58 protein-coding genes and 1 tRNA gene (2 of these 59 cut by a window edge) are annotated in these 57,671 nt (G+C 41.7%); 35 read left to right on the top strand and 24 right to left on the bottom strand.

The window, feature by feature from the left end:
• Both gltB and OQX62_RS09205 read left to right on the top strand, forming a co-directional pair.
• Positions 1-3,545, top strand: partial view of a glutamate synthase large subunit gene (gltB, locus tag OQX62_RS09210; protein WP_265831192.1) — the 3' portion only. 967 nt of this gene lie to the left of the window's left edge; the window shows 3,545 of its 4,512 coding nt (coding positions 968-4,512); its start codon lies off the left edge, out of view; it ends in the stop codon at positions 3,543-3,545.
• Positions 3,545-5,011: a glutamate synthase subunit beta gene (locus tag OQX62_RS09205; protein ID WP_265831191.1), complete on the top strand. Its 1,467-nt coding sequence runs from the start codon at positions 3,545-3,547 to the stop codon at positions 5,009-5,011. The genes gltB and OQX62_RS09205 overlap by 1 nt, the downstream gene beginning before the upstream one ends.
• Positions 5,012-5,139: 128 nt before the next feature.
• Here the strand turns inward: OQX62_RS09205 and OQX62_RS09200 are convergent, their stop codons facing one another.
• Both OQX62_RS09200 and OQX62_RS09195 read right to left on the bottom strand, forming a co-directional pair.
• Positions 5,140-5,670, bottom strand: a complete 531-nt coding sequence (locus tag OQX62_RS09200; protein WP_265831190.1) for an RNA methyltransferase — start codon at positions 5,668-5,670, stop codon at positions 5,140-5,142.
• Positions 5,671-5,685: 15 nt separating this feature from the next.
• Positions 5,686-6,837 (bottom strand): galactokinase, encoded by a 1,152-nt coding sequence (locus OQX62_RS09195; RefSeq protein WP_265831189.1) that lies wholly within the window; start codon positions 6,835-6,837, stop codon positions 5,686-5,688.
• A 108-nt stretch (positions 6,838-6,945) separates the two neighbouring features.
• On the opposite strand from OQX62_RS09195, the gene OQX62_RS09190 reads away from it, so the two are divergent.
• The 7 genes from OQX62_RS09190 (at position 6,946) to OQX62_RS09160 (ending at position 13,047) form a co-directional block, all read left to right on the top strand.
• Entirely contained in the window at positions 6,946-7,965 is a 1,020-nt protein-coding gene (locus OQX62_RS09190; RefSeq protein WP_265831188.1) for an aldose epimerase family protein, read from the top strand.
• An 89-nt stretch (positions 7,966-8,054) separates the two neighbouring features.
• Complete coding sequence (locus OQX62_RS09185) at positions 8,055-8,624, top strand: NADPH-dependent FMN reductase (RefSeq protein WP_265831187.1); 570 nt, start codon at positions 8,055-8,057, stop codon at positions 8,622-8,624.
• Positions 8,625-8,647: 23 nt separating this feature from the next.
• A complete protein-coding gene (locus tag OQX62_RS09180; RefSeq protein ID WP_265831186.1) occupies positions 8,648-9,307 on the top strand; it encodes a DsbA family oxidoreductase in 660 nt (219 codons plus the stop codon).
• A 33-nt stretch (positions 9,308-9,340) separates the two neighbouring features.
• Positions 9,341-9,943, top strand: coding sequence for a phosphatase PAP2 family protein (locus OQX62_RS09175; protein ID WP_265831185.1), 603 nt, complete (start codon positions 9,341-9,343; stop codon positions 9,941-9,943).
• An 88-nt stretch (positions 9,944-10,031) separates the two neighbouring features.
• The gene (locus OQX62_RS09170) at positions 10,032-11,900 is read left to right on the top strand and encodes a TonB-dependent receptor plug domain-containing protein (protein WP_265831184.1); all 1,869 of its coding nucleotides are present in this window, start codon (positions 10,032-10,034) and stop codon (positions 11,898-11,900) included.
• Between the two features lie 122 nt (positions 11,901-12,022).
• A complete protein-coding gene (locus tag OQX62_RS09165) occupies positions 12,023-12,742 on the top strand; it encodes a pirin family protein (protein WP_265831183.1) in 720 nt (239 codons plus the stop codon).
• A complete protein-coding gene (locus OQX62_RS09160) occupies positions 12,742-13,047 on the top strand; it encodes a hypothetical protein (RefSeq protein ID WP_265831182.1) in 306 nt (101 codons plus the stop codon). Before OQX62_RS09165 ends, OQX62_RS09160 begins: the two co-directional genes overlap by 1 nt.
• A 96-nt stretch (positions 13,048-13,143) precedes the next feature.
• Here the strand turns inward: OQX62_RS09160 and OQX62_RS09155 are convergent, their stop codons facing one another.
• Entirely contained in the window at positions 13,144-13,545 is a 402-nt protein-coding gene (locus OQX62_RS09155; protein ID WP_265831181.1) for a YtxH domain-containing protein, read from the bottom strand.
• A 196-nt stretch (positions 13,546-13,741) separates the two neighbouring features.
• Entirely contained in the window at positions 13,742-14,179 is a 438-nt protein-coding gene (locus tag OQX62_RS09150; protein WP_265831180.1) for a DoxX family protein, read from the bottom strand.
• A 334-nt stretch (positions 14,180-14,513) separates the two neighbouring features.
• Here OQX62_RS09150 and OQX62_RS09145 point away from each other — a divergent pair, with 334 nt between their 5' ends.
• The gene (locus tag OQX62_RS09145; RefSeq protein WP_265831179.1) at positions 14,514-16,022 is read left to right on the top strand and encodes a malate:quinone oxidoreductase; all 1,509 of its coding nucleotides are present in this window, start codon (positions 14,514-14,516) and stop codon (positions 16,020-16,022) included.
• Here the strand turns inward: OQX62_RS09145 and OQX62_RS09140 are convergent.
• On the bottom strand, positions 16,019-16,891 hold the full coding sequence (locus OQX62_RS09140; protein WP_265831178.1) for a lysophospholipid acyltransferase family protein: 873 nt from the start codon (positions 16,889-16,891) through the stop codon (positions 16,019-16,021). The genes OQX62_RS09145 and OQX62_RS09140 overlap by 4 nt on opposite strands.
• A 259-nt stretch (positions 16,892-17,150) precedes the next feature.
• Here OQX62_RS09140 and OQX62_RS09135 point away from each other — a divergent pair.
• Positions 17,151-17,223, top strand: a tRNA-Lys gene (locus OQX62_RS09135).
• A gap of 85 nt (positions 17,224-17,308) precedes the next feature.
• Here the strand turns inward: OQX62_RS09135 and OQX62_RS09130 are convergent.
• Positions 17,309-18,025: a DUF3667 domain-containing protein gene (locus OQX62_RS09130; RefSeq protein ID WP_265831177.1), complete on the bottom strand. Its 717-nt coding sequence runs from the start codon at positions 18,023-18,025 to the stop codon at positions 17,309-17,311.
• Positions 18,026-18,199: 174 nt separating this feature from the next.
• On the opposite strand from OQX62_RS09130, the gene OQX62_RS09125 reads away from it, so the two are divergent.
• Entirely contained in the window at positions 18,200-18,766 is a 567-nt protein-coding gene (locus tag OQX62_RS09125) for a DUF4256 domain-containing protein (protein ID WP_265831176.1), read from the top strand.
• A gap of 27 nt (positions 18,767-18,793) precedes the next feature.
• Here the strand turns inward: OQX62_RS09125 and OQX62_RS09120 are convergent, their stop codons facing one another.
• The 3 genes from OQX62_RS09120 to OQX62_RS09110 all read right to left on the bottom strand — a co-directional run bounded on the left by OQX62_RS09120 (position 18,794) and on the right by OQX62_RS09110 (position 21,512).
• Positions 18,794-19,711, bottom strand: coding sequence for a helix-turn-helix domain-containing protein (locus tag OQX62_RS09120; RefSeq protein ID WP_265831175.1), 918 nt, complete (start codon positions 19,709-19,711; stop codon positions 18,794-18,796).
• A 34-nt stretch (positions 19,712-19,745) separates the two neighbouring features.
• Positions 19,746-20,495, bottom strand: coding sequence for an SDR family oxidoreductase (locus OQX62_RS09115; protein WP_265831174.1), 750 nt, complete (start codon positions 20,493-20,495; stop codon positions 19,746-19,748).
• A 99-nt stretch (positions 20,496-20,594) separates the two neighbouring features.
• On the bottom strand, positions 20,595-21,512 hold the full coding sequence (locus tag OQX62_RS09110; protein WP_265831173.1) for an EamA family transporter: 918 nt from the start codon (positions 21,510-21,512) through the stop codon (positions 20,595-20,597).
• 225 nt (positions 21,513-21,737) lie between these two features.
• Here OQX62_RS09110 and OQX62_RS09105 point away from each other — a divergent pair, with 225 nt between their 5' ends.
• Together OQX62_RS09105 and OQX62_RS09100 are read left to right on the top strand one after the other, a co-directional pair.
• Positions 21,738-22,460 (top strand): hypothetical protein, encoded by a 723-nt coding sequence (locus OQX62_RS09105; protein ID WP_265831172.1) that lies wholly within the window; start codon positions 21,738-21,740, stop codon positions 22,458-22,460.
• A gap of 12 nt (positions 22,461-22,472) precedes the next feature.
• Positions 22,473-22,862 (top strand): hypothetical protein, encoded by a 390-nt coding sequence (locus OQX62_RS09100; protein ID WP_265831171.1) that lies wholly within the window; start codon positions 22,473-22,475, stop codon positions 22,860-22,862.
• 81 nt (positions 22,863-22,943) lie between these two features.
• Here the strand turns inward: OQX62_RS09100 and msrA are convergent, their stop codons facing one another.
• The 10 genes from msrA to OQX62_RS09050 form a co-directional block, all read right to left on the bottom strand.
• Positions 22,944-23,435 (bottom strand): peptide-methionine (S)-S-oxide reductase MsrA, encoded by a 492-nt coding sequence (gene msrA / locus OQX62_RS09095; RefSeq protein ID WP_265831170.1) that lies wholly within the window; start codon positions 23,433-23,435, stop codon positions 22,944-22,946.
• 125 nt (positions 23,436-23,560) lie between these two features.
• The gene (locus tag OQX62_RS09090; RefSeq protein WP_265831169.1) at positions 23,561-24,994 is read right to left on the bottom strand and encodes a TolC family protein; all 1,434 of its coding nucleotides are present in this window, start codon (positions 24,992-24,994) and stop codon (positions 23,561-23,563) included.
• A complete protein-coding gene (locus tag OQX62_RS09085) occupies positions 24,987-28,154 on the bottom strand; it encodes an efflux RND transporter permease subunit (RefSeq protein ID WP_265831167.1) in 3,168 nt (1,055 codons plus the stop codon). Before OQX62_RS09085 ends, OQX62_RS09090 begins: the two co-directional genes overlap by 8 nt.
• Positions 28,155-28,219: 65 nt before the next feature.
• Positions 28,220-29,302: an efflux RND transporter periplasmic adaptor subunit gene (locus OQX62_RS09080; RefSeq protein ID WP_265831166.1), complete on the bottom strand. Its 1,083-nt coding sequence runs from the start codon at positions 29,300-29,302 to the stop codon at positions 28,220-28,222.
• Positions 29,303-29,452: 150 nt separating this feature from the next.
• Positions 29,453-29,848, bottom strand: a complete 396-nt coding sequence (locus OQX62_RS09075) for a hypothetical protein (RefSeq protein WP_265831165.1) — start codon at positions 29,846-29,848, stop codon at positions 29,453-29,455.
• A 146-nt stretch (positions 29,849-29,994) separates the two neighbouring features.
• Complete coding sequence (locus tag OQX62_RS09070; protein ID WP_265831164.1) at positions 29,995-30,180, bottom strand: Sec-independent protein translocase subunit TatA/TatB; 186 nt, start codon at positions 30,178-30,180, stop codon at positions 29,995-29,997.
• A gap of 72 nt (positions 30,181-30,252) precedes the next feature.
• Positions 30,253-30,708, bottom strand: a complete 456-nt coding sequence (locus OQX62_RS09065) for a hypothetical protein (protein ID WP_265831162.1) — start codon at positions 30,706-30,708, stop codon at positions 30,253-30,255.
• A 93-nt stretch (positions 30,709-30,801) separates the two neighbouring features.
• Positions 30,802-31,032 (bottom strand): hypothetical protein, encoded by a 231-nt coding sequence (locus OQX62_RS09060; protein ID WP_265831161.1) that lies wholly within the window; start codon positions 31,030-31,032, stop codon positions 30,802-30,804.
• A gap of 16 nt (positions 31,033-31,048) precedes the next feature.
• Positions 31,049-31,384 (bottom strand): hypothetical protein, encoded by a 336-nt coding sequence (locus OQX62_RS09055; protein ID WP_265831160.1) that lies wholly within the window; start codon positions 31,382-31,384, stop codon positions 31,049-31,051.
• Positions 31,385-31,401: 17 nt separating this feature from the next.
• Entirely contained in the window at positions 31,402-31,971 is a 570-nt protein-coding gene (locus OQX62_RS09050) for an RNA polymerase sigma factor (RefSeq protein ID WP_265831159.1), read from the bottom strand.
• Positions 31,972-32,424: 453 nt separating this feature from the next.
• Between OQX62_RS09050 and OQX62_RS09045 the strand changes: the two genes are divergently transcribed.
• The 6 genes from OQX62_RS09045 to OQX62_RS09020 all read left to right on the top strand — a co-directional run bounded on the left by OQX62_RS09045 (position 32,425) and on the right by OQX62_RS09020 (position 36,727).
• Complete coding sequence (locus OQX62_RS09045; RefSeq protein ID WP_265831158.1) at positions 32,425-32,862, top strand: MarR family winged helix-turn-helix transcriptional regulator; 438 nt, start codon at positions 32,425-32,427, stop codon at positions 32,860-32,862.
• A gap of 57 nt (positions 32,863-32,919) precedes the next feature.
• Positions 32,920-33,915: an NADP-dependent oxidoreductase gene (locus tag OQX62_RS09040; protein WP_265831157.1), complete on the top strand. Its 996-nt coding sequence runs from the start codon at positions 32,920-32,922 to the stop codon at positions 33,913-33,915.
• A 21-nt stretch (positions 33,916-33,936) separates the two neighbouring features.
• Positions 33,937-35,097, top strand: a complete 1,161-nt coding sequence (locus OQX62_RS09035; protein ID WP_265831156.1) for an iron-containing alcohol dehydrogenase — start codon at positions 33,937-33,939, stop codon at positions 35,095-35,097.
• A gap of 17 nt (positions 35,098-35,114) precedes the next feature.
• The gene (locus OQX62_RS09030) at positions 35,115-35,801 is read left to right on the top strand and encodes a type 1 glutamine amidotransferase domain-containing protein (protein ID WP_265831155.1); all 687 of its coding nucleotides are present in this window, start codon (positions 35,115-35,117) and stop codon (positions 35,799-35,801) included.
• A 20-nt stretch (positions 35,802-35,821) separates the two neighbouring features.
• Entirely contained in the window at positions 35,822-36,088 is a 267-nt protein-coding gene (locus tag OQX62_RS09025) for a hypothetical protein (RefSeq protein WP_265831153.1), read from the top strand.
• A 120-nt stretch (positions 36,089-36,208) separates the two neighbouring features.
• Positions 36,209-36,727 (top strand): hypothetical protein, encoded by a 519-nt coding sequence (locus OQX62_RS09020; protein WP_265831152.1) that lies wholly within the window; start codon positions 36,209-36,211, stop codon positions 36,725-36,727.
• On the opposite strand, the gene OQX62_RS25145 is transcribed toward OQX62_RS09020, so the two are convergent.
• From OQX62_RS25145 to OQX62_RS09010, 3 genes are read right to left on the bottom strand one after another with little or no spacing between them, the layout of a single operon-like run.
• Complete coding sequence (locus OQX62_RS25145; protein ID WP_416276555.1) at positions 36,724-37,023, bottom strand: outer membrane beta-barrel protein; 300 nt, start codon at positions 37,021-37,023, stop codon at positions 36,724-36,726. The two genes, OQX62_RS09020 and OQX62_RS25145, sit on opposite strands and share 4 nt — an antisense overlap.
• Positions 37,024-37,064: 41 nt before the next feature.
• Complete coding sequence (locus tag OQX62_RS09015) at positions 37,065-37,400, bottom strand: cupin domain-containing protein (RefSeq protein WP_265831151.1); 336 nt, start codon at positions 37,398-37,400, stop codon at positions 37,065-37,067.
• Positions 37,401-37,424: 24 nt separating this feature from the next.
• A complete protein-coding gene (locus OQX62_RS09010) occupies positions 37,425-37,877 on the bottom strand; it encodes a GNAT family N-acetyltransferase (protein ID WP_265831150.1) in 453 nt (150 codons plus the stop codon).
• 198 nt (positions 37,878-38,075) lie between these two features.
• On the opposite strand from OQX62_RS09010, the gene modA reads away from it, so the two are divergent.
• From modA to OQX62_RS08955, 11 genes are all read left to right on the top strand, one after another.
• Positions 38,076-38,849: a molybdate ABC transporter substrate-binding protein gene (modA, locus tag OQX62_RS09005; RefSeq protein ID WP_265831148.1), complete on the top strand. Its 774-nt coding sequence runs from the start codon at positions 38,076-38,078 to the stop codon at positions 38,847-38,849.
• A gap of 9 nt (positions 38,850-38,858) precedes the next feature.
• Positions 38,859-39,530: a molybdate ABC transporter permease subunit gene (gene modB / locus OQX62_RS09000; RefSeq protein WP_265831147.1), complete on the top strand. Its 672-nt coding sequence runs from the start codon at positions 38,859-38,861 to the stop codon at positions 39,528-39,530.
• The gene (locus OQX62_RS08995; protein ID WP_265831146.1) at positions 39,527-40,150 is read left to right on the top strand and encodes an ATP-binding cassette domain-containing protein; all 624 of its coding nucleotides are present in this window, start codon (positions 39,527-39,529) and stop codon (positions 40,148-40,150) included. The genes modB and OQX62_RS08995 overlap by 4 nt, the downstream gene beginning before the upstream one ends.
• A 26-nt stretch (positions 40,151-40,176) precedes the next feature.
• Positions 40,177-40,983, top strand: a complete 807-nt coding sequence (gene map / locus OQX62_RS08990; RefSeq protein WP_265831145.1) for a type I methionyl aminopeptidase — start codon at positions 40,177-40,179, stop codon at positions 40,981-40,983.
• Between the two features lie 102 nt (positions 40,984-41,085).
• Positions 41,086-42,270 (top strand): MFS transporter, encoded by a 1,185-nt coding sequence (locus tag OQX62_RS08985; protein ID WP_265831144.1) that lies wholly within the window; start codon positions 41,086-41,088, stop codon positions 42,268-42,270.
• Positions 42,271-42,342: 72 nt separating this feature from the next.
• Complete coding sequence (locus tag OQX62_RS08980) at positions 42,343-44,937, top strand: phosphatidylglycerol lysyltransferase domain-containing protein (protein WP_265831143.1); 2,595 nt, start codon at positions 42,343-42,345, stop codon at positions 44,935-44,937.
• Between the two features lie 3 nt (positions 44,938-44,940).
• Positions 44,941-45,636 carry an AcvB/VirJ family lysyl-phosphatidylglycerol hydrolase gene (locus tag OQX62_RS08975; protein ID WP_265831142.1) on the top strand — a complete coding sequence of 232 codons (696 nt, stop codon included), beginning with the start codon at positions 44,941-44,943 and terminating at the stop codon, positions 45,634-45,636.
• A 23-nt stretch (positions 45,637-45,659) separates the two neighbouring features.
• On the top strand, positions 45,660-46,853 hold the full coding sequence (locus tag OQX62_RS08970) for an anhydro-N-acetylmuramic acid kinase (RefSeq protein ID WP_265831141.1): 1,194 nt from the start codon (positions 45,660-45,662) through the stop codon (positions 46,851-46,853).
• 131 nt (positions 46,854-46,984) lie between these two features.
• Positions 46,985-48,280 (top strand): NAD(P)/FAD-dependent oxidoreductase, encoded by a 1,296-nt coding sequence (locus OQX62_RS08965; protein WP_265831140.1) that lies wholly within the window; start codon positions 46,985-46,987, stop codon positions 48,278-48,280.
• Between the two features lie 83 nt (positions 48,281-48,363).
• Entirely contained in the window at positions 48,364-49,563 is a 1,200-nt protein-coding gene (locus OQX62_RS08960; RefSeq protein ID WP_265831139.1) for an aspartate aminotransferase family protein, read from the top strand.
• On the top strand, positions 49,560-50,093 hold the full coding sequence (locus OQX62_RS08955) for a GNAT family N-acetyltransferase (RefSeq protein WP_265831138.1): 534 nt from the start codon (positions 49,560-49,562) through the stop codon (positions 50,091-50,093). Before OQX62_RS08960 ends, OQX62_RS08955 begins: the two co-directional genes overlap by 4 nt.
• Here OQX62_RS08955 and OQX62_RS08950 read toward each other — a convergent pair.
• Positions 50,090-50,455: a response regulator gene (locus OQX62_RS08950; RefSeq protein WP_265831137.1), complete on the bottom strand. Its 366-nt coding sequence runs from the start codon at positions 50,453-50,455 to the stop codon at positions 50,090-50,092. The genes OQX62_RS08955 and OQX62_RS08950 overlap by 4 nt on opposite strands.
• Before the next feature lie 293 nt (positions 50,456-50,748).
• Between OQX62_RS08950 and cls the strand changes: the two genes are divergently transcribed.
• Positions 50,749-52,239 (top strand): cardiolipin synthase, encoded by a 1,491-nt coding sequence (gene cls / locus OQX62_RS08945; RefSeq protein ID WP_265831136.1) that lies wholly within the window; start codon positions 50,749-50,751, stop codon positions 52,237-52,239.
• 226 nt (positions 52,240-52,465) lie between these two features.
• Here the strand turns inward: cls and OQX62_RS08940 are convergent, their stop codons facing one another.
• Positions 52,466-52,669, bottom strand: a complete 204-nt coding sequence (locus tag OQX62_RS08940; RefSeq protein WP_265831135.1) for a DUF3606 domain-containing protein — start codon at positions 52,667-52,669, stop codon at positions 52,466-52,468.
• Positions 52,670-52,864: 195 nt separating this feature from the next.
• On the opposite strand from OQX62_RS08940, the gene OQX62_RS08935 reads away from it, so the two are divergent.
• The 3 genes from OQX62_RS08935 to OQX62_RS08925 form a co-directional block, all read left to right on the top strand.
• Entirely contained in the window at positions 52,865-54,475 is a 1,611-nt protein-coding gene (locus OQX62_RS08935; RefSeq protein WP_265831134.1) for a tetratricopeptide repeat protein, read from the top strand.
• 265 nt (positions 54,476-54,740) lie between these two features.
• The gene (locus OQX62_RS08930) at positions 54,741-57,506 is read left to right on the top strand and encodes a TonB-dependent receptor (protein ID WP_265831133.1); all 2,766 of its coding nucleotides are present in this window, start codon (positions 54,741-54,743) and stop codon (positions 57,504-57,506) included.
• Between the two features lie 23 nt (positions 57,507-57,529).
• Positions 57,530-57,671 carry the start of a right-handed parallel beta-helix repeat-containing protein gene (locus OQX62_RS08925; protein ID WP_265831132.1) on the top strand. Its footprint extends 1,124 nt past the window's final position, so 142 of the gene's 1,266 nt are visible here — the first part of the coding sequence; it begins with the start codon at positions 57,530-57,532; the stop codon falls past the right edge of the window.

Below are 57,671 nucleotides of genomic sequence, written 5' to 3'. Positions count from 1 at the left end.
TGCCTGAAGCCTGGGATGGTAACGAGGATATGGATCCGATCAAACAGGCTTTCTATAAGTTCCATGCTACATTAATGGAACCATGGGACGGACCGGCAGCGATTGCGTTTACGGATGGTAACCTGATTGGTGCGACGCTGGACCGTAATGGTCTGAGACCTTCGCGTTATGCGATTACAGAGGATGGCATTGTAGTGATGGCATCTGAGTCTGGCGCCCTGGCATTGGATCAGAGCAAAGTAATTGAAAAAGGAAGATTAACACCGGGCAAAATGTTTGTGGTGGATATGGAGCAGGGCAGGATCATCAGTGATCAGGAAGTGAAAACTGATGTATGTAGCCGCAGGCCATATGGTGACTGGTTGAATCAATACCAGATCCGTCTGGAGGAGCTTTCTGACCCAAGGGTAGTATTTACAGGCCTCTCTCATGAGTCTATCTTTAAATACCAGCAGGTATTTGGTTATAGTCGCGAAGATATTGACCTGATCTTAAAACCAATGGCGATTGAAGGTAAGGAACCGATTGGTTCTATGGGTACGGATATTCCTTTGGCTGTACTTTCACAGAAACCACAACACCTTTCTTCTTATTTCAAACAGTTATTTGCGCAGGTAACAAATCCTCCGATTGACCCGATCAGGGAAAAAGTGGTGATGAGTTTAGCAGGTTTTATGGGTAACAACGGGAACCTGCTGGAAGAAAATGCGATGCAATGTCATTGTGTAGGGATTAAACATCCGATCCTGACCAACCCTGAGCTGGAAAAGGTAAGAAGTATTGACACCGGTGTATTCCAGTCGAAAACACTGCAGACTTATTTCAGGGCAGATGGTAAACCGGGTTCTATGGCTAAGGCGCTGGATCGCCTGTGCCGTTATGCGGTAGATGCTGTGGAAGATGGCTTCCAGGTAATTGTGTTGTCTGACAGGGCACTGGATTCTGAACATGCGGCGATTCCTTCGCTGCTGGCAGTTTCTGCGGTTCACCACCATTTGATCCGTAAAGGTCACCGTGGTGCAGTGGGTATTGTAGTAGAAGCAGGCGATGTTTGGGAAGTACATCACTTCGCTTGTCTGATTGGCTTTGGTGCCACAGCAATTAACCCTTACCTGGCATTGGAAACGATTACGGGTTTTGATAAAGAGAGTGGTATTGCAGCGGATAAGCTGATCCAGAATTATATTTACTCGGTAAACAGCGGATTGCTGAAAATCTTCTCTAAAATGGGAATTTCTACGCTGCAGTCTTACCATGGCGCACAGATCTTCGAGATCCTGGGGATCCATAAAAGTGTAGTGGATAATTATTTCAGCGGTGCAGTATCCAGGATCGGTGGTTTAGGTCTGGATGAGATTGCGCGTGAGAGTCTGATTAAACATGGTCGTGTATTTGGAAAATCTACCCGTCCGGATGCGATTTTGCCAACCGGTGGAAATTACAAATGGAGAAGAAAAGGGGAGCAGCATTTGTTTAACCCGCAGACGATCCACTTATTGCAGAATGCGACCAGGAAAAATGATTACAACACGTTTAAGCAATACAGCAAGCTGGTGAATGAACAAACACAGCAGGCGTATACCATCCGTGGATTATTTGAATTCAATTATAACCGTTCTTCTGTTCCTCTGGAAGAGGTAGAACCGGTTGAAAATATATTTAAACGTTTTGCGACCGGCGCCATGTCGTTCGGTTCGATTTCGCATGAAGCGCATTCTACTCTGGCAATTGCCATGAACAGGATAGGCGGTAAAAGCAATACTGGAGAAGGGGGTGAGGATGAGCTCAGGTACGAACCGCTACCGAATGGCGATTCCATGCGCTCTTCGATTAAACAGATTGCTTCCGCCCGCTTCGGGGTGACGAGTAATTACCTGACGAATGCGGATGAGCTGCAGATTAAAATGGCACAGGGTGCTAAACCAGGTGAAGGTGGTCAGCTGCCGGGTCATAAAGTGGACGACTGGATTGCGAAGGTTCGTCACGCTACGCCGGGTGTTGGTTTAATTTCGCCTCCTCCGCACCATGATATTTATTCGATTGAAGATTTAGCACAGCTGATCTTTGATTTGAAGAATGCAAACAGGGCGGCAAGGATTAATGTGAAACTGGTTTCTAAAGCCGGTGTAGGTACCATTGCGGCAGGTGTGGCTAAAGCACATGCGGACGTAATCCTGGTATCTGGCTTTGATGGCGGTACAGGTGCATCACCACTGACTTCTATTCAGCATGCCGGTTTGCCGTGGGAATTAGGATTGGCAGAAGCACATCAGACACTGGTTAAAAACAGGCTGAGAAGCAGGGTGGTATTGCAGACGGATGGTCAGCTCAAAACTGGTCGTGATATCGCTATTGCCACTTTATTGGGTGCGGAAGAATGGGGTGTGGCTACTGCGGCACTGGTAACTTCGGGCTGTATCATGATGAGAAAATGCCACCTGAACACTTGTCCGGTTGGTGTAGCGACACAGGATCCTGACCTGAGAAAACTGTTTACCGGAGATCCTGACCATGTGGTGAACTTATTCCGCTTCCTGGCGGAAGAGTTACGCGAAACGATGGCAGAACTCGGATTCAGAACGGTAGAAGAGATGGTTGGACAGGCAGATGCACTGAGTTTACGTGCGGTTAGCCCGGAAGACTGGAAACTGAAAAACCTTGATCTTTCTGCGATTTTGTTCAAAGCACCTGATAACGGATTGAGCTTATACAATACAGAAAAACAGGATCATGGAATTGACCATGTACTGGATCATCAGCTGATTGAAAGTGCACAGCCGGCCTTATTGAATAAAGAACCGGTATTCGCGACTTTCGAAGTGAAAAATACGGACCGAGCGATTGGCACGATGTTGTCTAATGAGCTGTCTAAAATTTATAAAGGTGCAGGATTGCCACCTGATACGATCAACTTTAAATTCCACGGTTCTGCGGGACAAAGTTTCGGTGCTTTTGCAGCAAGGGGACTTTCGCTGGAGCTGGAAGGTGAAGGAAATGACTACGTGGGTAAAGGACTATCGGGTGCACGCCTGTCGATCTATCCTTTTAAGGAAGTGACTTATGTGCCTGAGCAAAATATCCTGATTGGTAATGTGGCGCTGTATGGGGCAACTTCAGGTGAACTGTTTGTACGCGGACTGGCGGGTGAACGTTTTGCGGTGAGGAACTCTGGTGCTACGGCAGTAGTAGAAGGACTGGGAGATCACGGTTGTGAGTACATGACTGGTGGTGAGGTACTGATCCTCGGAAATACGGGTAGCAATTTTGCTGCTGGTATGAGTGGTGGTGTAGCCTGGGTATATGATGTGAACGGCGACTTCCCTAATAAATGTAATAAGGAGATGGTTGATCTTGATCCGCTGAATGAAGAGGATGAGTTACGTATCAATAGCTTATTGGCTAAACATATTCAACTGACAAAAAGCAAGTTGGCTGAGTTTATCTTGAGTGACTGGGCAACTCAGTCGGCACACTTCATCAAGGTATTCCCTAAAGAATACAAAGCTGTTTTATTGAAAAAATCTAATAAAGTAAAAATATCATAATGGGAAAAGTAACTGGATTTTTAGAGTATGAAAGAACTGCTCCTGCAAAACAAGATGCTAAGGCGCGTCTCCAGCATTACAACGAGTTTGTTGTAGCTTTTGAGCAGGAACAGGTGAAGCAGGAAGGTGCACGTTGCATGGACTGCGGCGTACCATTTTGTCAGTCGGGTTGCCCTTTGGGAAATGTGATTCCTGAGTTTAACGAAGCCGTATATAAAGGAGAATGGGAGCTGGCATCGAGTATCTTGTTAAGTACCAACAATTTCCCTGAGTTTACAGGCAGGATTTGTCCGGCGCCATGCGAATCGGCCTGCGTACTGGGAATTAACAAATCTCCTGTCTCTATTGAAGAGATAGAAAAACATATTATTGAGATTGCTTTTTCAAAAGGATATATCAAAGCAGAACCACCATTGATCCGCACCGGTAAAAAAGTAGCGGTAATTGGTTCAGGTCCGGCAGGATTAGCTGCTGCTGCCCAGCTCAATAAAGCTGGTCACGAGGTAGTGGTTTATGAACGTGACGATACTCCGGGAGGATTACTGAACTACGGTATTCCTGATTTCAAACTGCAGAAAGATGTGGTGACGAGAAGGATTAAGCTGATGGAAAAAGAAGGCATTGAGTTTAAATGCAATTCCAACGTTGGCGTGAATGTAGAGCTGAATACCTTACTGAGAGAATACCAGTCGATCGTCCTGGCTGGCGGATCTACTATTCCGCGTGATCTTCCGGTAACGGGCAGATCTGCGAAAGGCATACATTTTGCGATGGACTTCCTGAAACAGCAAAACAAGCGTGTACGTAATTTCAGCTTTGAGCAGGAGCCGATTACGGCGACCGGCAAAGATGTGATTGTGATTGGTGGTGGTGATACAGGATCTGACTGTATCGGTACATCAAACCGCCAGGGTGCAAGATCGGTAACGCAGTTTGAGATTATGCCAATGCCATCGCATCAGCGTACGAATAATATGCCATGGCCTACGTTCCCGATGTTGTTAAAAGTTACCTCTTCTCATGAAGAAGGTTGCGAAAGAGCTTGGGGTGTGAATACAAAAGCGTATATTGCTGATGAAAACAACCAGCTGAAAGCTTTACGGGTGGTGGATGTGGAATGGGAAATTGATCCGAGCGGTCGCCCGCTAAACTTCAAAGAGATCGCCGGAACAGAGCGTGAGCTGCCTTGTCAGCTGGTCTTATTGGCGATGGGTTTCTTACATCCGCAGAAAGAAGGTTTAATTGAAAAATTAGGTGTTGAACTGGATAACAGGGGTAACGTAAAAGCAGAAGAAGGAAAATACCAAACGAACATTGCAAAGATTTTTGCAGCTGGAGATATGAGAAGAGGACAGTCCTTAGTAGTATGGGCAATTTCTGAAGGCCGTGAGGCGGCGAGGAAAGTTGACGAATACCTGATGGGCGAAAGTAAATTGCAAACTAAAGACGGAATTCCTTACGCATAAGTAAGCACTACGAGTTTATACAAACAAAACCAATACAGTACTAACCAGAAAGCACCGGGAATTAAAATTCCTGGTGCTTTTTTTGTTATTGCGGGTGATCAATATTGATGAGGCAATTGTTTTGATGCTTAAAGACGAAGTTTTGCGTAAAAATCCCAAAGGACAATACCGGCAGAAATCACGATATTGAAGGAATGTTTGGTGCCAAACTGCGGGATCTCGATACATTTATCGATCACTGCCATTACTTCATCACTTACGCCGTTGACTTCATTGCCAAAGATCAGCGCATATTTTTTTGTGGTATCGGGTTTAAAAGTATTGAGCATGATGCTTCCTGCAGCCTGCTCAATAGCGATGATCTCGTAACCATTAGCTTTCAATTCATTTATCGCATCCATCGTGTCGTCATAATGCAGCCAGTCTACCGACTGTGTAGCACCTAAAGCCGTTTTTTCAATTTCACGGTGTGGCGGTGTAGCGGTAATGCCGCAAAGGATCATTTTTTCGATAGCGAAACCATCACCTGTTCTGAATGCAGATCCTACATTATGCATGCTGCGCACATTATCAAGAATGACTACTACCGGCAGTTTATCCTGTGTTTTGAATTCTTCTACACCTACGCGGTTCAATTCATCTAACTTTAATTTTTGCATGGGGCAAAAATAGAATTAAATTGTGGTTGCGCCACTGCCAATTTCACTTACATAGACCTCCGGTGCATAACCAATTTTTGCTTCATAAAAAGCAGTCAGTTTCTCACGGTAATCGTCCTCCTGACCTTTTTTAAGTATCGCAATCGCGCAGCCGCCAAATCCGGCACCGGTCATTCTTGCGCCGGTAACAGCAGGATAGGTGGCACTGAATTCTACTACAGCATCCAGTTCCTGACCACTTACTTCATATAAATCCTTGAGTGACTGGTGAGAAGCATACATCAGACGACCGAACTCTTCCAGCTCGCCTTCGCTCAATGCTTTTGCAGCCAGGTTAACCCTGTCGTTTTCTTCAATCACATGTGTCGCACGTTTTAAGATGGTTTCATCCTTAATGAGGTGTTTGTACTTTTCGAATTCTGCTGCCGTAAGCTCGCACAGGTTATTGAGTTTCACTTCCTGATTCAGTAATTGCAGTGCCGTCTGGCATTCTTCCACACGTTCATTGTATTTTGATTCCGCCAGTCCGCGGGGTTTGTTGGTATTGATGATCACCAGGTTATGGTCGCCCAGGTCACAAGCCACAATTTTATAATCGAGCGTATCACAGTTGAGTACAATCGCTTTGTCTTTTTCGCCAAATGCAACCGCAAACTGGTCCATAATCCCGCTGTTTACACCGATAAAGTCATTTTCTACCCTTTTAGCCAGCTGTACTAAAGCCAGTCTGTCCAGATCCAGCTCCAGGTAAGCCGTTAAAGCATAAGCGGTAACCACTTCAATAGAGGCAGAAGAGGAAAGTCCGGAACCTACGGGAATATTACCGAAATAAAGTAAATCGAATCCTACAGGGATCTGGAAGTTTTTTAGTATTTCATTGAAAACGCCCAAGGGATAATTGTACCAGCCCGGACCGTCTTTGGTATAACCCGCCTGAAGAGGGATGTTCGCTTCCTCAGGAAAGTTTACACTTTTGAACCTGATCACCTGATCATTATTCGGTGCCAGGCAGAGCCAGGTACCTAAGGTAATTGCGCATGGTAAAACCAGTCCGCCGTTATAATCGATATGTTCGCCGATCAGGTTTACACGGCCTGGTGTGAAATAAGTAGCGGCTGGCTGTTGTCCGTAAGTATCGTAAAATTTCGTAGCTAATTGCTCTTTCATTGGGTTATAATTGGTTCTTGTCTTTTTTAATTTGTTTCTGCTTCAGATTTTACTCTAATTATTTGTAGTATTGTTTTCAATGTATAAATGGAGACCAATATACAATTTATGAAAGCAAATCAAATTAGCACAGGAAAAATTATTGACGGTAAAGAGGTTTTTGCACTTGAATTAAAAAACAGCAAGGGCAGTTATGTAACCATTTACAATTATGGGGGAATCATTAATAATTTTGTGGTGACCAACGCCGCGGGCGATAAACAAGATATAGTGTTGGGTTTCGATGATTTTGACAGTTATTTGTCGGAAGATTACCTGGAGAATTATCCCTACCTGGGCGTAATTGTAGGCCGGTATTCCAACCGGATCAAGGACGGTCAGTTCAGTATTTCAGGTAAATCGTACCAGTTGACGAAAAGTCTGCATGGTGGAGAGAGCGGTTTCGACAAAAAGGTTTGGGACATCCTGCCAACGGTTGACCCGAGTTTAACATTGCAATATATAAGTCCGGCGAATGAGGAGAATTTTCCCGGTACGCTGACCGTGCAGGTAACCTTTAAACTGTCTGAAGAAGATGAGCTGACGCTGGATTATAAGGCGACTACTGATGCGGCTACACCAGTGAATTTAACACATCACAGTTATTTTAACCTGGAAACCCATGGCGGTAACGTAGCGAATCACCATCACAGGATGCCGGCCAGTAATTACCTGGCGCAGGACGAAGAATATATCGTTACCGGACAGGTATTGCCGGTAGAGGGGACGATCCATGATTTCAGGGCAGGGAAGGCTATTGGTAAGGATTGGGATCCCGCAGAAGGATATGATCAGAGTTATGTGCTGGATACGCCTTACGGAGAACTGGCACTGGCATCGGAGACGACTGCCGCATCATCCGGATTGAAACTGGAGATTTACACCACAGAACCTGTAGCCCATTTTTATACCGCCAAATATTTGAATGTAGAAAAAGCTAAAGGCGGTAAAGATTATCATCCTTTTGAGGCATTTTGCGTAGAGACACAACATGCGCCGAATAGTGTGAACATACCTGGTTTTCCGGATACGGTGCTGATGCCGGGCCAGACGTATACGCAAACCACTATTTTTAAAGTCAGTAAATAAGTATTTAAATGCTTTTGCGCTGCATAAAATACGCCTCTGCTAAACATTTAGCATTGATCTGCTGTTAAACAGGTATATACCTAATGACTATGGATAAGCTGAAAATTATAAATGCGACGGTAAGACCGGGAAGAAAAGGACCACTGATTGCGGAATGGATCAAGGGAGTGGCGGAGCAATCCGGCAGTTTTGAGGTAGAACTCCTGGATCTTGGTGAAGTAAAATTGCCATTGATGGACGAGCCGAACCATCCTGCCATGAAAAAGTACCAGCATGAGCATACCAAAAAATGGAGTGCTAAAATTGAGGAGGCAGATGCCTTTATTTTTGTAACAGGAGAGTATGATTTTGGTTATCCTGCACCCCTGAGAAATGCATTGGAATATTTGTATACGGAATGGAATTACAAAGCGGGTGGCATTGTAAGTTATGGTGGGGTATCTGCCGGAACACGCGCAGCCAATGCTTTGAAAAATGACCTGGCGACCTTTAAGGTAGTGCCTTTGTATGAAATGGTGAACATTCCTTTTTTTACAGAGCATATCAATGAAAATGGCGTATTCGAGCCGACAGAGATTGCTGTAAAATCAGCCGCCGCATTATTGAAGGAGCTGGTGAGGTGGACTAAAGGATTAAAAACGATTAAGGCTGACGTATAGCCGGAACATAAAACAGGATAGAGATGAAAGTAGATATATGGTCTGACGTAAGATGCCCGTTTTGTTATATAGGGAAACGGAAGTTCGAAATGGCGCTGGAAAAATTTGCGCATAAAGATGAGATCGAAGTGGAGTGGCATAGCTTTGAGCTGGATCCGGGTACCGTGACCGATCCTGCGGCCAATGTGTACGATCATCTGGCGGAGAAAAAAGGACAGACCCGTGAATGGGCAGTGCAGATGCATGACCATGTGGTGAAAACTGCAGCGGAGGTGGGACTTCATTTCAACTTCGATCAGTCGGTTATTGCTAATTCGTTTAATGCGCACCGCTTAATTCAGCTGGCGAAATCTGAGGGTCTGGACAATCAGCTGGAGGAACTCTTGTTTATTGCCCATTTTATTGACGGTAAAAATATTGATGATCAGGCAACGCTGCTGGAAATTGGTATCGCAGCAGGATTGAACAGCGTAGCGGTAGAAAACCTGCTGAATTCAGCCGAGTTTACCAATGAGGTGCGTGCTGATCAGCAGATTGCACAACAGATAGGTATTAGTGGCGTTCCTTTCTTTATCTTTGACCAGAAGCTGGCGGTATCCGGCGCTCAAGCCCCTGAAACATTTTTGGGAGCGATGGAGCAGGCCTGGAGTAAATCTGCCGCGGAGGTATTGCCGGCCAGATAGCTGACCGTCGCATTGTCAAGGAAATTAACGCAAATGAGTACAACTTTTAAAAAATATATGGTGGTACTGCAGCTGACCTGTTTAGCCGCAGTACCGTTCCATTCAGCTGCACAATCTACCATTCAGGATTTTGACGATAAAGTGCTGATCGATCTTTCCCATCACCGAACTGCGCAAAAAACCGCATTTTTTATGTTTTTATCAAAGTACAACAGCGCAGTGAACCTGGCTGTACCTGCTGGTTTGTTTGCAGGTGGCGTGATTGGCGGGGATAAGGATATGCGGCAGAATGCCTTATACGTGACCAGCAGTTCTGCTGTTAATTTCCTTTTTACGATGGCGCTGAAAAAGATTTTTAAACGTCAGCGGCCTTTTCTGGCGAATGTAAAGATCCAGGCAGTTTATCAACCCGGACAATATTCTTTTCCTTCGGGCCATTCTTCTTCTTCGTTCACTACAGCTACTGCCTTATCCCAGGCCTATCCTAAATGGTATGTAATCGCCCCGGCATATTTATGGGCCGGGACAGTAAGTTATTCCCGTTTATATCTTGGCGTGCATTATCCTACTGATGTGGCTACAGGCGCCTTATTGGGAACAACTTCAGCCATGTCTATGCGTTTTATAAAGCCTTAAATAAAATCGTTTATAATTTTTCTGTTACGTATAATTCAGGATTTACTATATTCGCAGCGATTTTAAACAAAGGTTGACGAATATAAATATGAAGAGAATTTTATACACTTCGGTAGTAATATGTTTTAGCACGGTGATGGCCGGTGCACAGACAGATACTGCTAAAAATCTGAATGAGGTGATGGTGAAAGAAAATCGCCTGCAACTGCCATTTGCTAAACAAAATCGTAACATCTGGATTATAGATAATGAGCAGATTAAAAAGTTACCTGCCAGGTCCGTCAGCGAACTGCTGAGTTATGCAACAGGGGTTGACGTGCGCCAGCGCGGTCCGGGCGGGGTTCAGGCCGACATCAGTATTGATGGTGGCACATTTGACCAGACGCTGGTATTGCTGAATGGCGTAAAGGTTTCTGATCCGCAGACGGGACATAATATGATGAACCTGCCGATTGCTATGGATGATGTGGATCATATTGAAGTGCTGAGAGGTTCGGCTTCCCGTATTTATGGATTGAATGCGTTGACCGGTGCCATTAATATTGTCACCAAAGCGGCGACTAAAACCGGTGTTTCTGCGAATGTTTTTGGTGGTAGCAGCTTTAAGAAGCAGGACAATGGGGATTTGTATGGCAATTACGGGATTCATGCGACAGGTACGCTGGCCTTGACTACTTCGAGCCATTTATTCTCGGCAGGTCAGGAAGCTGGCAATGGTTATCGCTACAATACCGCTTTTAATAACCAGAAATTGTATTACCAGGGAAAGATCAATGTAGGCAAAACTGATCAGCTGGATCTTACCGGGGGATATGTGCATAATAATTATGGCGCCAATGGCTATTATTCTGCTCCCGGCGACCGTGAGTCGGAAGAAACGGTAAAAACCGCAATTGCTGCTATTGCATACAAAACACAGCTGACTTCTTTCTGGACTTTGCTGCCAAGGGTAAGTTACCGCAATAACGTGGATGATTACCTGTATATCAAACAGACGCCCGACAGGTTTCATAACCATCATGTTGGACAGGTGATCAGTGCTGAGCTGAATAACGTTTTCGAAACCTCTATTGGCGCATTCGGATTGGGTCTGGAAGGACGTAAAGAAAAGATCAACAGTACCAATTTAGGTAAAAGGGATCGCGACAATGCAGGGATCTACGGTGAATATAAGTTTGATAAAGTGAAAAACCTGCTGATCAATGCAGGAACTTATGTTAACTATAACTCTGATTATGGCTGGCAGGCATTCCCGGGAATTGATGCGGGATACAGCTTTTTGGGTAACTGGAAAGCATTTGTGAATGTAGGAACCGGTCAGCGTTTACCGACTTATACAGATTTATACTACCAGGGGCCGACTAATATTGGTAACGACCAGCTGCAGCCGGAGAAATCGCGTTACGCGGAAGGCGGACTAAAGTACAATTCTGATCATTTTGTGCTGAATGCGAGTGTGTTCAAACGACGTATCTCTAACTTTATCGATTGGGTAAAAGACCTGCCGACTGATCCTTTTCAGCCTAAAAACTTTAGTCAGCTCAATACAATGGGTTATACCCTGAGTGCAGATTATCAAACAGGGGTTTTGCAAAATACTGGTTTGTTTCAAAGCATGAGATTTGGTCTGGCTTATACCCATCTTGATCCTACGATCAAAACTATCATTCCTCAAGCGAACATTTCCCGTTATGCGGTAGAATCTTTGAAAGAGCAGCTGACCGGCACGGTGAATGCAGAATTGCTGAAAGTACTTTCATTAACGGTAACCGCGCGGTATTGCGAGCGTATCAGTTATAAAGATTATACCATTATGGATGCGCGCATTGCTTACAAGCTTAAAAACAGCAGTATCTATTTTGATGCTTCGAATATATTTGATGTGAACTTTATCCAGGCTGGTGCTGTGCCAATGCCCGGAGTATGGACAACTTTAGGTTACCGGGTAGCTTTTTAAGCTTTAATGACTTCCCGATAATGATCATAAGAAATGCCGCTATTGCGGCATTTCTTATGATATGATAAGACGGGAGAAAAATACAAGCTGTAAATTTGTACTGTAATCAAAAAGATAATATCATGGCACAAACAGTTTTACATACAGCAGCATCCCGTGGCGGAGCCGATCACGGTTGGTTGAAAAGCGCACATACCTTCAGTTTTGCAGGTTATTTTAATCCGGAACGTGTTCAGTTTGGTGCGTTACGGGTTTTAAATGACGATACTGTAGATGGGGGCAGAGGTTTTGGAGAACATCCTCATGATAATATGGAGATTATTTCCATACCCTTATCAGGTTCATTATTACATAAAGACAGTATGGGTAACGAGGCTACGATTGAGCGCGGCGAAATCCAGGCGATGAGTGCCGGTACGGGTATTTACCATACTGAATACAATAAAGATAAAAGTCAGCCTGTACAGTTTCTGCAGATCTGGTTATTCCCTAATAAAAGAAATGTAGAGCCGAGGTATGATCAGCAGAAAATAGAGACAGCATCAAAACCGAATCAACTGGTACAGGTACTTTCTCCTGATCCGAATGATGCAGGAGTATGGATTCATCAGGATGCCTGGTTTAATATGGGTAAACTGGAAAAAGGTACCAGGGTTGACTATAGCTTCAAAAAAGAAGGCAATGGTGCCTACGTATTTGTACTGGATGGTGAAATTCAGATCAATGGCCAGGTTTTGTCCGGAAGAGACGGGTTTGGTATCTGGGATACTGCAGCATTTACTATACAGGCAGATACTGATGCGGAAGTATTGATTATGGATGTGCCAATGGAAATAGCCTAGTGAAAGCGGAAACTGAAATTCTGGTAATTGGTACCAATCAGCCAATTCTGGAGACCGTTTTAAGGTTACTCAATGCGAATGAGGACTGGAAGGCGACCGGTGTGAATACCGTGGAGGAGGTACTGCAGGCCTGCGCCCTGAAGGAATACCAGGTACTCTTGTTAGGGGCCGGATTATCACCTCAGGAAGAAGTTTTTTTAAACGATGAGGTGAAAGTACTTCTGCCTGACATTCATGTTATTGCGCATTACGGTGGCGGCAGCGGCTTATTATTCGCGGAAATTTACCTCGCTTTAGGCGCGTAGGTTTGTAATACAATAAAGGCATTAAAAACCGGCAAGCGCCGGATTTTTAATGCCTTTATTTGTTGATATTTTGTTATTCTAACCAATAACAATTAATTATGCATTCTCAATGTCTTGCTTTGCAGCAGCGGCATCGTCTTTTACATCGTTGAATTTGGTTTTAACTGCATCTACTGCTCTGTCTTTAAGATCAGCAAGATCATCTGCCCCGGATTGAATCTTCTCTTTGTAAGACTGGAATTTGTCTTTAGCTGTTGCAGCCAAGTCTTCAGATTCTGTCTGAATTTTCTCTTTGTAAGTCTGCAATTTGTCTTTAGCAGCATCCGCAAGATCTTTGGATTTATCAGAAATTAATGTGCGCGTTTCTGATCCGCTTGCAGGTGCAAAAAGTAGTCCTATTGCAGCACCAATAGCTAATCCACTTAATAATGCAATTACAACAGGTGTTTTATCTGTCTGGCTCGGCAGATGGTCATTTAATAATTTCTTGTAATTCATGGTAATTCTTTTTTATGATTAAACAGATTGATTTCTTGTTTGCAAATCGTTTTTAAGCCCTTGCTGTGTGAGCTTAGTTCAAAAACCAGTCCATATTTGATATTTACAGGGAAAATATTTGAGAAATTCAAATAAAATTCCCTGCAAAAAGATGCAGCTTGTTCTTTAGAACAATTGCATTGGAGAAAGCAGACCTTTAAGCGGCAATTTTCTTTTCGTGTTCAATCGATATTACGCCGTCGCCTTCAATTAAAAATGCGATCAGCGCAATCAGTACAATGCAGGAAAACCAGAATTGTGAGTATGGGCTGAAAATATGGTTGGGCAGGTTGACGAAAAACACTGCAACAGCGAGTATAGGTATGTTGAGCAGGCAAAATAACCTGGTGTTACTACCTAAAGCGATGAGCAGGCCACCTACAATGTGTAAGACTATGATCACATGAGCGCTGAGACTGATGGATACCGCGGCACCCAGCCCGGCATTTTCCATTAATGTTGTGAATGCATGAAGATTGGTTGCAAAGGCGACCCCCTGCCACATCAGTGTTACACCTAGCAGGATTCTCAAATAGTCAATACTTTTTGGATGATGATTGTCACCCCAGTTCCGGATTTTTGTGATCAAGTTCATGGTTTCTATATTTGGTTGTGAATATTTAATATGAATTTACGTAATAATTTGATGACAAAAGAATAATATCGGTTATAATTTGGCGTGATTTTGCACACATTTCAGGGGGTATTTTATCCTGTTTTAGTTTTCTTTTTGCTTGTGTTTGACGAACATAACGCTACCTAATCAAAGAAACAGGAGGGGCCATTTTAGGTTTATGAATTGGATCACGGCATTTTAATCAGGAGTGGGTAAAAATATTACGTATAATCCATAAAAAGAACACTCAACTGTCGCCCATTATATTAATTTTGTGTCCGATAAAAGAAAAGAGTAAATATTGACACCTTCCATGACTAGTAAAAATAATTCTAATAAAGTAGTTGATGTTGTTTTAATCGGTGCCGGCATCATGAGTGCGACACTTGGTGTACTTTTAAAAGAGCTTGCGCCAGAGTTGAGCATAGAGATTTTTGAGCGGCTGGATGTAGCGGCTGCAGAAAGTTCTGATGCCTGGAATAACGCCGGTACGGGACATTCTGCATTTTGTGAATTGAATTATACGCCTCAGTTGCCCGATGGATCTGTAGAGACCCATAAGGCGGTGGCTATTGCTGAATCTTTTGAAGTGTCGAAACAGTTCTGGTCTTTCCTGGTTGCACAAAACATTGTGGGTTCTCCGGAAACTTTTATCAAAAGCATTCCCCATATGAGTTTTGTATGGGGCGATGATAATGTAGCTTTCCTGAAAGAAAGATACACGAAGCTGCAGCAATGTGAGTTGTTTAAGGAAATGACTTATTCTGAAGATCCTAAACAGCTGGAGGAATGGATGCCTTTGGTGATGGCCGACAGAGATCCTGCAGCTAAAGTTGCCGCTACGAGAATGCTGCTGGGTACCGACGTAAATTTCGGTGCACTGACCAGGGAGATGCTGAATACGCTGCAGACAAAACCTGATGTGAGCATGGAATTTAACCAGGAAGTGCGCAAGCTTAAACAAAAAGACGGTATCTGGGAAGTAAAAGTGAGAAATCAGGACACTGGTGATAAAAGAACGGTGAAAGCGAAGTTTGTATTTATTGGTGCTGGTGGTGGTTCTCTTCCGCTATTGGAAAAATCTGATATTCCTGAAGGAAAAGGTTTTGGCGGTTTCCCTGTAAGCGGGCAATGGCTGAAATGTGTAAATCCTGAAGTGATTGAAAAACATAATGCGAAAGTATATGGTAAAGCCGCAGTAGGTTCGCCACCGATGTCTGTTCCGCATTTGGATACGAGAATGATTGACGGCAAAAAGGCTTTGTTATTTGGTCCTTATGCCGGTTTTTCTACGCGCTTTCTTAAGAATGGTTCATTGCTGGATCTTCCGCTATCTATTAAAGTAAATAATATCCGTCCGATGATTGCGGCCGGTTTAGATAATATCCCATTGACAAAATACCTGATAGATCAGGTTAGACAATCGCCGGAAGACCGCATGACTGCACTCAGAGAATACCTTCCTGCGGCAGAAATGAAGGACTGGGAACTGGAGACCGCTGGTCAGCGTGTTCAGGTCATTAAAAAAGATGAGAAATTAGGCGGTGTACTGGAATTCGGTACAGAGGTTGTTGCTGCCGCAGATGGTTCTATTGCAGCTTTATTAGGAGCTTCACCAGGTGCTTCAACAGCGGTTTCTATTATGGTAACCCTAATGGAACGTTGTTTCCCTGAGCAGATGAAATCTGCAGAGTGGACGAATAAACTGAAGCTCATGATCCCTTCATACGGACAGCAGTTGAATAACAATCCAACGCTTGCACAGCAGATCAGGAATGAAACAACTAAAGCCCTGCATTTACAGGTTACGGAGTTAGTTTAATTTGCAGGCTGGTGTTTCCATCTTTTGTGGCTCCAAAGCCAGTAAGTTGGTTCGGCCTGTATCAATTTTTCCAGGAATCGGGCATGAAGGTCTGTGATCTCATGACCTGTAGTTGCTGAGGGGTCTGCTACCAGCGGCACGCAATCTGCCTGATAGTATCCTCTTTTTAATACGGTTACCTTGATATAAAATACAGGCCTGTTTGTTTTTAAAGCAATCTTCTCTATGCCCATGGGTACGGAAGTTTGCTGGTTGAGGAAGTTGATCCAGTAATGCGACTCGTCCCTTGGTGGTGCCTGATCATTTCCGAAGCAGAAAACCGTAGGTCTGTTCTTCGTATCGGTAAGCGCCCTGTAAGTTTGCTTCATTGACGTCATCCTGTTCCCGAACCGAGTTCTCATTTTAAAAAACCAGTTATCAAAGACTTTATTAGACAGTGGTTTGTAAATAGGATAGATGGGTACATCGATATTAGGCCCCATCGCGAGTGTTCCCCATTCCCAGTTGCCATAATGCGCAGAGCAAACCAATATGCTGGTGCCCTGCTTTAAGTGGTCATTGATCAGGTGCATGTTTTTGAAGACAAATCTCTGCTGTAATTCTTTTTTGGAGATGCTTGTCATTTTGACGATTTCCAGGATAACGTTGGACAGGTATTTAAAATAATTCTTCTCTATCATCAAACGTTCATGCGCTGTTTTTTCGGGGAAAGCATTGCGGAGGTTTGTGCGCACTACTTCCTTACGGTAACCAGTGATATGATAAAGCACCAGGTAAACTACCTTAGCAATGATATAAAGCACGGACATTGGCAGGAGGGACAGGCAATATAGAAAGAAGATTCCTACGTGTGAAAAGGCTTTGTTCATTATGGTGATAAAGGTAATCTGTTTAATACTGCAAACTTAAGCCTTATTAAGTTTTTTCTGTACGATCCGGGCTAAAAATTACAATTCATGTTAGCCTGATGTAGGTGAGTACCGCTGCTTTGTAGTACGTTGCTTTTACACCTGAAAATAATCAGCTTGAAATACAGCAGATTGACTCATGTGTCCTTTTTTTATAGGTTTATGATTTGCATAGCCGATATTAAATTCTACCTTTGCAGTCCCTTCAAAAAGGGATTATGATTCCGTAGCTCAGCTGGTAGAGCATTACACTTTTAATGTAGTGGTCCTGGGTTCGAATCCCAGCGGGATCACGAAAGTCCTCAGAGCAATCTGGGGACTTTTGCGTTATAATAATTCGCTTTTTTTTCCGGCATACGTAGTCAGTGTATAAAAAACTTATCTTTTTAAAAGATCTATCAAAAATCCAGTCAGCAAAGTTAACAATGAAAAAGTCAGCATCCCCAACAGGTAGGCGATCAATGCTTTGATATAACTACCAGCTTTATTTTTGTCATAGAATTGCCCCAATGCCCAGGTGAAATATATGGTGCCCAGAACTCCGGCAACTTGCATTAATTTAATTTTAGTTATTCCTTCTGCGAGCGCCACGGCAGCATAAATTAACATGCCCATCCCCATGACAAAACATAGCAGGATTAAGGTCTCGAAAAAATTATAATCGTGTTTTCTAAAAAATACCTTCAACCAAAAAGCGATAAAGATACCCATCAGAATATTTGCATAACCGTAATGATTTTGAATCCAGCTGGAAATTGCTGTAACAGCGGAATTTTTATCCAGGCTAAAATTGGTATACCCTTCTTCAATATGAAAGAAATGGGTGATCAGCGTATATATCAATGAGGTGATGATGATAAATATGATGGGTTTTACCAAACGGCTCCTGTTTTCTGCAAGAAATTCTTTTACACTAGCTCCGGGCTTGATCAATAATTCTTTGATGGTATATAAGATGCCTTTTTCAAAATGCAGTACGTGTTCAATTTCGTGCATGATATAATGACCATCAATTCTTTTGGTTTTTGCAGGATGGCCGCAATTGGAACAAAAGTTACCGGCTAATACAGCATTGCAGCTTTTACAATTAGTCATGGGTTGAGTTTTAGCGTTATTTTTAATTAGGTTTATATTTTTATACCTTGTTAAAAGTATTAAAAAATTTGCATCATATTTATTCTGCGCTGTATATTTATTTGGCTATTTTGATTCTGCTTAAAATAAGCCATGCGGTATATGTAAAATATATGCTTTACCAAATATGATCTGATGAAAAATAACAATAAGGAATTGTCTGCCGAAGACAGGAACGAACTGCTGCGCACATTACAATCCAGGTTTGAGATAAACGCTAATCGTCATTCTGGTCTGGAATGGGCTACTGTACGGGCAAGGCTGGATGCTCAGCCTGAAAAATTGTGGTCGCTCAGTGAAATGGAAAGAACGGGAGGTGAACCGGATGTGGTTGTGTATGATCAGGATTCAGGGACGTTTACTTTCTGCGATTGTGCAGCAGAAAGCCCGGCCGGACGCCGAAGTGTTTGTTACGACCGGGAGGGACTCGAATCCAGGAAAGAGAACAGGCCCCGGGATAGCGCTGTTGATATGGCTGCTGCAATGGGCATTGAACTCCTGTCAGAAGAACAATACTGTTTATTGCAGCAACTGGGCAAGTTTGACCTGAAAACATCAAGCTGGTTAAAAACACCTGCTGCTATCCGGAAACTGGGCGGTGCAATCTTCGCCGATTACCGTTATGGTCAGGTATTCGTATATCATAATGGTGCACAATCCTATTATGCAGCCAGGGCATTCAGGGGAGCTTTGGTCGTCTGAACCGCTATCTTTAGACAAATGTGTCTTTTAATTGAATGACTGGCGGTAGGCATTCGGCGAAAGGCTGGTAAATCGCTTGAAAAGCCTATTAAATGACTGCGGATGTTCGAAGCCCAGTTGATAAGCAATCTCGGCAATACTGAGCCGGCTGGTGCTGAGTCTGTCTTTGGCATTTTCAATCAGGTGGCTGTGTAAGTATTGTTGGGTACTCTGACCAGTCAGGCTTTTAAGTAAATCCGTTAAATACCTTGCGGATACGTGAAGGTGATCTGCTACTTCCTGTACTGTTGGCAGTCCGCCTGAAGACGATCTGTTCTGCTCAAGACGTGCGTCGAGATACTTCTTCAGGTTATCGATCAGGTCATGATAAACAGCTTTTCGCGTCATAAACTGTCGGTTGTAAAAACGATTGCTGTGATTCAATAATAACTCCAGTTGTGACACCATGACATCCTGACTGAAGGCATCAATATGGTGATCCAGTTCGGTAGCGATACTTTTAAATATGGCAAGGATGACTTCCTTTTCTTTTTCGGACAGGAATAAGGCTTCACTGACGGCGTAAGAGAAAAAGCCATACTGCTGCATATTTTTACCCAAATGCGTGTTTCTGATCAGATCTGCATGAAAATAAAGCGTGTAACCTTCATAATTTCTTTCTTCACCAGACATAGTGACCAGTTGATTCGGGGCCAAAAAGGCAAGTCCGCCTTCTTCAAAATCGTAATATCCCTGACCATATTTCACCTGCCCTTTAAAATCCTTTTTGAAAGAGATTTTGTAAAAGTCGATCAGGAAGTTTTTGCCGGCATGCTCCAGATTGGGCTTTGCCTGATCATAATGCACCAGTGCAATGAGCGGATGCAGCGGTAGGGGCTGACCCAGTGCAGTCATCAATGCTGAAATACTTTTAAAAACAAGGGTTTGTGGCGTGAAGGCTTTCATCTGCTGAAATTAAAGATAACAAAATAATTCAGTACTAATCCTGAACCGTTGGACGGATCACAATTTCGCCTACATCTACATGGTCTGGCTGGCTCATGGCATAAATTACACCAGCAGCAATGTCATCCGGTGATATGGCAATTTTTGCCGATTGCTCTTTATAGGCAGCTCTGATTGACGGGTCTTTAACGCTGTCTATTAATTCTGTTTGAACAAAACCAGGGGAGATACCCGTTACCCTGTATTTGCCTTTCGACTCCTGACGGAGTGCTTCAGCTATGGTACGCACGGCATTTTTGGTGCCAGCATAAACTCCCTGTAAGGGTACGATCCTGATGCCTGAAGTTGAAATAATATTGATGATGTGGCCGAAACCCTGTTTCTTGAAGACGGCCAGTCCGGCAGCTATACCATATAAAACACCCTTTAAGTTTACATCAATCATGTCTTCCCAATCTTCTACCTGTAATTCGTCTATCCGGGAAAGATGGCTGATACCTGCATTATTGATCATGACATCCAGTTGCCCGTAATGTTTGCAGGCCAGTTGAACTAACTGATCTACATCTTCGCGACGCCTGACGTCTGTGGTGATATAAACAGCGTCACCTCCGGCGGCTATAATCCTGCCTTTCAGGTCTTCCAGACGATCTGCTCTCCTTGCACCTAAAACAACTTTTACTCCGTGTGCTGCCAGCATCAGTGCTGTTGCCTCCCCGATTCCACTGCTTGCACCCGTGATGGCTACAACTTTTCCTTTCATACGATCTGTGATATAATTCATAACGATTGATTTGATCGTACAAATATCAGCCATGCATTTGGCTTAAAATTAGCCATAACCGTCAAAGGTGTAGTCAGTATAACAGGAAATAAACTATAGTTATTTAGTTTTCAGTTTAACAGTGTTGGAAAGATAGGCTGCGATCAGGATCACCACAATTCCGGCAACCTGAGTCGGAGAAACCTTTTCATCGGCAAAGAAATAACCGAGCAATACGGCAATGACCGGATTTACATAGGCATAAGTGCCTACCAGTGCAGGTGGTCTTACGGACAGCAGGTAGTGCGAGGAGGTAAATGCAATAATTGATCCGGCTATAGCCAGGTAAGATACGGCTGACCAGGTTTTAACTGATACATCAGCAAAATGAAAAGCACTCCAGTGGTCTGCGAAGGGACTAACCATGATACAGGCAATCGTGCCACCAATCAGCTGCCAGCCCACATCACAAAATAGTGAGCTGTCAGATGAAATGGTTTTGTAATAGAGTGATCCTGTTGCCCAGCAGAGACACGAGCCCACAATAACGACGGAGGCCAGAATTTTCATGTTGGCTGAATAATGATGGCTGTTACCTGCCTGATCTTTGAAAAGTATAAGGATACCTATGAGTCCGAGCACAATACTGATGATGGTCATTTTACTATGGAAATAGTTTTTCCAGTTCTTTTTGTCGACCAAAATATAGGCGATAGGTAAAGTGGAAATAAAAACTGCTGTGAGTCCGGAAGAGAGGTATTGCTCGGCCCAGAAGAGCACACCCTGACCAAAAAGAAGCATAAACGCGCCCAGCATCATGTTTTTGAATTGTGTTTTGTTAAAGATATTTTCTTTCTTAAACAGGCAGTAAGCCAGCATGAGTACACCTGCTATCAGGAAACGGAAAGTGGCCATCAAAAAGGGCGGCATTTCTTCCAGCCCGATTTTAATGGCGAGATAGGTAGTTCCCCAGATAATGTATACTGCAGCGAAGGCCAGTACCACTTTAATGTCAAACGCTTTGAGCCAATTTTGCATGTAAACCTGAATTATCGTTAACAGTAAATATAGACAGATTAATATTTAATCATTTCAGCTAAATCGTGATTTTAGTATTTTGTGCAGCTATGTAGTATCTAAAACGAATCCCTGCCTGATTCAGGCTATCAGGCGTTTCTTTTGCTGCAAAATGGCTCAGCATTGTGATTCTTCATTTTAAAATGTAATTTTGAAGCAATTACCTTAACAAAGAAAAACGGCTGCATGATTTTTTTTTACCAGATCAGAACCTTAACACATCAGGTTACACCCTGTCCTGACCTGACTTGTCCATTATGTGGTTCAAGAGGAGGAGTGGAGATCGGTATTTATCAGAAATATGCCTGGATGCTGATGCCAATGTGGCCTGAACATAAATTCGGCATGGCGGCCTGTACGCGCTGTGACCACAGCATACCCAACTTAAAATGGACGGACGAGCTGGAACAGCGGTATTATCAGCTGAAAGAAGAAACGAGAACACCATTGAGCTTGTGGCGGGGAATATTGATCAATCCTCTTTTGCTGCTAACCTTTGCAGGGCTTATTGGCGGACTGGTTTTCCTTCTTGCGGGTAAAAACAAACATCAACAGGCGGAGGATAAAATATTACTGGCAAAGTATATTGCGGCGCCCAAGCCGGGCGATCTGTACCGGACGATGGTCTATATCACCGGGCCCAACCCGGGTTTCAATTATACCTATTTTCGCTACGCGGGTATTTCCGGTGACACACTTTTTGTAGAAAAATTAAAAAAGGAAGTGAGTACTTACGGAGATTGGGACAAATTGGATACTACCCGGCCTGATGCATTTGACAGCAAAAAAATACCATTAAAGTATACAGTATTTGAAAAGAACCAGGATTTTATGGTTTTTGGCGATGATACCATGCGCTTCTTTTTTAAAGGAATAGACCGCGGAGAAGAAAGCATTTCGAAGAATTAATCACCATATATTATGCAGCTACCTGAACAAAATCCCAATAAGGATTACGAATTTGTAAATCACAACTCCAGAAAACCGAAAAAGGCTATTTCTCCTTTGCTACTTGGCCTGATCTTCATTGCCAGTGGTGCGGTGGCCAGTTACTTCTTTATTTATCTGAAACTGAAAGAAATGGAAGCGCATGCTGATGCTATTTCCTATTCTATGAAATTGCTTATGGTTGGCCCCATGTTGGTGATATTTGGTTTATATTTTGTGCTGGTTAAGCCCTCAGATATCAATGCACAATCTCCACGAGATAAAAAATGGCTGTATGTATTTGTGGGAATTTTTATCGTTGCTATGATTGTATTGTATCAATGGTTTGATAAAATGGCCGAAGGATATGGTTATTCTATTTAAAAGATGTCTGTAAACAAGAGAAGGCCGCAATGTTGCGGCCTTCTCTTGTTTACAGACAATAGCTGATATTGTAAGCAACGATCAGCTCATTTTCCAGTCAGGTCTTTCAAAATGACAGGTATATCCGTAAGGATTTTTCTGTAAATAATCCTGGTGTTCTGCTTCTGCATTCCAGAAGTCTGACGCCGGTACTACTTCAGTAACAATTTTTCCGGGCCATACGCCGCTGGCATCCATCTCAGCAATCAATGCTTCAGCTACTTCACGCTGCGTGTCATCCAGGAAAAAAATAGCAGAACGATAAGAGGCGCCTATATCATTTCCCTGCCTGTTCCGCGTAGTAGGGTCGTGAATCTGGAAAAAATATTCAAGCAATCCACGATAAGTTAAAATTGCCGGGTCAAATGTTATCTCTATAGCTTCGGCATGTGTGCCATGGTTCCGGTAGGTAGCATTGGGGACATCGCCGCCGGTATAACCTACTACAGTTGAAGTTACACCAGGATAATGACGTATCAGCTCTTCTACGCCCCAAAAGCAGCCGCCGGCCAGAATGGCTTTTTCAGTATTCATATCTTTCCTTTTTTTGATTGATTAAAGATACACAGCAGCAAGGTAAATGCCAATGATCAATCATAATGTGAGTATCATAAAAAAAGCCGGCAAAATTGCCGGCTCTCTCATTGGTGTGTGTATGCTTATTTCCAGCCTCCGCCTAAATCTCTGTAGACAGAGACTACCGCATTGAGCTGTTCTTTTTTGGTTTCGATCAGTTCGAGTTTTGATTCCAGGGCATCCCTTTGCGTCATCAGCACTTCAAAGTAATCGGCCCTGGCTGATTTGAATAAATCATTAGAGACTTCGATGGATTTGTTCAGTGCTTGCACCTGGCGGGATTTTAAGTCGTAACTCTTTTCCAGATTACTGATTTTGGAAAGGTGATTAGACACCTCCATATAAGCGTTAAGGATAACCCGTTCATAATTGAACATGGCCTGCAGCTGTCTTGAATTTGCGCTGCTGAATTCTGCTTTTATCGCATTGCGGTTGATGAGCGGTGCAGCCAGATCTCCCGCAAGGGAATAAAGCAGAGACTCGGGCAGCCTGAAAACGTAGGATGGTTTGAAAGCCTGAAAACCTATCGCTGCAGAAATGTCCAGTGAGGGATAAAATTCTGCACGTGCTACCTTAACATCCAGTTTCGCCGCAGCCAGTTCCAGTTCTGCCTGTTTAATATCAGGGCGGTTAGCCAGTAATTGCGCAGGAATTCCTGCACTCACAGGTGATGGTTCTAAAGCAAGGAAATCACCTTTTTCCCGCGGGATCTCCTGAGGATACCTGCCCAGCAAAAAGTTAATTTTGTTCTCTGCTTCTTTGATCTTCTGGAGGATTTCGAACTCCATACTCGTTGAAGTCAGCACCTCTGCCTGGAACTTTTGTACTGCCAGCTCTGTTGTTCTCATGGCCTCTTTCTGCACTTTTACAATCTCCAGTGCATTTTTTTGCAGTTTGATGTTCTGTTTTACAATGTCCATCTGACTGTCCAGCGACTGCAGCTCGTAATAATTTTCGGCCACTTCGGCAATCAGGTTAGTGATGACGAAGTTTTTACCCTCGATGCTGGACAGATACCTGCTCATTGCAGCTTTCTTAGAATTACGCAGCTTTTTCCAGATATCTGCTTCCCAATTTGCAGTTGCAGCGATGGTATAATCCATCAGCGGGTCAGGGAATTCCTTTCCCGGAGTAATTTCCGTACTCGCATCACCAGCACCCTGACTCGTATACCGGCCTACCTTTTCCACGCCAAGTCCGGCTCTCAGACCAACCGTTGGCAACAAAGCGCCTTTGCGCACGCGGATATCACTCTTTGCGATTTCTATATCCTGCAAAGTGATCATCAGATCCTTATTGTTTTTTATTGCCGTATCGATCAGATCTACCAGGTTTTTATCCTTAAAAAACTCATGTAAAGGCATGTTCGAGGTATTGGTCGTATCCTGATTATTTCCGTAAGCCAGGGGAATGGGTTTGCTATCGCCCAGTGTGGCTACAGCGGGAACCTTGCAACTTGCTACAGCAAGGCAGGCACCGAAGGCGATACTATATTGATATAACTTGAATTTATACATTGTGGTCAATTTCTTCTGTTAAGGGATTTTCTTCTTCATCTTTAATGAGGGTATGTTTCTCAGCGATTTTCCCGAAGATGTAGTACAAACCGGGAATGATCAGCACGCCGAAAAGTGTTCCTAAGAGCATACCGCCAGCCGCCGCAGAGCCGATTGTGCGGTTACCGATTTTACCCGGACCATTGGCAAATACCAACGGGATCAGACCTGCGATAAATGCAAAGGAGGTCATCAGAATAGGACGGAACCTTACTGCAGCGCCTTCCATTGCGGCATTCATTACTGAAGCACCATCTTTGTGTTTCTGCACTGCAAATTCTACAATCAGCACCGCATTTTTACCAAGTAGACCAATGAGCATCACGAGGGCAACCTGCGCATAGATATTATTCTCCAGTCCGCATATCTTGAGCAGGAGAAAGGCGCCGAATATTCCGCAGGGAAGTGACAGCAAAACAGCAAATGGCAGTATGAAACTCTCATATTGCGCTGCCAGCACGAGATAAACGAAACCAAGACAGATTAAAAAGATATAAATTGCTTCATTACCGCGACCTACTTCGTCTTTTGAGATACCAGCCCAGTCGATCCCGAATCCTCTCGGCAGGGTCTTGTTGGCCACTTCGGTAATTGCATTGATTGCTGCCCCACTGCTGTATCCCGGCGCAGCGGCACCGCTGATTTCGGAAGCATTGTACATATTATGACGGGTAATTTCAGATAGTCCGTATACCTTTTCCATTTTCATGAAAGCGGAAAAAGGGACCATTTCATCTTTGTCATTTTTAACATACAACTTCAGGATATCTTCGGGCAGTGCCCTGTACTCCGGGGAAGCCTGTACCATCACTTTATACTGACGGTCATATTTGATGAAATTGGTTTCGTAATTACTGCCCACCAACGTGGAAAGCGTATTCATTGCGTTTTCTATGGTGACGCCCTTTTGTTTGGCCAGGTCGTTATTCACCCGCAGCATATACTGCGGAAAGCTGGCACTGTAAAAGGTAAACACCGACGATAATTCCGGACGTTTACTGAGTTCCCTGACAAAATCCTTACTCACGGTTTCCATCTTTTTAAAATCGCCCGACCCCAATTTATCCAGCAAACGGAGCTCAAAACCTCCGGCAGCACCATAACCCGGAACGGCCGGTGGCTGGAAAAGTTCGATACTGGCACCGGTAATCTCTTTCGATTTCTCTTCCAGTTCTTTCATAATCTGGTCTACCGAATGTTTCCGGTCTTCCCAGCTTTTGAGATTGATCAGACAGGTACCCGAGTTGGATCCTGTTCCTTCTGTAAGAATTTCGTATCCTGCAAGGGAAGAAACAGATTGCACGCCTTCGATACGTTCAGCAACTTTCTGCACTCTTTCTGCAATTTCGTTGGTACGTTCCAGTGACGATCCCGGAGGGGTTTGTATAATCGCATAAAACATCCCCTGATCTTCATTGGGAATAAAACCCGATGGCAGACTGCTGTTTAGAAAATAGGTACCCGCACAGAATGCAAGGAGCAGACCCCAGGTAATTACCCTGCGGTTGATGATGGCGCCAAGAATTTTCTGATACCTGGCTGAAAGTCCGTTAAACCCGTTATTAAATCCATCCAGGAATTTGTCCAGCCCTTTTTTCTTCTTTGCCTCACCATGGTTGTTCTTGAGCATCATCGCACAAAGCGCAGGGGTAAGGGTTAATGCAACGATACCTGAAAGTATAATGGCAGTAGCCATGGTAATAGAGAACTGCCTGTAGAATATACCTACCGGGCCTGACATAAATGCAACAGGTACAAATACGGCGGCCATCAAAAAGGTAATCGCAATAATGGCTCCGCCAATTTCGTGCATCGCTTTTTTAGTCGCTTTCAATGCAGAAATATGTTCTTCCTGCATTTTAGCGTGAACTGCTTCAATTACCACGATGGCGTCATCCACCACGACTCCAATGGCCAGTACCAGTGCGAATAAGGTGATCAGGTTCAGTGTAATTCCGAAAAACTGCATGAAAACAAAAGTTCCGATTAGTGATACCGGTACCGCAATGGCGGGAATCAGCGTAGATCGCCAGTCGCCCAAAAACAAGAATACCACCAATCCAACCAGAATAAATGCTTCGACCAGGGTGTGGATTACTTTATCAATTGAGGCATCAAGAAATTTGGAAACATCGTAACTGATCTCATAATCTACCCCTTTAGGAAAAGAAGTTTTTTTGATCTCTTCCATTTTGGCCTTGATGTCTTTAATTACCTGGCTGGCATTACTTCCGTAAGATTGTTTAACCGTTATCGCTGCCGAGGCGTGACCGTTCAGGTTGGAATAGATATCATACATGGCACTACCGAATTCAACCGTAGCTACATCTTTTAGTCGCAGGATCTCTCCATTTGGATTTGACCTTAAAATAATATCTGCATATTGCTCCTTAGTGGTATAACGACCCGGATATTTAAGTACATACTCAAAAGACTGGGAACGTTTACCCGAACTTTCACCAGTTTTACCCGGTGAAGCTTCCAGACTTTGCTGATTCAATGCTTCCAGCACCTCATCTGCTGAAATCTTGTAAGCCAGCATGCGGTCGGGCTTAAGCCAGATGCGCATGGCATATTCCCGGCTACCCAGGATATCTGCCACACCCACACCATCTACACGCCTTAATTCTGAAAGGAGGTTGATATCTGCGAAATTATACAGGAACTTCTGATCGGTTTTTGGATCTTTACTGTACAGATTGATGTACATCAGCATGTTAGACTCTTCACGAGTAATCTTAACACCTTCACGCACGACCAGTGGGGGTAGTTTATTTACTACCGAAGCCACACGGTTCTGAATATTTACAGAAGCCTGATTAGGATCTGTACCGAGGTTAAAAATGACCTGGATAGAAGCTTCACCATCATTACCTGCATCGGAAGCCATGTATTTCATACCAGGCACCCCATTAATGGCGCGTTCCAGCGGAATGATGACCGACTTGATCATCAGCTCTCCATTTGCTCCGGGATATTCTGCTGTGATGTTTACCTTGGGTGGTGAAATAGAGGGGAATTGCGTAACAGGCAGGTGGGTCATAGCCAGCACCCCCAGAAACACTATAATGAGCGATATAACTATAGAGAGGACAGGCCTCTGTATAAACTTATTAAACATTGATTTGCTGTTTTAATGATTTAACCAAAATGGAATTTAAATGAGCTTACCGGATGATAACCGGACTATTCAGCTTTTAAGCGCAGGTGAGAAATAATCTCCTTTGGTGCCTTGTATTCATATTTGATTTTTTCATCATCCTTGACTTTCTGAACCCCTTCGAGCAGGATTTTGTCATTTTCGGTGATGCCGCTTCCCACTACATATAGATCAGGCATTTCACTCGCGATAGTGATGTTTCTTGATCTGACTACATTGTTTTTGTCGACCACAAACACATAAGTTTTATCCTGAATTTCATAAGTAGCTTTTTGTGGAATGACCAGCGCATTACGCAGTGGAACAAGCATTTGCACCTCGCCGGTTTCCCCATTTTTCAGCAGTTTATCAGGATTTGGAAAACGTGCCCTGAAGGCGATATTTCCTGTCTCACTATTGAATTCACTTTCTACCACTTCCACATTGCCTTTATAAGGCAGCAGATTATTATTGGCTAAACGCAGGCTTACTTTATTTTCTGCCCGGCCTTTAATGTTGGTTTGATATTCCAGATATTCCGGCTCCGATACATTGAAATAGGCGAACATCTGCGTATTGTCAGACAAACTGGTCATCAACTCACCTTCATCTACAAGACTGCCCAGTTTGAGGGGAATACGGTCAATCGTACCATCAAAAGGAGCTTTGATTTCAGTAAAAGAGAGGTGTAATTTTGCCAGGGAGATTTCTGCCTTTGCCTGTTCCAGTTTGGCCTGAGCCATCAGCTGCTCATTCTTTGAAACTACATTTTTATCGGCCAGTGTTTTCGCATTTTGCAGTTCTATCTCTGCCGCGCGGCCTTCTGCCTGTGCCTTGAGTAGTTCTGCCTCATAAACTTTAGGCATGATCCTGAACAGGAGCTGCCCCGCTTTTACAGCCTGACCTTCATCGACATAAATGTTTTGCAGGTAGCCTTTTTCCTGGGCGCGGATTTCAATATTCCGTACAGAACGGATCTGGGAAACATATTCTTTGTTAAATGAAGTGTCAATCTTCAATGGATTGGTAACCGTATAATTACTGGCTTCTTCTTTTTCTTCTTTTTTCGGTGTACAGCTTGTAAGGTACAGCACGGCTATAAAGCCCGTGAACACTAGGATTCTCTTCATGAGTATAAAATGGAAATAATGCAATTGAATAGTTGGAATAGGAAATTCCATGGAACGAAATAGCAGCACCCGCAATCAGTCCGGATTTATCATCAGCAGTGAACGCCTTGACAGATCAGGATTTTTATTGGAGACTGTTTACATTATTTCTCAGATTCTCAATACTCTCTGGGTAATGTAGAGAGGGGAGGAAAGGTCGCAAAACGACGGATAGGTGACGAAACGCTTATAATAATGGTTAGACAAACACAGATCTGTAAAGGCAAAATACCATCTGTCTGCTAAACTATATTTTTCTGCTAAAAAAGTATTGACTGCACCTTCATCGAGATCATGCCCGCTGAGGTATTCCTCATCAAGGTCGATTTCCGCATCGTCAATAACCGGGTTTCCACGTTCTGTATTGGTTAATTTGTGGTGCCTGTTTTTAACAGGAGTATGTGGAGGATTAGCTTCTTTACGTATATCATAAGTTTGCGCATGCAGGGAAGTATTCCCGCAAAACAAAAATAGAATCAGACATACATAAAAGGCAAACACTCTCATTGGGCAGCTAAAGTACAGAAAGTACTGAAAGATTGAAAGAAAAAAATAAATTATGGCATAACGCAAACTTAAATGATATTAAACGGACGTATTATATTCATACATTTAATATCATTTAAGTTTTGGAGGACAAGCTGATTTGTAAATTAAACCTCTTTCTGTACCTTAGGTTCGTCAGTACCTTCCTGTCCATTCTTGAATTCTTTAATTCCTTTGCCCAGACCTTTCATCAGTTCAGGAATTTTCTTTCCGCCGAATAATAAAAGGACTGCTACAGCTACGATGATCATTTCCGGGCCACCTAAGAGAGCAGCGATTGTTGTGTTTAACATGTAAGTTCAATTAAGGTATATGTTTAATTTCATAAGAACTTACGCATTAAATTGTAGCCTGGTTTTTATATCTTAAATTGGGGACATAATGCGGATCAGGTATTCACCAGGTAATTCATATTTATATTTTATGATAAAGACTCCACTTATAATAGCCAGAAAGAGAGGAAAAATAAATATACCTATAGAAAGCAATGTTTCCATCCATTGTACACTCACCATGTCGCCTCTGTGTATAAAAGTAAAATGTTTTTTTCTGTAGTGCCATGAAATCCTGTCTGCAATGAGAACTGATAAGATGAACAACAACGGGAGAGCCGCAAGGAATTTGCACATCAATATTAACATCGTTGATCCTGCGATATTGATTGAAAGGTATTTGTTATCCTTAATCAATTTGAGGTAATTTCGCTGCTCAGGCCGGCGATGAAAAGGGTCGAAAAGATAAACCCAATACAGCATTGCAGTACAGGTAAAGATTAGTTCCGGAGTGGTGAGTTGTTTAGCGGATAAGAGTATAAGGGGCATCAATTGTTATAAAATTTACCGCAATATATATCAATCATAGAAAAATGATGCATAAAAATATTAATTAATACTCTTTATTACAAAATTTTGCTATTAACGCTGATAAACAAAAGATTCCATTGGTTCGCAATTAAATCCCTGCTGTTGCAAAAGGTTACACACCAGCTCGGGCTGAAGATCTGTACTGATAATCCGAAGGATATTGTCACAATCGTCCAGGTCAAAATTGCAATGGGTGATTGGCGGCAGTGCACTGATCATTGGTTGCAGATTCCCTGCCTGCTGTGGTGTAGCTACGTTTGTTTTAAATACTGTAAGGTGCATATCGTATAGTCTTAGGTTAACTATTATTGGGTTCCTGTTTATTCCAGTTACAAAACTTGTTTTTCATTTTCTCTTTAAACTCCAGTCTTTCTTCGGGAGACATGTCCCTGCATTTTTCAGCCATTCTGTGGCGTGCCCATGGTCCGCCACCGCTGCCCTTACCGAAGCCAAACAGGATTTTGCATAAAATAAATATGCCCGTTGCCTGCCAGAAGCTGATTGGTTTAACATTCATAATCTCCGGCAATAAGCTGTTCCATAATAGCATCACAACATAACTCACAATAGCTAAAAGTGCGGCTATTCCGAATGGGATAAAGAAAAACTTTTTTCTGTTTCTAGTATATTTCATCTGATTGTTTGATAAATTTAATACGCTACAACCTCTTTGTAGAGCTGTTTTAAACGTTTACGCAGATGCAGGACAGCATATCTCTTGCGGGAAACCAGGGTATTGAACTTCACACCCGTTTTTTCAACGATTTCTTCAAATGAGAGGTCGTCCAGTTCCTGCCAGATAAAAACCTGCTTTTGTTCTTCAGGTAATTCATCCAGTGCAATGAAGAGCTGTTCCCAGAAAAGATTACGCAGATAGGCAGTTTCCGGAGTAGTTACTTCTACCATTAACAGACTGATCAGATCTGCTCCGTCATCATTGTCATCTCCCTTATAGATATCATCTAATAAACTTTCGCCACGCTTTTTATGCTTGTCCAGTATCTTGTTTTTTGCCACACGATATAGCCAGGCACTGGTTTGTTCGATAGGCTGTGCATTAATTACATTGCTGAACTGGTACCATACGTCCTGCAAGATATCCTCTGCATCAGCTTCGCTCTTCACCTGCTTACGTATAAAACCCATCAAGCTTTTACCATATGCTTTAATGGTTTCTATAATGTAACTGTTCTGGTCTTTTGGCATGAATGCGGCTTTCAAAATATTCGCTGTTTAATAGGAAGACGATTGTGTCTCAAAAACATTTTAATATATTTTCATTTATTTCGAAAAGGAGAGTTTTTGTAAAAATCCTGATGATTTGTGAATGAATTACAATATAGTTCATTTATCGCTATCTGTGGTTTAGAAAAGAAATCCTGAAGCCATTTTTGATGGCTATACAACACCATCATTAAATATATCTGATAAGCCTGAAGATGCAAACTAGATGATAGCTGAAAAATTGAAGAGGAGATGATGAAGTTTTCGATTGCAAATAAGCGTTCAAACAAGTCGTCATCCAATTGATATACAGATAATAACATGAGTATTCAAGTTGTTTTTTAATAGCTATACTACTAAAAATGACATTGCGAAGGTAAATTTATACAGCGATGTTTTGCAATTACCATCCATGGATGGTAATTTTGATCTGTCATTAATCCTGAAGCCATGAAGATAGAAGAAGAGCTTAAACATGAATTTGGTAGTCGCCAGCAAAGAGCAGCTACTAACGTGATTTTTACCTCGAACTGGATCCTGAATAAGATATCGGTTGATTTAAAATCGACAGGACTATCATTGCAACAATTTAATGTACTCTCTGTACTTAACGGACAACAAAATCATACTGCTACTGTTAATTTGATTAAAGAACGTTTAATTGACAGGATGCCCAACGTTTCCCGGCTGGTGAATAAGTTACTGGAAAAAGGTTTGATAGAGAAGGAGCGGAATTCAGCCGATCAGCGCGTAGTCTATGTGAAACTTACCGCAAAAGGTCTGGCCCTTAAGATCAAAGCGAGACAATTGATAGATAATGGGGAGATTGGACTGACTGATGAGGAATCTGATCGTTTGAATGAATTATTAGAGAAAATAAGGAAGTAAAAAAATTTGATTAAATAACATCCATGGATGATAATTCTATGGATTAAATTGATAGCTATGAATAAAGTAATATTGTTAGACAAGAGGCCGGAAGGAGTACCGGTTTTGAATGATTTTAAATTTATCGAAGAAGAGATGCCTGTTGCTGGTGAAGGACAGGTCTTGTTAAAAACGCGTTTTGTATCTGTGGATCCTTATTTGCGTGGAAGAATGAAAGATGTTAAATCTTATGTTCCTCCTTTTGAACTTGGCAAGCCAATGCAATCTGGTGTGGTGAGTGAGGTAATTTCATCGAAAAATAAACACTTTAAAGAAGGTGATTTTGTTGTCGGTTATGTGGACTGGAAGGAATACCAGACTTCCAGTGGCAAAGGGTTGACCAAAATTGATGCCGATGCGGCAGACTTATCTGCTTATCTTGGTATAATAGGGATGACAGGTTTAACGGCTTACCTGGGATTAAAGAATATTGGCAAGCCGAAAGCTGGAGAAACTATTGTTGTTTCCGGCGCTGCAGGTGCAGTAGGAAATGTGGTGGGCCAAATTGGGAAAATACTGGGTTGCCATGTGGTTGGCCTGGCAGGAACAGATGAGAAAATCAGTACGCTTAAATCGAAGTTTGGCTATGATGAAGGTATTAATTATAAATCAACAGACAATCTTGAAGCAGCAGTTAAAGCAGCTTGTCCGGATGGAGTGGATATCTATTTCGATAATGTAGGGGGGGCGGTATCGGATGCTGTACTCGCAAATATTAAGTACAAATCCCGGATTATTGTTTGCGGTGCTATTTCATTATATAATGATACAGAACCAGCATTGGCTCCGCGGGTGGAGTGGCGTTTAGTCGTTAATAGCGCGACGATGAGTGGCTTTATTGTAGGCGATTATGCAGACCAGTTTCCTGAAGGAATGAAACAGCTTACCGAATGGTACAAAGAAGGCAGGCTAAACAACAGTGAAACCATTGTAGAAGGTTTTGATCAGATTCCCGAAGCATTTATTGGCCTGTTTCAAGGTAAAAATGAAGGTAAAATGGTGGTTAAAATCTAATAAATTATAAATAAATATATCATGTTAAATTTTGAATTAAAGAATCCAACAAAAATTATATTCGGTAAGGGACAGATTGCCAACCTGGCTAAAGAACTACCACAAGATGCTAAAATACTCCTGTTGTATGGTGGCGGAAGTATCAAAACGAATGGCATCTATGAGCAGGTAAAAACGGCGCTGGACGGATTCGACGTTGTTGAGTTCGGTGGAATCCCTGCTAATCCTGAGTATGAGGTTTTGCTTGAGGCATTAAAGGTCATCAAAGAACAACATATTACTTATTTACTGGCAGTTGGCGGAGGTTCTGTTATCGACGGAACTAAATTCCTTTCTGCAGCAGCGCTGTATGAAGGTGGAAGTCCCTGGGAGATCCTGACTAAAAGTATTAAGACAGAAAAAGGGATGCCTTTTGGAACGGTGCTGACTTTACCGGCGACTGCTTCAGAGATGAACTCAGGCGCTGTGATTACCCGCGCAGAAACGCAGGAGAAATTTTCTATGGGCGGACCGGGTCTGTTCCCTGTATTCTCTATTCTTGATCCGCAGGTTGTTGCTTCGATTCCTCAGCGTCAGTTAGCAAATGGCGTGACGGATGCTTTTACACATGTTCTGGAGCAATATATGACTTATCCGGCGGGTGGTTTGTTGCAGGATAGATTTGCAGAGAGCATCATGCAGACTTTAGTAGAAGTAGCACCTAAAGTGATTGCAGAACCCACTAATTACGAGGCTGCTGCGAACTTTATGTGGAGCTGTACGATGGCGCTGAATGGCCTGATCCAGAAAGGTGTTCCGGGCGACTGGGCAGTGCATATGATGGGTCATGAACTTACCGCATTATTTGGTATTGACCATGCGCGGACATTAGCAATTGTAGCACCGAGCCACTACCGTTTCAATTTTGAAGCTAAAAAAGAAAAGTTGGCACAGTATGGAAAACGTGTTTGGGGCATCACCGGTGATAATATCGATGAGATCGCAAACGAAGCGATTGTTAAAACTGAAGCGTTCTTCCATTCGCTTGAAATCAAAACAACGCTTTCTGAATATACTGAAGACTATAAAGGAACAGCGGAGAAAATTGCCGGAAGGTTTACTGAACGCGGATGGCTTGGCCTGGGCGAACATAAATCGCTTACACCTGCTAATGTACAGCAGATTATTGAAATGAGTTATTAATTTAAAACAACAATATTATGAAAGTATTAATCGTACTGACTTCCCACAGTGAATTAGGGGACACAGGTAAAAAGACAGGTTTCTGGGTGGAAGAATTTGCTGCTCCATATTATGTATTGGCAGATGCAGGAGTGGAGCTGACCATTGCTTCGCCAAAAGGTGGTCAACCACCCATTGATCCTAAGAGTGAAGCTGCAGATGCACAGACTGCAGCCACAAAAAGATTTGACGCTGATGAAGAACTCAAAACAAAATTAGCGCAAACCCTGAAATTGAGTGAAGTGACCGAGGCAGATTATGATGCGGTATTTTATCCGGGGGGTCATGGTCCATTATGGGATCTGGCTGTAGATGAACATTCTATTGCGCTGATTCAGGAGTTTTATAATGAGCAAAAACCTGTTGCTTTTGTATGCCATGCGCCTGCTGCACTGGTTAATGTGAAGGCTGCGAATGGAGAACCTCTGGTAAAAGGTAAAGAGGTAACTGGTTTTTCCAATACTGAAGAAGATGCTGTACAATTATCAGCTGTTGTTCCTTTCTTATTAGAAGACGAATTGAAAAGTCTGGGTGCTTTATATAGTAAGGGAGCTGATTGGGGTTCTTTTGTTAAAAGAGACGGCAGGTTGATTACCGGACAAAATCCGGGCTCTTCTGAAGAGGCTGCTAAAGTCTTATTAGCAGTACTTGAAGAAAAAAAGTAAATATGTATTAGCTTTACAGCATGGAAAATGAGAACAGCAATCCTTATACACAATTCAATCTGGAGATTCTGGACAATTGGAAAGCAAATGGGGTTAAATATATTAAGCTGGTGGAATTGGATACCGATCTTCCGGTGAAGTTTTTTGAGCTGATCCCTGACTCGGAAATCCCTGATGCCGAAGAAACGATTTACCCTATTAATTCTGAGGATATTACCGAGCTGCTGGAGCCATTGGCAAAAGTCAAATTCCTGGTGCACGATATTTACCTGAACGAAGAGTTTTAGCCTGTAAAGCTGATCAATTAATAAAAAACGCGATGGCCTGATTGTCATCGCGTTTTTTTATTGGTTTAACTATGATCTTGTCTTCTATCCCTAATTTCATAAATTAGCACTATGCTTTCAATGACTAAGATTAAAAAAGATGAACTAATTACCAGAATGGTGAAGTTTCTAAGAGAAATTGGCCTGGAAGTATTGCTGGAACAACATAGGTCTGACTCATTTCTACCGGGTCTTTGTCTTAAAAAAGGCGCATTAAGTATTGATCCGGATAAACTGAATTATCCGGGTGACATCCTTCATGAGGCCGGACATTTAGCGACAATGCCATCATCAATAAGAAGATCAATGGATGGTAATCTCCCCGACTCAGATCTGCATAGATCGGGAGAGATGATGGCTATTGCCTGGAGTTATGCTGCTTGTTTACATCTTGGAATTCCTGTCGATGTTGTGTTTCATGAAGACGGTTATAAAGGTGGTGCAGCCAGTATTAAAACTGCTTTTGAACAAGGTTCATATATTGGTTTGCCAATGTTACAATATCATGAAATGGCTTACGACAATAAAAATGCGATTCTGCTGAATGCTGAACCTTTTCCAGTGATGCATAACTGGCTTTGTCCAAAAGTCGGGGATTAATTTTCAGTTTTTACCCTTCCCTGTTCTGACGCACTGGCGTTTATGTGTTCCCTTATGGCTTTAATGAGTGTGCTGCCAAAATTATAGGTAAGTGTGCACCTGAAAATTCTGGTTTCCTGTTTTTGATAAAGCTGATGATCCTGAGATTCGATTACGCCACTTATTTTTGTTCTTCTGGTGTTGAATACTTTGTTCGCAACAAGTTTGATATTTATTCTTTTTCCGGAAATTGACTTACTAATACCTAGATCTGTACCATATATCGGTTCTGCAAGATAATATTTGACTGTAAACAAAATCGGTTGCAGGATGTGATGTTAGGGAATGGTAATGAAATTTAAATGAAGTCTTCGCGGTGCGGACTAAAAACGTCAATTAATATACCCGGTTCCAAACATATAACACCATGCACAGCATGTGGTGGTACATAGAAACCATCTCCTGTAACCAGGGTATGTTTATTTTCGCCGATGGTGGTTTCAAAAACACCACTTTCCACATAACTGATCTGGGTATGGTGGTGCTCATGTAACTGGCCAATTGCACCCTTCTCGAATTTCACTTTAACCATCATCACGCGGTTATCATAACCGAAGACCTGTCTCTGGATACCATCCCCTAAATCCTGCCAATCCGTCGTGGCGGCTATTTGAAATAATTCACTTTGTAACATAGGAAAGAATCTGAATATTAAAATTTAATTTGCTGGTCTGATCATTTCGATATGATCAATACCGTCTTCATCATAAATATCACCAATGGACTCAAATCCGAAAGCAGCGTAAAAAACTTTCAGATATAATTGTGCACCAATTCTGATGGGCTGATTTCCATAGAGACGGATACAGTTGTCTATAGCCAGTTTAACCAATTGTTTTCCGAAACCTTTACCTCTTGCCAACTCACTGCTCGCAATTCTTCCAATAGAAGGTTCCCTGTAAGAAACTCCTGCAGGAACGATCCTGGCGTAGGCCATGAGTTCTTTATTTTGGTATAACATCAGGTGCTGACACGACTGATCTTTATCATCGGTATCCAGAAATACACAGTTTTGTTCTACTACAAACACCTCGCTCCTTAATTTTAATATCGCATACAGCTCTTTTGTTGTCAGAGATTCGAAAGGTTTGCAGATTTCGGTAAATTCCATTGTTATCTGTTAAAATCAAATTTCCGGGATTTTCCCTGGAAATTTTAAAGGTAATAAATTCTTAGTCTTCCTACAGAGAATGTTTTATTGTCCGCAGAACAAACAACGCAAAAATAGGTTTACATTATTTGTTGATTTAATCCTATAAACACCCTAATTTTGATAAAGCCTAAGCGCCGTGCCTATGGTTTTATAAATATGAGCATAGCGTATATGATATACAGATGGTTAAGTAAATGCAGTCCGCTTCTTTTTCTTTTATTGATCAGTCTGAATGTTTCAGCTCAGGGCTTGCGGGTTGCGGTGGCAGCCAATGCAAATTTTGTATTACAGCAGTTAAAGGCAGATTTTAAAAAGAAAACCGGAATTTCTGTAGAAGTGATTAGTGGCTCTTCAGGTAAGCTGGCCACGCAAATCAAGAATGGCGCACCTTATGATTTGTTTCTTTCCGCGGATATGGGCTTTGCAGATGATGTTTATAAAGCTGGTTTTTCATCTACAAAACCAAGAATTTATGCCTCTGGCAGTTTAATCGTATGCTCGGCTACCGGGGCAGATTTAAAAAACTGGAAATCATTAATTACCCAAGAGAAAATTGGCAAAGTAGCCATTGGCAACCCTGCTTTAGCACCTTATGGTAAAGCTGCAGAACAGGCGATGAACTATTATAAAATTTATAAAAAAGCGGCTCCTCAGCTTGTATTTGGAGAGAGCATTAGCCAGGTAAACACTTACGTTCTCAAAAAGGCAGTAAATATTGGCTTCACCACCGAATCATTAGTATATGAACTGCCTTCAAATTCAGGTATGAAATGGTTACGTGTAGATCCGGCAGCATACGCGCCTATACATCAGGGGGTACTATTATTAAAGCATGCAAACAGTAACCTTGTAAATGGTAAGCGCTTTTATGATTATCTTTTCTCATCAGCAGCCAAAAAAATATTTAAGGATTATGGTTATAGTTTATAACACAATCTGATGGAGTGGACACCTATATGGCTTAGTTTAAAACTGGCAGCAATCACTACGGTTATCCTGGTGATCATCGGAATTCCGATGGCGTACTGGCTTTCCAGACGAAGTTCTGTTTTTAAAGTTATAGTGGAGGCACTACTGACTATGCCGCTGGTATTGCCTCCGTCCGTATTGGGGTTTTATTTATTGATCAGCTTTAGTCCGAATAGTGTGCCTGGACATTGGTTATTACAGCATTTCAATGTTAGTCTGGTATTTTCATTTGAAGGACTGGTAGTGGCATCTGTTATCTATAGTTTACCTTTCATGATCAGTCCCGTCAAATCAGCGCTTGTTCACCTGCCTGATTCTCTTGCTGAAGCTTCTTATACCATGGGTAAGTCTAAAATGGAAACATTTTACAAAGTTTTATTACCAAATATAAAATCGTCCCTGTATACCGCTGCAGTGCTGACATTTGCGCATACGCTGGGTGAATTTGGTGTAGTACTCATGATTGGCGGAAAACTGGAAGGCGTGACTAAGGTAGCTTCAATTGCGATCTACGATGCGGTAGACAATAATAAGTATGCAGAGGCTAACCAATATTCTCTCGTCTTATTTGCCATCACATTTATAATTGTTATTCTGGTGTTTATTTTTAACAGGAATGCAGCGAGGGGACCATTGGAATGATCAGCATCAAAATAGATAAACAAATTAAAACTTATCGGGGGAAAAGAAACCTGGTAGTTGAAGCCATTATAGAAAAGGGGAGTGTCACTAAAATTTATGGGCCTTCCGGATCGGGGAAGACTACCTTTCTGAAAATTATTGCTGGATTGATCATGCCCGATCGGGGATTGATTAAAGTTGAAAATGAGGTTTGGCTGGATACGGCAGGTAAAGTGAACCTGAAACCTCAGCAGCGGAAGGCAGGATTTGTTTTTCAGGATTATGCCTTGTTTCCGAATATGACAGTAATGGAGCATCTATTATACGCCACTTCGGATACGGTGCTTATTGATAGGTTGCTTAAAATAGGGAAAATGGAAACATTCGTTCAGCACAGGCCCAAACATTTGTCGGGTGGTCAGCAACAAAGGTTAGCCATTTTACGCGCACTGGCCATGCGCCCTGAGGTATTATTAATGGATGAAGCCTTTTCTGCTCTGGATGATGAGCTGAGCGCATCGCTGATCATGGACTTAAAATTGCTGCTGAAAGAATTTAATACAACTACACTAATTGTAAGTCACCATGCCCGGGAAACTGCCGGCTTTGCGGAGGGATCTTTAAAAATTGATTTGGATTAACACAGGTTTTCTTAAATTTGCAACAAATGATTATATACAAAACAGAAGAAGAAATTGAATTGATGCAAATAAGTGCATTGCTGGTAAGTGCAACTTTAGCTGAGATAGCTAAGGTACTGAAGCCGGGAATGACTACACTTGACTTAGACAGAATTGCTGCTGAATTTATTGCTGATCAACAGTCTGTACCATCGTTCCTGAATTTTAGCGGTTACCCGCATAATATCTGCACGTCTGTTAATGATGTGGTAGTGCATGGTTTTCCCAACAAAGTGCCTTTGCGTGATGGTGACATCGTATCTGTAGATATAGGCGTTTATAAAAATGGTTTCCACGGAGATCATGCTTATACCTTTATTCTGGGGGAAATCAAACCTGAAGTAATGAAACTGGTGAGGGTAACTAAAGAGTCTCTTTATGTGGGTATTAAGCAGGCGGTTGTGGGTAAGCGCGTTGGAGATATTTCAAATGCGATACAGGAATACACAGAAAAAGAAGGATATGGTGTGGTAAGAGAACTTGTTGGCCACGGTTTAGGGCGTACGATGCATGAAGATCCGCAGGTGCCTAATTACGGAAGGAAAGGTTCTGGTATTATGATGAAGGAAAATCTGGTTTTGGCGATTGAACCGATGATCAACCTGGGTACAAGACATATTTATACGGATGAGGATGGCTGGACTATTCATACTGCTGATAATTTGCCCTCGGTACATTTTGAACATGATGTATGTGTGAAAAAAGGCGAAGCACTGATTTTATCAGACTATGCACCAATTGAGCGCGCGGAAAAAGCGAATAACAATCTCAATTCATCGTATTACGAACTGTAGCTGCCTGATATTTGTCATGCGATTCTAAATAAGACTCACATGTTATAAAATTCCAGCCCTATTCTGCTGATTGAAATCAGGATAGGGCTATTTTTGTGCCAAATGAATCCAGTAAATAAAAATCAGCATCAGGAGGGCGATCCTTTAAAATCAGGTACCATTTTATTGATGGCAGTCGCCGCCGGAATAACCGTAGCCAATATTTATTATAACCAGCCCATTTTGAAAGAGATGGCCATTTCACTCGGGGCTACCGATACTGAAGTGGGCAAGGTTTCGATGCTTACTCAGGTAGGTTACGGACTGGGTATGTTTTTCTTATTGCCACTGGGTGATAAGGTGAACCGAAAAAAGCTGATCTTATCTTTACTGACTGCGCTGATGCTGGCATTGGTACTGATGTTCTTTGCTCAGGGAATCGCTATTGTATGGGGTTTAAGTCTGGTGATTGGAATCTGTGCCGCACCTGCACAGATCATTTTGCCTATGGCAGCAAGTTTGGATAAAGTGAACAGGGGCAAGACGGTTGGTATCGTATTTAGTGGAATTCTTGTTGGTATTCTGGGTTCCAGGGTCATCAGTGGTTTTATTACCGACTGGTTGAACTGGCGGTATGTTTATGCGATCTCAGCTTTCATGGTATTGAGCATCACGGTATTACTGAAGCTTTATCTTCCTGATGTAAAACATAAATTTACAGGCAGTTATCTTCAGCTAATTAAATCAACACTTATCCTCGTAAAGGAACATAGGGTACTGAGAGAGTCGGCCATTTTAGGGGCATTCACCTTCGGTATTTTTTGTTCATTCTGGACAACGATTACTTTTTACCTGAGCGGGCCGCAATTTAATTTTCATGCAGATTCCATTGGATTATTTGGCATTGTGGCTATAGGTGGAGCATTGGTAGCTCCATATTTTGGTAAGCTTGCAGACAAGGGAAATACACGGAAATCGTTATTGATTACTGTGGGGATGATTATCTTCAGCATAGTCTTGCTAAAGGTGATGCCATTGTCCATTGCCGCATTGATTATTGCCATATTTATTTTAGATATTGGCGTGCAGGCCACACAGATTACAAATTTCACGAGAATCTACGCTTTAGATGAAAACTCACACAGCAGGTTAAATACAATTTACATGACAACGTATTTTATTGGTGGTGGAATAGGGACATTTTTCGGTCTGCTCTGCTGGAAACACGGTGGATGGGATTTATCTACCTGGCAGATGCTGATCTGGTCGTTCATTGCCCTGGGAATAGTTTTTTTCGCGAAGAAATAGAGAACTTCTGAAATCAGGATAAATGTCATACTTTTATGCGCAATATTACCTGTTGAAATCCAGACAATCTATATGAAATCATTGCCTTCCTACAACCCTGTACCTTTTTTGCGTGAGCATTATAAAATAATAGGCAGTTATATTTTTACCCTATTTTTTATAGGCCTGGCTATATGGTTTATCCGACATGAACAACAGGAACTGCAGCAGGTAAAACATCTGGTGGTAACCTCCAGATGGGAGTGGATCGTGCCCGGTATTTTGTTGAGTGTGGTTTATATATTTATTCATGGACTAATGTACAAGGCCTCATTTGCAGCGGTTGGCAGTGAAGTCTCCGTTGGCGATGCCAGCATGTTATTTTTAAAGAGAAACTTTGTAAGTGTATTCCTCCCCGCAGGTGGTGTTTCTTCACTGGCCTTTTTTAGTGGGAACATAGAGCAGAAAGGAGTAAGTAAATCACAGATTAACTTCGCTTCCTCTATTTACGGTTTCGTTGGCATCCTCTCTGTATTGGTTATTGCTATTCCTGTATTTGTATATGCCATATTTCAGGGCAGTATAGGAATGGGAGAATGGTTTGGTCTGTTATCTGCGTTCATTTTGATAGGCCTGGTTTATCTGCTCTTCAGGTCTGTAGTGAATAATGGTAGCGTTTACCGCTTCATCACGCGCTATATTCCCGTAGTTGATGTGTTTCTGGGTGATTTCAGGAATAATAAAATTGAGCGTAATGGATTTATAGTTACTTTTCTCTACAGCATGCTGATTGAGGTGATCGGAATTGTACATATATACCTTGCTATGCTGGCGCTGAATATAGCACCTTCGGTGATCATCTCAACTATCAGCTATGTTGTTGCCGTGGTGTTTCTGATCATTTCACCATTTCTGCGTGGTCTTGGTGCTGTTGAGGCATCCATGACCTTTATGCTGATCAGACTTGGTTATACTGAAGCAGCGGCGGTTTCTGTCACTATACTTTACCGATTTATGGAGTTTTGGATTCCATTATTAGTGGGCGCATTGAGTTTTCTGCTGAAGATTAATAAATTACTGATGCGGATTATCCCTGCGCTTTTAATCCTGGCATTAGGTATTGTCAATATCGTTTCCGTATTGACACCAGCAATTCATGAAAGGCTGATTTTTCTGAAAAACTTCCTTCCTGTATCTGCTATTGCTGCATCGAATTATTTTGTACTCGTCGCCGGCCTGTTCTTATTAGTCACCGCAGCGTTTATGCTGAAAGGTCTGAAAATGGCCTGGTATCTGGCCATGGCGCTATGTCTTTTTTCGCTTGTCGGGAATCTGACAAAAGCAATCGATTATGAAGAGGCTGTGTTTTCGCTGGTGGTCATTGTGGGTCTGATTGCTTCCAGAAAGGAGTATTACGTGAAACACAATTCTAAACTCAGGTATATCGGTATTCAAACTACGTTATTAAGTGTCGCCGCTGTCTTATTGTACGGCACTATCGGCTTCTATTTTCTTGATGCCAAACATTTTAATGTCGATTTTAGTCTGATTCAGTCTGTAAAATATACATTGGAAAACTTCGTATTAATAGAGAGTGAGAATTTGATTCCAACGGATTCATTTGCACGTGGATTTTTATATTCTATCAATATCAGCGGTTTTCTATCGCTGGCATTTCTTTTTTATACTCTGATACGTCCGTATATCATAAAGGATACCATCGATGAAGAAGAACTGGTCTGGGCGAAGGAGCAACTGGAGCATTTCGGTAATTCAGCTATGGATTATTTCAAGACTTATCAGGATAAGCTGATTTACAGAACTGCTGAAATTGAAGGTTTTGTATCCTACCGTGTATCAGGAAATTTTGCCGTGGTATTAGAGAATCCGGTGACGGCACCTGAAAATCTGGTTGCCTTCATCAAATCATTTGACCGTTACTGCTTTGAAAGCGGTTTAAAGAGTTTTTATTACAGGGTGCCAGAACAAAGCCTTGATGATTTTATCAGTTGCGGAAAGAAAAGGCTGTACCTTGGACAGGAAGGCGTGGTGGATCTTACTACATTTACTTTAGATGGCGGTAACAGAAAATCTATCCGAAATGCACTGAAAAAAGTAGCGGAAAAGGGTTTTCAATGCAAAATATACACTGCTCCTGTTAAAGATGGATTATTGCAAAAAATAAAGTCTGTATCAGATGAATGGCTGGTGGATACGGAAAGGGAAGAGATCGTTTTTTCGCAGGGAATGTTTATGTGGGAAGAACTGAAACAGCAAACGATCATCACTGTAGAAAATAGAGAGGAAAAGATTGTCGCCTTCTTAAATGTAATACCCGATTATGCGAAAGGCGAAGGCACTTATGACCTGATCAGGAAAACGCAGGATGCGCCGAATGGGGTGATTGACTTTATTCTTGTAGAACTTTTCAAATACCTTAAAGAAACGGGCTGCACATCTGTAAATATTGGCTTTGCACCACTCTCTGGTTTAATGGATCCGAAGAATCTACCCGAGCGTTCGATGAAATTTGCCTATGAGAAAATCAAATCTTTTTCCCACTACAAGGGACTCAGGGATGCGAAAGATAAGTTTTCGCCAGTATGGCACAATAAATACCTGGTTTACGAACAGGATTATGACCTGATACAAGTACCGGCAGTATTGTCTAAAATAATTAAACCCTAAGTGATGAAAAAGTTGATGTTGATGTTCGCAATTATGGCTTGTCTGCTTGCTGCAGAAGCAAGGCCGGCTAAAATTTTAAATGATCAACTACCATTGAAGATTATTGCTGCGCTTAAAAAAACGAATCTGCCCATGTTTTTTATGATATCCGGAGATGGAGGATGGACGAGTTTCGATCAATCGCTTGCTGAATCCCTGGCAAAAAAGGGTATTCCTGTAGTGGGACTTGATGCACAGAAGTATTTCTGGAACAAAAAGACACCCGATATTGTAGCGGCAGAAATAGGCAAGGTAATAGGACAATATATGGAACAGCTTGGAAAAGAGGAAGTGGTTTTGCTTGGATTTTCTTTCGGTGCATCCATTGTTCCTTTTGTTGCCACCAGGCTTTCCGCCGAACTGAAACCGCAATTATCGGCCGTATTGTCTATGTCTCCCGATACGAATGCAGATTTTGAAATTCATATTGCCGATATGCTGAATTTCGGCGGCTCGAAAGGAAAATACAATGTGCTTGCCGAAATGAGTAAATTGAAAAGCGTTACAGTGATGAACTTTTTTGGTAAAGCAGAAGGCACACGTATACCAAATCAGTTTATCAGGCAAGGATTAAAAGTGCAGATTCTGCCGGGCGATCATCATTATGCAAATGATTTCGAAGGGCTTTCCAAGATACTGATTAACGCAATTACCAAGTAATGCAGTTAGAAAGGATATAAAAAATGAATACTCAACTGGCCAGGTTATCTGCTATAGCAGCATCCTCTTCGAGAATGATTATAGGTTTAATGTCGGGCACCTCATTAGATGGACTGGATATCGCCTTGTGCGAATTCTCAGGTTCAGGAACAGATACTCAGGTGAAGGTGTTACATTTTACCACAGTGCCTTATGATCAATCTTTCAAAGAAGAGCTGAAATCTATCTCCTTCAAATCGCAGGTATCATTGCAACGGCTGACTTTACTTCATGCAGTGATTGGAAGGCGATCGGCTGAGATGGTTCTTACTACCTTAAAAGCGTGGAATTTCCCTTTGGAAAATGTAGATCTCATTGCCAGTCACGGGCAAACTATCTTTCATGCACCATCATCTTTGCATCAGCTGGCGGACTATCCTAATGCTACACTACAGATTGGAGATGGCGATCATATTGCTGTACGGACTGGTATTATTACCTTGAGCGACTTCAGACAGAAACATATTGCTGCCGGAGGAGAAGGAGCACCGCTTGCGGTATATGGAGATTATCTTTTGTTTGCTGACGCTACTGAAAACAGGATTCTTCTTAATATCGGCGGAATTGCCAACTTTACCTATTTACCAGGTGGCATGAAGCCGGATGCTATTTTCTCTACGGATATAGGGCCTGGTAATACCCTGATGGACCAATATGTACAATTAAATTATCCCGGACAGTATTACGATAATAATGGTGCAATTGCTGTACAGGGAACTATCAGTAAAACATTGCTGGAGGCGCTGAAAGAAAATGAGTTTTTTGGCTATCCTTTTCCCAGGACTACGGGGCCTGAACTATTTGATATGCAATATCTCCGTGAGGCGCAGCAACGGAGCGAAACAGAATTTTTGCCTGCACCGGATGTGCTTGCAACACTTTGTGAGTTTACCGCCTGGGCCATCATCAGTGCTATACGAAAAACGGTACCTGATCAGACTTTCGAAATTTACCTGAGCGGAGGAGGTATGCATAATCCGCTGCTCGCTGATAAAATCAGTAAAGGGCTGGCCCTTACTTTAAAGACTACTGCAGATTTGGGCATCCATCCTGATGCAAAAGAGGCCGTACTTTTCGCTCTGCTGGCCAATGAGTGTATGGCGGGTGGAAATTCGAATTTCGGCGACAAAAACAGTATACCCAATATAACGATGGGCAAGATCAGTCTTCCGCATTAATAATATATGCACTGGTCTGAGCTGCATCTTGACTTCATTTTTACCATGCATTTCAAAACATTATTTACTTTTGACTGTCATTCAAATGAGCCCGGTTGAGAAAGGCGCCCTTGAATTTTTATAAATACATTATGCAGAAAGGAATAGTTATTATTGGTGGAGGATTTGCTGGAATTAATTTGGCGCTGGCACTTGGCAAAACAAGCCATTATGAAGTGACATTGGTCGACAAGAACAATTATAACTTCTTTCCGCCTCTGATTTACCAGGTGGCTACGGCTTTTCTGGAGCCGTCTTCCATCAGTTATCCTATACGAAAACTGTTTCGATATAAAAAAAACCTGCATTTTAGGTTGGGTGAGCTGTTAAAAGTAATGCCTGCGGAAAACAAAATCCTGCTGAGCAATGGTACCGTTGAGTATGACGAACTGATTTTCGCCACGGGTGCAGAAACCAATTATTTTGGAATGGATAACGTGAGGAAAAATGCAATTCCCATGAAAACGCTTAGTGATGCAATACAAATGCGGAACAGGCTGTTGACTCATTTTGAAGAAGCAACAATTGCTACCGATCCGGATGAAGTAAGAAAGTATCTGAACATTGTTGTTGCTGGTGGCGGACCTACAGGGGTAGAAATTTCCGGAATGTTTGCGGAGATGAGACATACCATTATGCGCAAAGACTATCCGGAACTGATCAACACAGGTGCACATGTTTACCTGGTTGACGGAGGACATGCGCTGTTAAAGCCAATGAGTGAAAAATCACAAAGACACACTTATGAAGCACTTACAAAACTTGGTGTGAAGATTATATTGAACAGCCATGTGAGCGATTTTAAAGACGATCAGGTAATGTTTGCTGATGGTACCGCTATTTCCTCGAAAAATCTGATCTGGGCGGCAGGTGTGAGTGCTATGATATTTGAAGGTATTCCTGCAACAAGTTATGGCAGAGGCAGAAGGATGATTGTGAATGCATATCATCAACTGCAGGGCTTTGAAAATATCTATGCGATAGGGGATACCGCTATCCAATCTGGTGATGCAAATTTCCCGGAAGGTCATCCTCAGGTTGCACAGGTAGCGATTCAGCAGGGAAAAAATCTGGCGCGCAATTTCCACGAACTGGCAAAAGGAAAATCAAAACATGCATTTGTGTATTCTGACCGTGGTAGTATGGCTATTATCGGCCGGAACAAAGCGGTAGTGGACCTGCCAAAGCCTAAAGTTCATATGAGTGGATTTATTGCATGGCTGGCCTGGTTATTTATCCATCTGCTTTCTTTAATCTCTTACAGGAACAGGTTTAATACCTTGTACAACTGGACTGTTGCCTATTTTTCTAAAGATCAGTCGTTGCGTATGATTATCAGGCCGGTAGACAAGCCGGCAGATCACGAACCTGTGAAGGAGATTACATAATTGCAGTGGCTTTAGCCTTGTGTATGTCAATTTTAACATTAAATGACCAGTATTGGCGAAATTATAAATAGTTTTGCCAATACATGAGCACGCAGACGATCAGCAATAAGCAACTTTTTTTATTGAATAACGCCCAGACATCTACCAGTCCAAACTTCCTTGAAATAGATTTCGCAGAAGGTTTGTATTTGCATGATACGACTGGTAAAAAATATATGGATCTCGTATCTGGTTTTGCTGTAAGTAATATTGGTCACAGACATCCAAAGGTATTGGAAGCAATAAAAAATCAGCTGGATAAGTACATGCACCTCACTGTCTATGGTGAGTTTGTACAGTCGCCCATGATTAAGTTCGCAGAAAAACTGATCAGTGTTTTGCCTGCTGCACTGAATAACGTGTATTTCGTGAATTCAGGAACAGAGGCAACGGAGGGTGCATTAAAGCTCGCCAAACGTTTCACTGGCAGATCGGGAATTGTATCCTGCTACAATTCATATCATGGCAGTACGCAAGGTGCCTTGAGCGTGATGGGCAATGAGCATTATAAACAAGCTTATCGTCCACTACTGCCGGATGTGAGTTTCATTCGGTTTGGAAAAGCAGAAGATCTGACAAAAATTACCGGAAATACTGCCTGTGTGATTATGGAGACGGTTCAGGGGGAGGCCGGGATCAGGGTGGCCACGCCTGAATATATGCTGAAGTTAAGGGAACGCTGTACTGCGATGGGGGCCTTGCTGATTTTGGATGAGATTCAGGCAGCATTTGGTCGTACCGGAAAATTATTTGCATTTGAACATTATAAGATTGTGCCGGATATTTTATTACTGGCAAAAGCGATGGGTGGTGGAATGCCTATAGGTGCTTTTATCGCTAACCGTGAAGTAATGGGCGTTTTAAAAGATAATCCAATTCTTGGACACATTACCACTTTCGGCGGACACCCTGTTTCTACCGCAGCAGGGCTGGCGAGTTTGAACGTGATTCTTGAAGAGGAACTGATAAATGACGTTGCGGAAAAAGAAGAACTATTCCGTTCCCTGTTGGTACACCCATTGATCAGGGAAGTAAGGGGTAAAGGTTTAATGCTGAGTATTCAGCTGGATACTTTTGCACAGGTAGCGCAGGTGAGTAAGCTGGCGGCTGCAGACGGAGTAGTAATCGACTGGTTTTTGCATTGTGATAATGCCCTTCGTGTAGCACCTCCTTTGATTATCACTAATGATGAGATCAGAACTGCCTGTAAAGTGATAATAAAAGCATTAGATCAATTGAAATGAGCGTACCAGTCACCCATAAATTGCAATTTTTAAAGAGTACGATAAATGATATCGATACCATTTTCAGCTTATATGCTGCTGCTGTTGCCTATCAAAAAACTGTTTTTAATAAACACTGGCAAGATTTTGAACGTAGCCTGATTGAAAGGGAGATTGCTGAAGGCAGACAATGGAAGATTGTTAAAGGAAATGATGTGGTTTGTATATTTGCGATAGACTTTACTGATCCGCTCATCTGGGGTGCAAAAGACCTGCAGCCAGCTATTTATCTGCATAGAATTGTAACCAATCCACTTTTTAGAGGCAACAACTTTATACAGGATATTATTACCTGGGCCGTTCATTTTGGCAAAACAAATGATAAAGAGTTTGTCCGTATGGATACCTGGGGAGATAATCCGGCACTGATTGCATACTATGTGAAATCAGGATTCCAGCATACAGGATTCACTACGCCTGAAAAATCAGACACGTTGCCTAAACATTATGAAGGAATCTCGCTCGCTTTATTTGAGATTCCTATTGGTTAAGAAGCCAGCTGGAAATAAACTTTATCTATCAGGTCGCCTATATTGAATGGTTTCGAAAGAAAATCATTCGGACCATAATCCTGATGCTTAACAGCCTCTGCATTTGGTTGGCCGGAAATAAGAATAATTGGAATATGCTGTAGTGTCGGATCTTTTTTTATCGCCTGGCAAATCTCTCTTCCATCAAAACCATCCAGCAAAATATCCATTAAAATTAAATCTGGTTTTTCATTAAAGATGACCTGCATGGCATCCTGACCGCTGGAAAAAGTGACCAGGTCCCAGTCTACAAAATCAAGTACAGATTCCATTGCTGTTAGTATTTCCTGGTCGTCATCAAATATTACTATCTTTTTATTCATTTATATTGTTTTTCGTAAGCTGCTGTTATTAAGCCAATTTTATGCCATCATTTCCTGATCACTGGCAATTGTCAGATTCATGCATCAATTAATAAACCCTGAACAATTGAAAGTCGGCTTTTGTTCATTTAAAAACGATTATTTATATGTCATATAGAAACACAGGAAAATCAGCGCTGAAATTATGTGCATAACCCATTCTCATAAAAACCCGCTGTCAGTTTTTTACGATGACAGCGGGTTTTTTATGATAATTATCACTTAATTGCGGCTTCCAATATTTTTAGATACTAATGAAAGACGTACGCTGGTTACTGATATCCGAAATTTTATATACACTTATAGTAATTGCTACTTGTCTTCGGATCATATACGACACGCGGTCAACCACCAAAACACTGGCCTATTTAATGCTAACGGTATTTCTGCCTGTCGCCGGAATTATCATTTATTTTTGTGTGGGAACTAACTACCGGAAGCGCAAGTTATATAGCAAAAAGATCATCAAAGATGAGCAGGTGCAACTTAAAATCACGGATCAGATTTATGCGGAGTCCAGAAAGATATGGGCTACAGTACCGCCGGAAATTGAAAAATATCGGAAACTTGCCAGGTTATTGTTAAATGACGGACTGAGTTATCTGAGCGGAAACAATAAAGTGGAATTGTTATTGAATGGCGAGCATAAATTTGAGGAGGTAATACGCGCACTAAAGCTTGCCCGGAATCATATACATATTGAATATTATATTTTTGAAGATGATCATATTGGAAATACGATCAAAAACATACTGATCAGGAAAGCGAAAGAAGGAGTTGCAGTGCGGTTGATATATGATGATTTTGGCAGCCGTTCTATCCGAAGTAAAATTGTACCCGAATTAATTGAAGCGGGGGTACAGGCATTTCCGTTCTATAAAATCCTTTTTGTAGCATTGGCGAACAGGCTGAACTATAGAAATCACCGTAAGATTATTGTCATAGATGGATGCGTAGGTTTTACAGGGGGTATAAATGTGAGCGACAGGTATATCAATGCTAAAAATACAAATTCTGGTCAGCAACAGACATCTTCACAGGAGAAGCAGGTTTACTGGCGTGATACACATGTGAAGATTACCGGAAGCGGAGTGTATTACCTGCAGTATTTGTTTATATGCGACTGGAATTTTTGTGCAGATGAGGAACTGGCTCCGGATCCGGATTTCTTTTGCGAGCCGGAAGAGCATTCTGGTTCTTCTATAGTACAGATAGCAGCCAGCGGACCAGATTCTGATAATCCTACAATTCTGTTTTCACTGATTCAGCTGATTGGCATGTCTGAAAAAGAAATCCTGATTACTACACCTTATTTTATTCCAGGCGAAAGTCTGCTGGATGCATTAGTTGTTGCAGCCCTGAGTGGAGTTAAAGTAATTTTGTTAGTGCCGGGTGAATCCGATTCTGCTATGGTTGCTGCTGCTGCCAGATCATATTATATGGAATTAATGACGGCAGGCGTAGAGATTTATCAATACCAAAAAGGCTTTATACATGCTAAAACAATGGTGTCTGACCAGCAGATTTCGGTTATCGGAACAGCCAATATGGATAACAGGAGCTTTGAACTCAATTTTGAGGTGAATTGTATTGTTTATGATGGCAAAGTTGCTGCAGATATGTCGGCAACTTTTTATCAGGATCTTAAAGATTCAAAGAAAATCGATAGCGAAGATTGGGAGAAGAGACCTTTGTACAGGCAGTTCCCGGAGAAAGTAGCAAGATTATTATCACCATTGTTATAGCAGAAGCTATAACAATGGTGATTTTTTATTTACGTCTGAAAGAATGCTGCAGATATAAGTATATTATAAGTAGTATCAATACCACCAAAAATGCGGTGATGATTCCAGCCGCTATTCCCAACGCCAGATTTAGCAATGGAAATACGATATATTCGGCAACAAAAAATACAATCACCAGAAGTGACGCAAGGATGAGGATACTGCTTAATTTCAAATTTGTCATTGATTAAAATGGATATTTGCTTTTTATAAAATTTTCTACATCTTCAGCATAGTTGCTTCCGGATTCTCTAACTGCACGTTGAAGTAGTTCGGGCGTCACACCAAATTTCTTAGACCAATATTCAACATCATAGTACTCTTGCAGGTTAATCGATTTTCTATCAATTACCCTGATCTCATTTTTGTCGTAGAAGTTCTGTCTGAGCATAATAAAAGCGGTTAAATTAATTATATTTGATATATAACAATACTTATGCCTAAATTATAAGATTAACCGTTCAGGCGGCCATCTATCGTATTATCTTCATGTTAAATAAAAAATCAGATTCGCTTTGAAGGCAACATTCAGGTAACATTGTGTTAATATAGGATCTCGTTCTTTGCATGAAGAATACAAAATTCTATGTATACCAATAAACAAATCACCGGTCTGGCGGATCTTTTCTTAAGGAACTTTATTCTACCCATTACGCTCTTATTCATCTGCACAACTGTACATGCTGAGGTCAACCCGGTCACAGCCTTAAATGCTGCAATACAATTGAGTCACAGGTATCCTGACTCCGCTTTCCTGATAATCAGAAACATACACCATAAAGCGAATACAGAAAATGACGAGAAAGTAGCCGGGATGTGTTTACAGCAAATGGGGAAAATCTGTTACAATCAGGCACATTATGCGCAGGCACTCGAATATCATCATCAGGCAGAGAAAATATATCGCTTATTAAATGATAAAAGATTACTGGCGGATAATTTTAATGATATGGGAACGGTTTACTATCAGAACATTGATAAAAAATCTTCTAAAAAACAGTTTGATCAGGCGCTGCGCTTATTTAAAGAAATAAATGATAGCAAAGGTTTAGCAGAAACTTACGGCAATATAGGTCACCTATACGAAAAGCAGCAGCGTTATGATAGTTCATTTTATTATCAGCGAAAAGCCCTGGCAGAATATTTTAAGGCAGATGATAAAGGCGGGGTTGCAAAAATATATGAAAATCTGGGTAGTATACACGAAGATCTTGTCCGTTATGATTCATCACGTTATTATTTCGATCGCTCATTGGCACTATATAATGTCAGTGGAAATCAGGTGTCAAGCATTGAGGTAGTTAATAATATTGGTGATGTGCTGAGGAAAACAGGAGACTATCAACAGGGATTAGCTTATTCGAGGAAAGCGCTCAACATGTCGTTGGATACAAAAAATGAATATCAGGAGGCCTCTGCCTACAGGGATATTGCCCGTGCATTCAATTTGATGAACAAGAACGACAGTGCTTTCTATTATATGGAACTCAGCCGTAAACATTTACTGCATATCTATTCAGACCAGAACAACAGACAGATGTCTTTTTTACAGATACTTTATAGTGTGGACAAGAAGAACGATGAAATTGCTGCACTTGAAAACAATAAGAAAGTCAATATGATCATTACCATATCGGCTGTTATCGTTATCTTACTTTTAGTCATATTGGGCTTGGTTACTATATCCAGACAACGGTTAAAACTGAGCGAGGGCAAAGCTATTGCTGAAACTAATCACCAGCTCAATGAGGCACAGCGTGCTCAGCTTGAACTGAAAAGCAGGGAACTGACGTCACACACGCTACAGGTAATTCAACACAATCAGTTTCTGGATACCATGCGGGGAAGATTGGTTGAGTTGGTAAATGATGACAAGCGCGATAATAAAAGGCAATTACAGCAGATGATCCAACAGATTAATCAAAATATTAACCATGATCAGCAATGGAAGGAATTCACAACGGTCTTTGAACAATTGCATCAATCGTTTTTTGATAATATAAAGTCCCACTTTGAGGATCTGACCGTAAATGATATCCGCCTGATCGCATTGCTAAAAATGAACATGAGTTCAAAAGATATGGCAGCAATTTTTGGCATATCACAAGACAGCCTGCGTGTGGCCAGGTATCGTTTGCGTAAGAAATTAAAAATAGATACGGGTGATAACCTCACCACTTTTATTCAATCTATCTAAGTCACAAACATGAAACTGCATCAGATTGCAGGGCTTAACACTAACTTAATGTTACGGTAACTAAATGGTAATGGCGAATTTTTTATATGTAAACAACAGGGATTCAATAAGATACGAAATTCATGTATACGTTGTATGCGCTTGGTATACACTGCTGTTCACGCTGTTTACATTTTGTATACGCTGATATCTTGGCAAAGAAATGTGCATGAAGCACATTTGCAGCACGGTCTGAAAAAAAGTCCGTCAAAAAATCAAACAAAAAATGAAGCCAATTTTAAAAACGATTCTCTGCCTATTTTTAAGTATTACTGTGGCAAAAGCCAGTAACATTAAGGGGCATGTATTTGATCAGAAAACCGGTGAGCCATTGGTAGGAGCATCTGTCCGGCTCCAAAATTCCGGTAAAGCAACACTTACAGGTTTAGACGGGTCTTTCGAATTTAAGAAAGTTACTCCAGGCGCAACTGCCATTACAGTATCTTATATCAGTTATAAAACCTTCACTAAGAAAATTAATATTCTAAACGAAGACAATCCGGCAATTGACGTTTATTTGTCTGATGATCCCGGTAACGATCTGAATGAGATTGTGATTGCCTCAAAACATGATGGTTCAGCCGAAAACACAGCACGCCGGATTGAGCAGAAGTCCATGCAGGTGATGAACGTTGTATCTGGTCGCGCTATGGAAGTGTCGCCAGATTTAACTGTCGCCAATGCGATTCAGCGTGTATCTGGTGTTTCCGTGGAAAGAAGTAACAATGGTGACGGACAATTTGCGATTCTGAGAGGAATGGATAAACGTTATAACTATACTTTGGTGAATGGTATCAAGATCCCCAGTCCTGATAATAAGTTCAGGTATGTGCCGCTGGATATATTTCCTGTAGAATTGCTGGAGCGTTTAGAGATTTACAAGTCGCTTACGCCTAATATGGAAGGTGATGCAGTCGGCGGTGTGGTAAACATGGTGATGAAAGATGCGCCGTCTAAATTACAGATCAATGCAAATATCGCTACCGGCTACAGCCAGATGTTATTAGACCGTAAATTCTTGAGTTTTGATGCTGGTGCTATAAACTATAAATCTCCCTATGAACTTAATGGAAGAAGTTACAATGCTAAATCTGGAGATTTCTCTACAGGAACGGTTGATTATAAAAACAAACAGGCGGCACCAAATCTGGTAGGTGGTCTTTCAATCGGCCAGCGTTTTTTAAACAATAAATTAGGGGTCATCGTTGCAGGTAGTTACCAGAATTCATATAGAGGAACAAACAGTACTTTTTATAATTCTACTGTTTATGAAGATGAGAAGGTGTCCAGGGTAACATCTATGGACACCAGAAAATATAGCGAGCAGCAAAAACGTGCAGGTATACATGCAAAATTAGATTACACATTAAACGAAAATAACAAATTCTCGTTGGTGAACTCTTATGTAAATCTTACCAATATTCAAACTCGTGACGTAGTAAATCTAAATTTATCAAACGAATATCATCCTGAAGCAGGAAATGCGCAGCTCACTTATACTACACGATCAAGATTAACAGAACAGCAGATATACAATAGCACTTTACATGGTGAGCATACGCTTATTCCTAATAAATTAAAAGTAAACTGGTCGGCAGTTTATTCCACTGCAAAAAATGATGTGCCGGATGAAACATCTGTTACACTGGATGGGGTGCGTGTTGCTAATATAGATAGTAGGACAACTGTTTCCAATGGAAGTCATAGATGGTCCCGTAATACTGACGAGGATAAAGCTGGTTATCTTGACGTGATTTATACTGCAGATATTGCAGGAATCAAAGTTGATTTCACGGCAGGCGGATTATTTAGAGATAAACAAAGAAGTAGTTTTTTGAACAACTATACCTTAACGCCGCTTGTAGCTGATGCATTGTATGGATCGGCTTTCAACAACTATGCTGATATCGTTTGGGTGCCGGAAAATCCACAAGGTGCAGTCAGTAATTCTTTAACTTATGATGCTTCTGAAAAGACAACAGCTGGTTACGGGATGTTTAAATTCAACTTCAAAAATCTTGAAGTAATTGGCGGAGCTCGTGTAGAACATACTAATCAGGGATATAAGATGTTATTTCCAGCAGGAGAATTACGTCCGGAAGGAAGTCAGATTTATACGGATCTGTTGCCTAGTTTAAATTTAAAGTATGGATTATCAAAGACTCAGAATCTAAGAGCCAGTTATTTCCGTTCACTAAACAGACCAGGATTTTATGAACTTGTACCGGGCGGAATCACCTTGGAGGAATACAAAGAGCGTGGAAATCCAGATCTGAAACGCGCGATGGCAGATAACTTTGATATTCGTTATGAATTGTTTCCGAACAGTTCCGAACAATTTTTAATTGGTGCCTTCTACAAGAATATTCAGGATCCTATTGAATATACGATTATGGCTGATGCTACCAGACCTCAGGATCAGTATTATACTCCGGGAAACTTTGGTAATGCAAAAAACTATGGACTGGAAGTTGATTATATGAGATTCTTTAATAAAGTAGGTTTCAAAGCAAACTATACTTACACACATTCAAGAATTACTACAGCTAAATCCCAAAGGATTAGAAATGCTTCAGGTGATCTTGTACCAAATCCAGATCTTGTTGTGCAAACCAGACCTTTGTTTGGTCAGGCTGCACATGTAGGAAATCTTTCACTATTATATAAAGACACTAAAAACGGTTGGGATGCACAGCTTGCAGGTTCTTATACAGGCGAAAGAATCAATACTGTCGGACAGTTTATTGATAACGACTTATGGCAAAAAGGATTTATACAAATGGATCTTTCTCTTGAAAAGAAATTTAAAAACAACCTGAGTATTTTTGCAAAGGCTGGTAATTTATTGAACACGCCTACAGAAATTTTTATCAAAGGTGTGAATAGTGTAAATGGAAATGTTCCAAACCAGGATCTAAATAGCAATGAAACGCTGATTCGTAAAGACTTTTATGGACAGACGTACTTATTTGGTGTACGATACAAATTATAATTGATAACAGACATAATCTAAATATGATGAAGATAAAAGTATTATTAATGGGAGCGGTACTGATTACGGCACTATTTGCAAGTTGTGAAAAAGCTAATGTTGATGTAGACACAACGCCCATACCGGTAAATACCAGCGGTATTTCTGGTGAAGTTTATGGAATAT

Source organism: Pedobacter sp. MR2016-24 (assembly GCF_026239655.1).
Taxonomy (GTDB): Bacteria; Bacteroidota; Bacteroidia; order Sphingobacteriales; family Sphingobacteriaceae; genus Pedobacter.
The sequence above is the reverse complement of the archived record's forward strand: the minus strand, read 5'-3'. Positions and strand labels throughout refer to the sequence as shown.

Bases quoted from the DNA above. Each gene is read 5' to 3' on its own strand.
- OQX62_RS09205 (WP_265831191.1), top strand. From the start codon at position 3,545: ATGGGAAAAGTAACTGGATTTTTAGAGTATGAAAGAACTGCTCCTGCA.
- OQX62_RS09200 (WP_265831190.1), bottom strand. From the start codon at position 5,670: ATGCAAAAATTAAAGTTAGATGAATTGAACCGCGTAGGTGTAGAAGAA.
- OQX62_RS09195 (WP_265831189.1), bottom strand. From the start codon at position 6,837: ATGAAAGAGCAATTAGCTACGAAATTTTACGATACTTACGGACAACAG.
- OQX62_RS09190 (WP_265831188.1), top strand. From the start codon at position 6,946: ATGAAAGCAAATCAAATTAGCACAGGAAAAATTATTGACGGTAAAGAG.
- OQX62_RS09185 (WP_265831187.1), top strand. From the start codon at position 8,055: ATGGATAAGCTGAAAATTATAAATGCGACGGTAAGACCGGGAAGAAAA.
- OQX62_RS09180 (WP_265831186.1), top strand. From the start codon at position 8,648: ATGAAAGTAGATATATGGTCTGACGTAAGATGCCCGTTTTGTTATATA.
- OQX62_RS09175 (WP_265831185.1), top strand. From the start codon at position 9,341: ATGAGTACAACTTTTAAAAAATATATGGTGGTACTGCAGCTGACCTGT.
- OQX62_RS09170 (WP_265831184.1), top strand. From the start codon at position 10,032: ATGAAGAGAATTTTATACACTTCGGTAGTAATATGTTTTAGCACGGTG.
- OQX62_RS09165 (WP_265831183.1), top strand. From the start codon at position 12,023: ATGGCACAAACAGTTTTACATACAGCAGCATCCCGTGGCGGAGCCGAT.
- OQX62_RS09155 (WP_265831181.1), bottom strand. From the start codon at position 13,545: ATGAATTACAAGAAATTATTAAATGACCATCTGCCGAGCCAGACAGAT.
- OQX62_RS09150 (WP_265831180.1), bottom strand. From the start codon at position 14,179: ATGAACTTGATCACAAAAATCCGGAACTGGGGTGACAATCATCATCCA.
- OQX62_RS09145 (WP_265831179.1), top strand. From the start codon at position 14,514: ATGACTAGTAAAAATAATTCTAATAAAGTAGTTGATGTTGTTTTAATC.
- OQX62_RS09140 (WP_265831178.1), bottom strand. From the start codon at position 16,891: ATGAACAAAGCCTTTTCACACGTAGGAATCTTCTTTCTATATTGCCTG.
- OQX62_RS09130 (WP_265831177.1), bottom strand. From the start codon at position 18,025: ATGACTAATTGTAAAAGCTGCAATGCTGTATTAGCCGGTAACTTTTGT.
- OQX62_RS09125 (WP_265831176.1), top strand. From the start codon at position 18,200: ATGAAAAATAACAATAAGGAATTGTCTGCCGAAGACAGGAACGAACTG.
- OQX62_RS09120 (WP_265831175.1), bottom strand. From the start codon at position 19,711: ATGAAAGCCTTCACGCCACAAACCCTTGTTTTTAAAAGTATTTCAGCA.
- OQX62_RS09115 (WP_265831174.1), bottom strand. From the start codon at position 20,495: ATGAATTATATCACAGATCGTATGAAAGGAAAAGTTGTAGCCATCACG.
- OQX62_RS09110 (WP_265831173.1), bottom strand. From the start codon at position 21,512: ATGCAAAATTGGCTCAAAGCGTTTGACATTAAAGTGGTACTGGCCTTC.
- OQX62_RS09105 (WP_265831172.1), top strand. From the start codon at position 21,738: ATGATTTTTTTTTACCAGATCAGAACCTTAACACATCAGGTTACACCC.
- OQX62_RS09100 (WP_265831171.1), top strand. From the start codon at position 22,473: ATGCAGCTACCTGAACAAAATCCCAATAAGGATTACGAATTTGTAAAT.
- msrA (WP_265831170.1), bottom strand. From the start codon at position 23,435: ATGAATACTGAAAAAGCCATTCTGGCCGGCGGCTGCTTTTGGGGCGTA.
- OQX62_RS09090 (WP_265831169.1), bottom strand. From the start codon at position 24,994: ATGTATAAATTCAAGTTATATCAATATAGTATCGCCTTCGGTGCCTGC.
- OQX62_RS09085 (WP_265831167.1), bottom strand. From the start codon at position 28,154: ATGTTTAATAAGTTTATACAGAGGCCTGTCCTCTCTATAGTTATATCG.
- OQX62_RS09080 (WP_265831166.1), bottom strand. From the start codon at position 29,302: ATGAAGAGAATCCTAGTGTTCACGGGCTTTATAGCCGTGCTGTACCTT.
- OQX62_RS09075 (WP_265831165.1), bottom strand. From the start codon at position 29,848: ATGAGAGTGTTTGCCTTTTATGTATGTCTGATTCTATTTTTGTTTTGC.
- OQX62_RS09070 (WP_265831164.1), bottom strand. From the start codon at position 30,180: ATGTTAAACACAACAATCGCTGCTCTCTTAGGTGGCCCGGAAATGATC.
- OQX62_RS09065 (WP_265831162.1), bottom strand. From the start codon at position 30,708: ATGCCCCTTATACTCTTATCCGCTAAACAACTCACCACTCCGGAACTA.
- OQX62_RS09060 (WP_265831161.1), bottom strand. From the start codon at position 31,032: ATGCACCTTACAGTATTTAAAACAAACGTAGCTACACCACAGCAGGCA.
- OQX62_RS09055 (WP_265831160.1), bottom strand. From the start codon at position 31,384: ATGAAATATACTAGAAACAGAAAAAAGTTTTTCTTTATCCCATTCGGA.
- OQX62_RS09045 (WP_265831158.1), top strand. From the start codon at position 32,425: ATGAAGATAGAAGAAGAGCTTAAACATGAATTTGGTAGTCGCCAGCAA.
- OQX62_RS09040 (WP_265831157.1), top strand. From the start codon at position 32,920: ATGAATAAAGTAATATTGTTAGACAAGAGGCCGGAAGGAGTACCGGTT.
- OQX62_RS09035 (WP_265831156.1), top strand. From the start codon at position 33,937: ATGTTAAATTTTGAATTAAAGAATCCAACAAAAATTATATTCGGTAAG.
- OQX62_RS09030 (WP_265831155.1), top strand. From the start codon at position 35,115: ATGAAAGTATTAATCGTACTGACTTCCCACAGTGAATTAGGGGACACA.
- OQX62_RS09025 (WP_265831153.1), top strand. From the start codon at position 35,822: ATGGAAAATGAGAACAGCAATCCTTATACACAATTCAATCTGGAGATT.
- OQX62_RS09020 (WP_265831152.1), top strand. From the start codon at position 36,209: ATGACTAAGATTAAAAAAGATGAACTAATTACCAGAATGGTGAAGTTT.
- OQX62_RS09015 (WP_265831151.1), bottom strand. From the start codon at position 37,400: ATGTTACAAAGTGAATTATTTCAAATAGCCGCCACGACGGATTGGCAG.
- OQX62_RS09010 (WP_265831150.1), bottom strand. From the start codon at position 37,877: ATGGAATTTACCGAAATCTGCAAACCTTTCGAATCTCTGACAACAAAA.
- modA (WP_265831148.1), top strand. From the start codon at position 38,076: ATGAGCATAGCGTATATGATATACAGATGGTTAAGTAAATGCAGTCCG.
- modB (WP_265831147.1), top strand. From the start codon at position 38,859: ATGGAGTGGACACCTATATGGCTTAGTTTAAAACTGGCAGCAATCACT.
- OQX62_RS08995 (WP_265831146.1), top strand. From the start codon at position 39,527: ATGATCAGCATCAAAATAGATAAACAAATTAAAACTTATCGGGGGAAA.
- map (WP_265831145.1), top strand. From the start codon at position 40,177: ATGATTATATACAAAACAGAAGAAGAAATTGAATTGATGCAAATAAGT.
- OQX62_RS08985 (WP_265831144.1), top strand. From the start codon at position 41,086: ATGAATCCAGTAAATAAAAATCAGCATCAGGAGGGCGATCCTTTAAAA.
- OQX62_RS08980 (WP_265831143.1), top strand. From the start codon at position 42,343: ATGAAATCATTGCCTTCCTACAACCCTGTACCTTTTTTGCGTGAGCAT.
- OQX62_RS08975 (WP_265831142.1), top strand. From the start codon at position 44,941: ATGAAAAAGTTGATGTTGATGTTCGCAATTATGGCTTGTCTGCTTGCT.
- OQX62_RS08970 (WP_265831141.1), top strand. From the start codon at position 45,660: ATGAATACTCAACTGGCCAGGTTATCTGCTATAGCAGCATCCTCTTCG.
- OQX62_RS08965 (WP_265831140.1), top strand. From the start codon at position 46,985: ATGCAGAAAGGAATAGTTATTATTGGTGGAGGATTTGCTGGAATTAAT.
- OQX62_RS08960 (WP_265831139.1), top strand. From the start codon at position 48,364: ATGAGCACGCAGACGATCAGCAATAAGCAACTTTTTTTATTGAATAAC.
- OQX62_RS08955 (WP_265831138.1), top strand. From the start codon at position 49,560: ATGAGCGTACCAGTCACCCATAAATTGCAATTTTTAAAGAGTACGATA.
- OQX62_RS08950 (WP_265831137.1), bottom strand. From the start codon at position 50,455: ATGAATAAAAAGATAGTAATATTTGATGACGACCAGGAAATACTAACA.
- cls (WP_265831136.1), top strand. From the start codon at position 50,749: ATGAAAGACGTACGCTGGTTACTGATATCCGAAATTTTATATACACTT.
- OQX62_RS08940 (WP_265831135.1), bottom strand. From the start codon at position 52,669: ATGCTCAGACAGAACTTCTACGACAAAAATGAGATCAGGGTAATTGAT.
- OQX62_RS08935 (WP_265831134.1), top strand. From the start codon at position 52,865: ATGTATACCAATAAACAAATCACCGGTCTGGCGGATCTTTTCTTAAGG.
- OQX62_RS08930 (WP_265831133.1), top strand. From the start codon at position 54,741: ATGAAGCCAATTTTAAAAACGATTCTCTGCCTATTTTTAAGTATTACT.